Below are 48,114 nucleotides of genomic sequence, written 5' to 3'. Positions count from 1 at the left end.
GGCGTATATTACGCTTTCCTCATTCAGAGTCAAGCGTTTAATTTCGCTTTTCTCTGTCGGTATTCATCGCTGAATCCCGCTGACCCGGCGGCTTGCGTGCCGTTGTTCCGTGTCAGTGGAGGCGCATTATAGGGAGTTATTCCGAAGTGACAAGGGCTAAATGCAAAAAACTTTTCAACCGCCTCTTTTTTCATCATTACGGCGCGTAATGTAGCAAAAAACCGGCGTTTTGCCGTTTTAACCAACGAAGCAAGCCGTCAGATGGCATACTGGTAAGGTAAAAAAGAGAAAGGAACGGCATGTATGTCTTTAAGCGCACAGCAGTTGGCGGCACAAAAGAATATCTCCTGGGTATTAGCGGAGAAGCTAGCTCAAAAAATTTTGACCGGTGAATATCAGCCAGAAAGTATCCTTCCCGGCGAGATGGAGCTGGGCGAGCAGTTTGGCGTGAGCCGCACGGCCGTGCGTGAAGCGGTGAAGACGCTAACGGCAAAAGGTATGCTTTTACCACGGCCACGCATCGGTACGCGGGTGATGCCGCGCAGCAGCTGGAACTTCCTCGATAAAGAACTCCTGGCCTGGTGGTTAACAGAAGATAACTTCTCTGATGTTGTCAGCCATTTCCTCGTTATGCGCGGCAGCCTGGAACCTCAAGCCTGTTTTCTGGCGTCAACGTCAGGCTCGCCGGAGCAAAAGGCCCAGCTTAACGCCTTGATGGAGGAGATGGTTGAGCTAAAGAGGAACTTTCAGCGCGAGCGCTGGATTGAAGTCGATATGGCCTGGCATGAACATATATATGAAATGAGCGGTAACCCTTTCCTGATCTCTTTCGCCTCTTTATTTCATTCGGTCTATCACACCTACTTCACGTCAATTACGCAGAATGAAGTGGTGAAGCTGGATCTGCATCAGGCAATCGTTGATGCCATTCTGGATAGCGACGGCTCGCGAGCGCTTAGCGCCTGCCAGGCGTTGCTGAGTGCCCCCAATCATTCCGACAAATCGCAAGGGTAACGAATGACCAAAAAGAAAGGCCGCAGTATGGCCGGGCTGCCATGGATCGCAGCGATGGCTTTTTTTATGCAGGCGCTCGACGCCACCATTCTGAATACAGCCCTTCCCGCTATCGCCCATAGCCTCAACCGTTCACCGCTAGCGATGCAATCGGCCATCATCAGCTATACGCTGACGGTGGCTATGCTTATTCCGGTCAGCGGTTGGCTGGCCGACCGTTTCGGCACGCGGAAAGTATTTATCATCGCCGTCAGCCTGTTCACACTCGGTTCTCTTGCCTGCGCCCTGTCAAACTCGCTAATGGAACTGGTTATCTTCCGCGTCATTCAGGGCATCGGCGGGGCAATGATGATGCCAGTAGCGAGGCTGGCGTTACTGCGCGCCTATCCGCGCAGCGAACTGCTGCCGGTACTCAACTTCGTCACGATGCCTGGACTGGTCGGCCCTATCCTCGGCCCCGTGCTCGGCGGCGTACTGGTGACCTGGGCCAGCTGGCACTGGATTTTCCTGATTAATATTCCCATCGGTATTATCGGGATCGTGTATGCCCGCAAATATATGCCGGATTTCACCACGCCGCGTCGCCGCTTCGACACGCTCGGTTTTATCCTGTTTGGCCTGAGCCTGGTGCTGTTCTCTAGCGGAATCGAGCTGTTTGGTGAGAAAATTGTCGCCACATGGATGGCTCTGGCCGTTATCGCTCTGAGCATCATTTTACTGTGGGCCTATATTCGCCACGCTCGCCGTCATCCCACACCGCTCATTTCGCTTTCTTTATTTAAGACACATACCTTCTCTGTCGGGATCGCGGGGAACCTGGCCACGCGCCTGGGTACCGGCTGCGTTCCATTCCTGATGCCGCTGATGTTACAGGTTGGCTTCGGTTATCCGGCGATTATCGCCGGCTGCATGATAGCGCCTACGGCTATTGGTTCGATTATTGCTAAATCAACCGTCACCCAGATACTTCGCTGGTTTGGTTACCGTAAAACGCTGGTCGGGGTCACGATATTTATCGGCCTGATGATCGCTCAGTTTTCGCTGCAATCTCCGGATATGTCGATCTGGATGCTGCTGCTGCCGCTATTCATTCTGGGCATGGCGATGTCCACCCAGTTCACCTCAATGAATACCATCACGCTCGCCGATTTAACCGATGACAACGCCAGCAGCGGCAACAGCATGTTGGCCGTTACCCAGCAGCTGTCGATTAGCCTCGGGGTCGCTGTTAGCGCAGCGGTGCTGCGTTTTTATGAAGGATTCGATAGCGCAAATACCATTGAACAGTTCCACTACACCTTTATTACCATGGGGGCAATCACCGTGGTATCGGCGCTGGTATTTACCTTATTAAGAGCAAAAGATGGCCGCAACCTGATTAAGGAGCGGCACAAGCGTTAGGCTGAACCGCGGACCACCAGCTCGGGGGTTAACTGCACGCGCTGCTGTTTTTGCCCCGGATCGGCCATGCGGTGAATCAGCACATCGATGGCCAGCTCGCCCAGTTCATCTTTCGGTTGATGAATCGTGGTTAACGGCGGCGTCATATAGCGCGCCAGTTCAATGTCGTCATAGCCTACCAGCGCCATATCCTGAGGGATGCGCAGCCCGCCCTGATAAAGGGCCTGGTAGGCGCCCACCGCCATCGCATCGTTACCGATAAACACCGCCTGCGGCAACGCTGAGAGGGTCAGCAGCTTCTGCATGGCGCTAAATCCGCCGCCAAACTCAAAATCGCTGCTAATCACATATCCTTCAGGTACCGTGAGTCCGGCCCGAGCCATCGCTGCCTGATACCCCTCCAGGCGCAGCCGGGCAGGCGTTTTATCCAGCGGACCCGCAATACAGGCAATTCGCGTATAGCCCTGGTCGATCAGATACTTCGTCGCCATATCGCCGCCCAGCAGAGAGTTATCCTGAATCAGATCGCTATCGCCGTCGAACGGCGCCCAGTCCATCATCACCGTCGGAACAGAAGGGTAACGCTGCATAATCTCCGGCGAAGGTTGATGCGTTTCAGTGCACAACAGCAGTAAACCATCGACGCGCTTTTGCATCAGCGTCTCCAGATTACGGTTCATGCGCTGCTCATCGCCTTCGGTATTACACAGCACCAGGCTATAACCCCGCTCGAAGCAGCTGCGCTCCACGCCGCGCACCAGCTCCGAATAAAACGGATTGGTACTGGCGGTAATGAGCATACCTATGGTGCGGGTTTGATTTAATTTGAGGCTGCGCGCCAGCGCGGACGGCGCGTAGTTCAGGCTTTTAATCGCGGCGTCGACTTTAGCGGTAATCGCTTCGCTAACGAAACGATCTTTGTTAATGACATGAGAAACCGTCGAAGTGGAAACGCCCGCGATGCGGGCTACATCCTTCATGGTGGCCAAGCGTTACCCCTGTTGACGTAAAAATTCGTCTATTTCTTTTCGCCAGGGCACGGAGGGCTGAGCCCCTTTTCGGGTGACGGCGATAGCCGCGGCTGCATGGGCAAAACGAATTGCCTCCGCCAGTTCGCGACCTTCGAGCAGCGCGGTGACCAGCGCGCCATTAAAGGTATCGCCAGCGGCAATGGTGTCAACCGCCTGCACTTTAAACCCCGGAACCCGACGACCGTTACCTTCGCTGCTCGCCCATACGCCACGGCTGCCAAGCGTAATGATCACCGTACCAATACCTTTATCATGGAGCACTTTAGCGGCTTTTGCCGCATCCTCATCGTTTTCCACGCGCACGCCGGTAAGCTTTTCCGCTTCGGTCTCGTTAGGGGTAATAATATCCACCAGCGTTAACAGTTCATCCGGCAATTCACGCGCCGGAGCAGGATTGAGTATGACCGAGGTTTGATTCTGGTGAGCGATTTTCGCCGCCGCCAGTACGCTTTCCAGCGGCGATTCCAGCTGCATCAGCAGCGCCTGCGCGCTGGCAATACGCTCTTTTTCCGCATCAACCTGCGCAACGCAGAGCGCGGCGTTAGCGCCGGCGTGAATACCGATGGTGTTTTCACCTTCAGCGTTAACAAAAATCAGCGCCACGCCGGTTGATTCTCCGGCAACGGCCCTGACCGGCGCGACGTCGATATTATCACTTTCCAGCTGACGACGAACGCGTTCGCCAATATCGTCATCGCCGGTACAGGCGATAAAGGATATATTTGCCCCGCTGCGTCCGGCGGCAACCGCCTGGTTTGCGCCTTTACCGCCGAAAGCGACCTGATAATGATGACCGGTGACGGTTTCACCGGGCGTAGGGAAGGCGTCGAGATTAAGGATGTGATCGGCGTTGATACTGCCAAGGACGACAAGTTTGCCTGCGGTTTTCATAATCAATATTCCCGGAAATCGCGCCACCGGAATCCGGTGGCGCATGCCCTGCTTTTCTTTATTATGTTGTCCCTCGGACCGTCGCCGATCCGAATCGCACATTATTGCTTAATGACCAGTTTCAACTCAACCGGATAGCTGGTCTCCACTTTTTCGCCCTTCAGCACTTTATCGGCTGTCTCAACGCCTTTCACGCCGATCTGCTCCGGTAACTGGGCGATGGTCGCTGCCAGTTTGCCACTATTTACCGCTTTTTCGCCATCCGGAGTGCCGTCAAATCCAACAACCATCACATCAGATTTGCCTGCCGTTTGCAGCGCACGCAGCGCGCCCAGCGCCATTTCATCATTCTGGGCAAATACCGCCTGTACATCCGGATGCGCCGTCAGCAGGTTCTGCATGACGTTCAGGCCCTTAGTACGGTCAAAATCTGCCGGCTGGCTGGCCAGCACGTTAAACTTATGCGCAGCCACGGCCTGCTGGAAACCTTCGCCACGCTCGCGCGCCGCGGACGTCCCGGCAATGCCCTGTAGTTCAATGATCTTCGCGTTTTCGCCGACTTTTTTGGCGATATAGTCACCGGCCATTTTGCCGCCCAGCACGTTATCAGACGCGATATGGCTAACCACATCACCTTTTGATGCCTGACGGTCGAGGGTGATAACCGGAATTTTCGCCTGGTTAGCCAGCTTCACGGCATTACCCACCGCATCGGAATCCGTTGGGTTGATCAGCAGCAGTTTGGTGCCGCGGACGGTTAAATCCTGAACGTTAGCCAGCTCTTTGGCCGGGTTGTTCTGTGAATCCAGAACCACCAGGTTATAGCCAAGTTTATCCGCTTCTTTTTGCGCACCCTCTTTCAGAGAGACAAAGAATGGGTTGTTAAGGGTTGAGATAACCAGAGCGATAGTGTCTTTTGCCATCGCGTTTGCGCTTACGGTCGCACTTAACGCTACAGCAGAGACCAGGGTCGCCAGTTTTTTCATATTCATAGTTAAGATGTCCTGTAGAGTTCTCAGTTACTGCTTCTTGTTATCTACCAGTACCGCCAGCAAAATAACCACCGCTTTCACGATCATCTGGTAATAGGATGAAACGCCTAATAAATTCAGTCCGTTGTTCAGAAAGCCAAGGATCAACGCGCCAATCAACGTGCCGACAATACGCCCTTTACCGCCCGCGAGGCTGGTCCCCCCCAGCACCACCGCCGCAATCGCATCCAGTTCATATCCGGTGCCCGCCGTCGGCTGCGCGGAGGAGAGACGCGCGACCTCAATAATGCCGGCCAGCGAGGCCAGCATGCCGCACAAAGAATAGACTATGATCTTAACTTTATTGACGCTGATGCCGGAAAGACGCGTTGCCGCCTCGTTACCGCCGAGGGCGTAGATATAACGGCCCAGACGGGTATGGTGCAGCATGTACCAGGCGGCCAGGAAGACGATCGCCATAATCCACACCGGCGTTGGGATCCCCAGCGGACGACCAATCCCGAACCAGCCAAACAGATCGGCATTATCGGTAAAACCGGTATTCACCGGGCTACCGTTGGTATAAACCATCGTCACGCCGCGCAGCAGCAGCATCATCACCAGCGTGGCGATAAATGCCTGGACGCGCCCTTTCGCCACAATCACGCCGGTCACGGCGCCAATTGCCGCCCCTAACGCCAGCGCAGCGGCTACGGCCACCAGCGCGTTAACCTCAATTCCGACAATTGACGCGGCAACCGCGCCGGTCAGCGCCAGCAGGGAACCGACGGACAGGTCGATGCCCGAGGTCAGGATAACCAGCGTCATCCCTACCGCCATAATGGCGTTAACTGAAGTTTGCTGCAGGATATTGAACAGGTTATTCACGGTAAAAAAGTTGGGGCTCATGGTCGAAACAATCGCAATCAGCACCAGCAGGGCTATCAGCGATTTTTGCTCCATCAGCCACGCTTTTGTGAAGTAGCGACGACCAGAAACAGCCGGGTTATTCATCTTTTTTACTCCTGATTCACACGGTTAAGCTTGCCCACAGCGGCAGCCATCAATACTTCCTGGGTGGCCTGCTCGCGTGTGAATTCACCGCCGAGATGCCCTTCATGCATCACCATGATGCGATCGCTCATGCCCAGCACTTCCGGCATCTCCGAAGAGACCAGAATGATGCTCAGGCCTTCGGCTTTAAACTGGTTAATCAGCTGGTAGATCTCTTTCTTCGCGCCGACGTCGACGCCGCGGGTCGGTTCATCAAGGATCAGCACCTTCGGTCGGGTCATCAACCCGCGGGCGATCGCCACCTTCTGCTGGTTACCGCCCGAAAGCAGCCCAATAGCCTGCTCCATCGACGGCGTTTTCACATTAAACAGGCGGATAAAATCACTTACCGCCTGCTGTTCATCTTTATGCTTGAGGCTACCGCCGCCGCGGCTGAAGTAACGCAGCGCGGTTAGCGACATATTCTCTTTAACCGACATGCCGAGCACTAAACCATCGCGCTTGCGGTCTTCGGAGATGTAAACAATGCCGTTGGCCAGGCCATCCTGCGGAGAACGAGCGACAACTTCGCGCCCATCAAGGGTAACCGAGCCGCTGCTGCGCGGCAGCGCCCCGTACAGCACCTTCATCAGTTCGGTACGCCCGGCGCCCATCAGCCCGGCGACGCCGAGAATTTCACCCTGGCGCAGAATAAAGGAGATATTCTCCACGCCTGAGCCGCACAGGTTGTCGACCTTAAGGCGAACCGCGCCCGGCGCTTTGTCCAGACGCGGATACTGATCCTCCAGCTTGCGGCCTACCATCATCTCAATCAGCAGATCTTCATCCAGGCTGGCCACTTCGCGCTCGGCGATAAACTGCCCATCGCGAAAGACCGTGACGTCATCGCAAATTTCGAAGATCTCTTTCATACGGTGAGAGATATAGACAATACCGCGCCCCTGCGATTTCAGTTCGCGGATCACGCGGAACAGGGATTCGGTCTCGGTATCGGTTAGCGCGTCGGTGGGTTCATCCATAATGATGACCTTCGACTCAAAGCTCAGCACTTTAGCGATCTCGACCATCTGCTGATCGCCGATCGATAAATCGCCCACCAGCTTCTGGCTGTTAAAACGTAGATTCAGCTTTGCCAGCAGCTTGTCGGCTTCGGCGTACATCGTCTTCCAGTCAATTTTGCCAAAGCGATTCACAAACTCACGACCGAGGAAAATGTTCTCGGCAATCGTCAGCTGCGGGATCAGGTTGAGCTCCTGGTGGATGATGCCAATTCCGGCTTCCTGAGAAGATTTAGGACCGTTGAAGGTGGTTTCTTTCCCCAGCCACAGCAGCGAACCGGCATCGCGGGCGTAAATACCGGTCAGCACCTTCATCATGGTGGACTTACCGGCGCCGTTCTCGCCGACCAGCGCCATCACGCGGCCCGGATAGACATTTAGCGAGGCGCCGGAGAGCGCCTTGACGCCAGGGAACGCTTTATCGATCCCTTTTAATTGCAATAAGGCTTCCATATCGGCGACCTCAGAACGTCACGCCGGCACAGAGAATAACGTTCGCATACGGGGAACACTCCCCGCTGCGAATCACCGCCTGACTGTCTGCGGTTTCTTTTTTAAACTGCTCATGACTGGTGTAACGAATTTCAATGGTGTTTCCCTGGTGCTGCTGCAGCTGCTCAAGGTGATTGAGCAACGTCGCGTGGAGCTGCGGATTAAGGGTTTTAATCTCTTCCGCGAGGATAGCCGCTTCAACCTGCATTTCGCTCGTCACCACCTCCAGAACCTGCATAAAGGAGGGCACCCCGTGGGTTAACGCCATATCAATACGCGTGCTGCTGCGGGGAACCGGTAAACCAGCGTCGCAAACCACCAGCGTATCGGTATGACCCAGACGGGAGATAACCGACGAAATATCAGCATTGAGGACGGTACCTTTTTTCATTTTCTCTTTTGCTCCATTAGCGAAACGTTTCGCTGGTATTAGTATTAGCAATAAGAGAACAGAAAACCATCACCAGATGTGAGAATTGTGATCGTCATCGAAACGTTTCGCAACGCAGGTGAAAGAAAGGAAGAAGCGCTGAGAAAAACAAAAAGCCCTTCATCAAGAAGGGCCTTAGATAATCAGATCTCAACCTGAGTGCCGAGCTCAATAACCCGGTTAGGCGGGATTTCGAACTGGTCCGGCGCTCGCAGGGCGTTGCGCTGCAGCAGCAGATACAGCTTGCCGCGCAGGCGCAGATACCACGGCCGCTTGCCGATGATCAACGACTCATGCGACATAAAGAAGGAGGTCTCCATCATCCGGCAGCTCAGGCCTTCCAGCCCGCAGCGGTGGAAAACCTCTTCGACGTTCGGCGTTTCGCGCCAGCCGTAGCTGGCAACGACGCGCCAGAACGACGGCGAAATCTGCTCAATCTGCACGCGCCGCACGTTATGTACGTACGGCGCATCTTCGGTACGCAGCGTCAGCAAAATCACCCGCTCGTGCAGCACCTTGTTATGCTTCAGGTTGTGTAGCAGAGCAAAAGGAATCACGTTCAGCGCCCGGGACATATAAACAGCGGTACCCGGCACGCGAACCGGCGGCGATTTTTCTAGCGAAGAGATCATCGCTTCCAGAGAGTTACCATGCTCATGCATCCGACGCAGCAGGCGGAAACGCTCGCTCTTCCAGGTCGTCATAATGGTAAACATCACCAGACCGAGGGTCAGAGGCAGCCAGCCGCCGGAGACGATTTTATCGAGGTTCGCGGAGAAGAGCGGAACATCAATGCACATAAAAGCCACCAGCAGCAGCGCCACAACAAACTTATTCCAGTGCCAGTTTTGGCGCGCCACCGTCGTGAACAGAATGGTGGTCAGCACCATCGTTCCCGTCACCGCAATACCGTACGCCGCCGCCAGATTAGAGGAGTGCTCAAAGCTAACAATTACGATGACCACCGAGATATACAGCAGCCAGTTGATAAACGGGATGTAAATCTGCCCGGACTCCATTTCCGAGGTATGAATAATACGCATCGGCGACAGGTATCCCAGACGCACCGCCTGACGAGTCAGGGAGAAGACGCCGGAGATAACCGCCTGGGAAGCGATAACCGTCGCCAGGGCGGCAATAATCAGCATCGGAATCAGCGCCCACTCCGGCGCCAGCAGAAAGAACGGGTTTTTAATTGCTTCCGGGTGTTTGAGCAGCAGCGCCCCCTGGCCAAAGTAGTTCAGCACCAGCGAAGGCAATACCACCGAAAACCAGGCCAGGCGAATCGGTAATTTACCGAAATGCCCCATATCGGCATACAGCGCTTCCACGCCGGTGATTGACAGCACCACCGCCCCCAGCGCCACAAACGAAACGGTTTTATATTCAAGGAAGAAATGAACCGCCCAATACGGGTTCAGCGCCTGCAGCACCTCCGGGTTAGCGAAGATACTGCGCGCCCCCAGCACCGCCAGCAGCAGGAACCAGATCAGCATAATCGGCGCGAACAGCTTGCCCACCATGCTGGTACCGTGCTTTTGAATGGCGAATAATAGCGTCAGAACAATAATGGAGATGGGCACAACCCAGGTATCCAGGTCGGGAGCGATAATTTCCAGCCCTTCTATCGCCGACATCACCGAGATGGCAGGCGTAATCACTACCTCGCCATAAAAGAAGCTGCCGCCGATAAGCCCAAGGATCACCAGTACCGATGTCGCACGTGCGGAGGTATTACGCCCCGCCAGCGACATTAACGTCAGGATCCCACCTTCACCGGCGTTATCTGCCCGCATCACGAAGGTGATGTACTTGAGCGATACGGTGAAAATTAACAGCCAGAAAATGAGCGACAGGAAGCCAAAAACAGCATCACGCTCAACGCCAAAGCCAAACTGGCCTGACAGACATTCACGAAGTGTATACAGTGGGCTGGTGCCGATATCGCCGTATACCACGCCGATTGCCGCCAGCGTTATTGCCGGCAGCGATTGTTTATTATCAGTGCTCATAGACTAGTCTTTTCGTTTATAAAACAAATGTGTGCCTAGTCCCTTGGCCCACAAAAAGGCGCACAGTATGCACGATTATTTGCTGAATCGTACCCCTAACTGACATCATCTTAACCTGACTCAAAGAAAATAAATCGATTCTTCAGGCTATTACCACCCCTAATCAAACATCTATACTCGACCTAACAACGACATTCTAAAAAGCACGCAACTCTATTATGGCTCAATCACATTTACTGGCAGAAAGAATTTCCCGGCTCAGCGCCGCGCTGGAAAAAGGACTCTTCGAACGCAGCCACGCAATACGCCTTTGCCTGCTTGCCGCCCTCAGCGGCGAGAGCGTTTTTCTGCTGGGGCCGCCGGGGATCGCCAAAAGCCTGATTGCCCGTCGCCTCAAGTTCGCCTTCCAGCAGGCCCGCGCGTTTGAATACCTGATGACCCGCTTCTCCACGCCGGAAGAGGTCTTTGGCCCGCTCTCCATCCAGGCGCTGAAAGATGAAGGGCGCTACGAGCGTCTGACCGCCGGCTATCTCCCGGAAGCCGAAATTGTTTTTCTCGATGAGATCTGGAAAGCGGGCCCGGCGATCCTCAATACGCTACTGACAGCGATAAACGAACGCCATTTCCGCAACGGGGCAACCGAAGAGAAAATCCCCATGCGCCTGCTGGTGGCGGCGTCGAACGAACTCCCGGAGGCGGACAATAGCCTGGAAGCCTTATACGACCGTATGCTTATCCGGTTATGGCTGGATAAGGTACAGGATAAAACTAACTTCCGCTCAATGCTGATAAGCCAGCAGGACGAGAACAGTAATCCTGTCCCGGCGAATTTGCAGGTCAGCGACGAGGAGTTCCTGCAATGGCAGCAGGATATCGGCAACGTGAAGCTACCGGACAGCGTGTTTGAACTCATATTCCAGCTGCGCCAGCAGTTGGATACGCTGCCGAACGCGCCCTACGTCTCAGATCGTCGCTGGAAAAAGGCCATTCGTCTGCTGCAGGCCAGCGCCTTTTTCAGCGGCCGCGACACCATTGCGCCAATAGACCTGATCCTGCTGAAGGATTGCCTGTGGCACAACGTTGAGACAATGAACCTGATGTCCGCGCAGTTGGAGACCTTAATGACCAGCCACGCCTGGCAGCAGCAGGCGATGCTCACTCGTCTGGGGTCGATAATCCAGCGGCGCATTCAGCTTCAACAGCAGCAAAGCGATAAAACCGCGCTAAAAGTCACGCGTCTCGGCGGGATGTTTAGCCGGAAACCTCATTATGAACTGCCTGCTGAAGTACAGGATTCGACGCTAACGCTGCTTCTCCAGCAGCCGCTCAAACTGCACGATCTGGAAGTCATTCATATTACGTTCGTTCGTGAAGAGCTCGCTCATTGGCTGGAGAAAGGTGGTGAGATCCGCGGCAAGCTCAACGGTATTGGTTTTGCCCAGCAGCTGAATATGGATGTCGATACCAGCCAGCACCTGGTCGTGCGCGACGTCAGCTTACAGGGATCGCGGCTCTCCCTACCCGGTAGTGAATCACGGGAAAATATGCCCGCCGAAATCCGGCAGCAGCTGGAGGCGCTGGACGACGAATGGCATCAGCAACATAACCGCTTCAGCGAACAGCAAAAATGTCTGTTTATCCCCGGCGAGTGGCTGGGGCGGATTGAAGCCAGCCTGCAGGACGTAGGAACGCAGATCAAACAGGCCCGCCAGTCATGACCCTGGACATGCTGAATGTCATGCTGGCAGTCGGCGAAGAGGGCATGATCGATGAGATGCTGCTGGCGCTGCTGGCGGCACCTCAGCTCGCGGTATTCTTTGAAAAATTTCCACGGCTTAAAAATATTATCGCCGCCGACATTCCTCGCTGGCGGGAAGCAGTGAGATCGCGGCTAAAAGAGACCAACATCCCGCCCGAACTGGATGCGGAAGTTCAGTGCTATCAGCAGTCACAGCGGCTTTCCACCTCGCAGTTTATCATCCAGCTGCCGCAAATTCTCAGCCAGCTGCATAAGCTGCACTCCCCGTTCGCCAGCCAGGCGCAGCAGCTGGTGGATGACAACAGCACCTTTACACCGGCGCTGCACACGTTATTCCTCCAGCGCTGGCGCCTGAGCCTGGTGGTGCAGGCAACCTCTCTTAATCAGCAGTTGCTGGATGAAGAGCGCGATCAGCTGCTGAGCGAAGTTCAGGAGCGCATGACCCTCAGCGGCCAGCTGGAGCCGGTGCTGGTGGAAAATGACAATGCGGCTGGGCATCTGTGGGACATGAGCGCCGGAGAGCTGAAGCGCGGCGATTATCAGCTGATCGTTCGCTACGGGGATTTTTTAACTCAACAACCTGAGCTCATGCAGCTAGCTGAACAACTGGGACGCTCGCGTGAAGCGAAAGCGGTGCCGAAAAAAGATGCGCCGATGGAGACCTTCCGCAGCCTGGTGCGCGAACCGGCCACCGTGCCGGAGCAGGTCGACGGGCTTCAGCAGAGCGACGATATTCTGCGTCTGCTGCCGCCAGAACTGGCCACTCTCGGCATTACCGAGCTGGAGTTTGAGTTCTACCGCAAGCTGGTTGAAAAGCAGCTGCTGACCTATCGGCTACACGGCGATGCGTGGAAGGAAAAGATCACCGAACGGCCGGTCACGCGCCAGGACGTTGACGAACAGCCGCGCGGGCCGTTTATCGTCTGCGTCGATACTTCCGGCTCAATGGGCGGTTTCAATGAACAGTGCGCCAAGGCGTTTTGTCTGGCGCTGATGCGGGTCGCTCTAGCGGATAACCGCCGCTGCTTCATTATGCTGTTTTCCAGCGAAGTGGTGCACTACGAACTCACCGGCCCGCAGGGGCTGGAGCAGGCAATTCGTTTTTTAAGCCAGCGCTTTCGCGGCGGCACCGATCTGGCCAGCTGCTTCCGGGCAGTGATTGAGCGTATGCAGAATCCGCAGTGGGTCGATGCTGATGCGGTGGTGATTTCCGATTTTATCGCCCAGCGCCTGCCGGATGAGGTGATCAATAAGGTGGGGGAGCTACAGCATAAACATCAACATCGTTTTCATGCGGTGGCGATGTCGGTACACGGCAAGCCCGGCATTATGCGCGTTTTCGATCATATCTGGCGCTTTGATACCGGGTTGCGTAGCCGCCTGCTGCGACGCTGGCGGCGTTAATCACTGATTAAAGAAGCGCGGCAACGCTTTGACGAACCTGGGTTGGCCACACGCCGCACTGCACCTGGCCGATGTGATCCAGCTGCAGAAGCAGCATCGTCAGGCGAGACTGGCCAATGCCGCCGCCAATCGTCTGCGGCATCTCTCCGCGCAGCAGCGCCTGGTGCCATTCCAGCTTCAGGCGATCTTCATCGCCGGTCATCGCCAGCTGACGCTTCAGCGCTTCGGCATCCACGCGGATCCCCATTGAAGAGAGTTCGAAGGCATCTTCCAGAACCGGGTTCCATACCAGAATGTCGCCGTTCAGGCCCGCATAGCCTTCAGCGGCAGGCGTACTCCAGTCATCGTAATCCGGCGCGCGAACATCGTGGCGCTGGCCATCAGAAAGCTTACCGCCGATACCGATCAGAAATACCGCGCCCAGCTCTTTCGCGATCGCTCGTTCGCGGCCCTTGGCATCGAGATCCGGATAGCGGCTTAAAAGCTCCTGGCTGTGAACAAAGTGGATCGTCTCCGGCAAGAACGGCGTGAGGCCAAACTCTTTACTGACGGCGTCCTCGGTGGCTTTGATCCCGGCATAGATCGCTTCAACGGTTGCTTTCAGCGTGCCGCAGTGGCGTTCTTCATCCCCCATTACGCGCTCCCAGTCCCACTGGTCAACGTAGACGGAATGGATGGCGGTTAACCGGTCTTCATCGGGGCGAAGGGCCTTCATGTGCGTGTACAGCCCTTCGCCCGCGCTGAAGTCGTGTTGTCCCAGGGTTTGACGCTTCCACTTCGCTAGTGAATGAACCACTTCGAACTGGGCGTCTGGCAGTGTTTTCACTTTAACCTGAACCGCTTTTTCGCAACCAGAGAGGTTATCCTGCGTCCCATCGCCCACGCGGCTTAAGATCGGCGCCTGGACTTCGATCAGGCCGAGCTTCTCTTCAAGCTGGCGGGAAAAGTGTGACTTAACGAAACTAATCTGGCGTTGTTTTGCGATGTATGCGGTTTTCATTTTTTATAACTCCTGCGTCCTGTTGCCATTGATTAAGCAACAAAACAGCGCTGCAATTCAATAATCCAACAACAAAAAGCCTGCATCGATTTTGATTCATTAAAATTTGCGGCTAAAATAGAAATATTCGTCAAACTTCATAAGAAAAACCTATGGAAAATTATCAGATCGACAATCTGGACCGCGGCATCCTTGAGGCCCTCATGGCCAATGCGCGTACCGCCTATGCTGAACTGGCAAAACAGTTTGGCGTCAGCCCGGGGACCATTCACGTTCGCGTAGAGAAAATGAAGCAGGCCGGAATTATTACCGGCGCGCGTATCGACGTCAGCCCCAAGCAGCTGGGTTACGATGTGGGGTGCTTTATCGGCATTATTCTGAAGAGCGCGAAAGACTACCCCTCCGCGCTGGCGAGGTTAAACAGTCTGGATGAGGTTACCGAAGCGTATTACACCACCGGGCACTACAGCATCTTTATAAAAGTGATGTGCCGATCGATTGACGCGCTCCAGCATGTACTTATCAACAAGATCCAAACAATTGATGAAATTCAGTCCACTGAAACGCTGATCGTCCTGCAAAACCCGATTATGCGCACCATCCGCCCATGATCGGGCTTTTTAATCCCACATTTTTCCACAGGTAGATCCCAGCTCGCTCACAGCGTACAATACGCCACTCTGAATAGTGGAGCGGGCGATCATGGCAGAGATAACTCTTATCAGCGGCAGTACGCTGGGTAGCGCAGAATATGTATCAGAACATCTGGCGGAAAAGCTGGAAGAGGCTGGTCACAGCACGACTATCCTGCACGGACCGCTGATCGAAGATCTGCAGCCGCAGGGGATCTGGCTGGTTATCTCTTCTACTCATGGCGCCGGGGATATTCCCGATAACCTGCTGCCCTTCTATGAAGCGCTTCAGGAGAAGCAGGTCGATCTTTCTGCAGTCCATTTTGGCGCAATCGGCATTGGTAGCCGCGAATACGATACCTTCTGCGGAGCGATTGATAAGCTCGAGACTGCGCTCAAAGCCTGCGGGGCAAAACAGATCGGTGAAACGCTAAAAATTAACGTCCTCGAACATGAAATTCCGGAAGATCCGGCCGAGATTTGGCTGGGATCCTGGAAAAACTTGCTCTGAGAATTGTAAAGATCATACTTTCTTCTGTGGATAACTATGCTTAAAAGCTTGGATCAACCGGTAGTTATCCAAAGTATAACCGTTGCCTGAATTTTGTGCTGTGTATAACCCTTCATTTTGATCCCAGCTTATACGGACCAGGATCACCGATCATTCACAGAAAGCGATCCTTCTTAAACGGTTGATCCTAAACCGCGGATCTGACTTATCCACAAGACAAGCCGATCCTAATAAGAGATCACAATAAAACAGATCTCTAAATAAAAGATCTTCTTTTTAATACTCAGGATCCCGGCGCTTTCTCGAAAGGCTAAAGTTGAGTAGAATCCACGGCCCGGGCTTCAATCTATTTTCAAACCGCTTTATGCGAGGCATACCACCATGTTTTATCAGGATCCTTTTGACGTCATCATCATTGGCGGGGGTCATGCAGGCACTGAGGCCGCGATGGCCGCAGCGCGAATGGGTCAACAGACTCTGCTTTTGACACACAATATCGACACGCTGGGGCAGATGAGCTGCAATCCGGCGATTGGCGGCATTGGGAAAGGACACCTGGTAAAAGAAGTGGATGCGCTTGGCGGCCTGATGGCGAAGGCCATTGACCATGCAGGTATCCAGTTTAGGATACTAAACGCCAGCAAAGGCCCTGCCGTACGGGCGACTCGCGCTCAGGCAGACCGAGTGCTGTACCGCCAGGCCGTACGGACCGCGCTGGAAAACCAGCCTAACTTAATGATCTTCCAGCAGGCGGTGGAAGATCTGATTGTTGAGAACGATCGTGTTGTCGGCGCCGTCACCCAGATGGGGCTTAAATTCCGCGCCAAAGCGGTAGTACTGACCGTCGGAACCTTTCTTGACGGTAAGATCCATATTGGTCTCGATAACTACAGCGGCGGCCGTGCAGGCGATCCTCCGTCGATCCCGCTGTCCCGTCGTTTGCGTGAACTGCCGCTGCGCGTCAGCCGCCTGAAAACCGGTACCCCGCCGCGCATCGACGCAAGGACGATTGATTTCAGCGTTCTGGCACAGCAGCGCGGCGATAATCCGATGCCGGTCTTCTCGTTTATGGGGGATGCTTCTCAACATCCGCGTCAGGTACCGTGCTATGTCACGCATACCAACGAGAAAACCCATGACGTGATCCGTAACAACCTCGATCGCAGCCCGATGTATGCCGGCGTGATTGAAGGGATCGGCCCGCGCTACTGTCCTTCGATCGAAGACAAGGTCATGCGCTTTGCCGATCGCAACCAGCACCAGATCTTCCTCGAGCCGGAAGGACTGACGTCCAACGAGATTTATCCAAACGGTATCTCCACCAGCCTGCCGTTCGATGTCCAGATGCAAATCGTCCGCTCAATGCAGGGGATGGAAAATGCAAAAATCGTTCGTCCTGGCTACGCTATTGAGTACGATTTCTTTGACCCGCGTGACCTGAAACCGACGCTGGAAAGTAAATTTATCCATGGCCTGTTCTTTGCCGGCCAGATTAACGGCACTACCGGTTATGAAGAAGCTGCCGCTCAGGGCCTGCTTGCCGGCCTCAACGCAGCTCGTTTCTCCGCCGAGAAAGAGGGATGGGCGCCGGGCCGCTCTCAGGCTTACCTTGGCGTCCTGGTAGACGATCTCTGTACTCTCGGTACCAAAGAACCGTACCGCATGTTTACCTCTCGTGCGGAATACCGCCTGATGCTGCGTGAAGACAACGCCGATCTGCGCCTGACCGAACAAGGCCGTGAACTGGGTCTGGTGGATGACGAACGCTGGGCGCGTTTCAACCAGAAGCTTGAGAGCATTGAACGTGAACGTCAACGCCTGAAAGCCAGCTGGGTTAATCCGCTGGCGGAAAGCGCTGCGGAAGTGAATGCTCATCTGACGGCGCCTTTATCCCGTGAAGCTAACGGTGAAGATTTGCTCCGTCGTCCGGAAATGACCTACGAACAGCTGGTGCAGATGACGCCGTTCTCGCCGGGTCTTGAGGACAAGCAAGCGGCGGAACAGGTCGAAATTCAGGTAAAATACGAAGGCTACATCGCGCGCCAGCAGGATGAAATCGAGAAACAACAGCGCAACGAGAACACGTTGCTGCCTGCTACGCTTGATTATCGCCAGGTGAATGGGCTGTCGAACGAGGTCATTGCCAAGTTGAACGACCATAAGCCGTCTTCGATAGGGCAGGCATCGCGTATTTCCGGCATTACGCCTGCGGCAATCTCGATTTTGCTGGTGTGGTTGAAAAAGCAGGGAATGCTGCGCCGTAGCGCCTGATTTTCCACTGAACGATACATTGGCGGATACGCATCTGACGTCCGCCAGGTTAATTTCTCAGCCCGGTAAGCGAATCGCCTCCGGGCTCATTGTTTTTAAACAGGTACCGATCGTGCTCAACAAACTTTCTCGTCTGCTTGATGAAGCAGGTATTTCACTTACCGATCACCAGAAAAACCAGCTTGTCGGCTATGTTGGCATGTTGGATAAGTGGAATAAGGCCTATAACCTGACCTCGGTTCGCGATCCTGACGAGATGCTGGTACGCCACATCCTCGATAGTATTGTTGTTGCGCCATACCTTAACGGAACGCGTTTTATCGATGTCGGTACGGGCCCAGGCCTGCCGGGGATCCCGCTGGCTATCGTGCGTCCTGAATCCCACTTCACCCTGTTAGACAGCCTTGGCAAGCGAGTACGTTTTCTCCGCCAGGTCCAGCATGAGCTAAAACTGGATAACGTCACCCCGGTACAAAGCCGCGTGGAAGCGTTCCCGGCAGAGCCGCCGTTTGATGGCGTTATTAGCCGCGCATTTGCGTCGCTGAATGACATGGTGAGCTGGTGCCATCATTTACCCGCGGAGAACGGTCACTTCTATGCGCTCAAAGGGTTAGCGCAGGAAGATGAAATGGCAAATCTACCGGAAGGGTTCGTCATTAAAGATGTTGTCGAACTGCATGTGCCTCAGCTGGAAGGGGAGCGTCACCTTGTGGTGATTCAGCCAAAAATGATTTAATTTTTATCAAAAAATGTGAAAAAAAGACGGGCCGTGCATGTTACAAAAATAAAAGTCACGGCAGGGTATTATCGGACTGTCTTTAACCATGGAGTTACCAGGGTTTTTCTTTCCGTTAACTTTGCGCGGTTACTTTACTTGCAGAATAGTCAACATTGAAAATATCAGTACGCTAAAAATCTCGCTGCTTGTCGTTCATACCGATGTTAAATATTTATTATGAATGTCAATAAAAGGTTTTTATTGTATATGGGATTGTTTTAGAAAGAATACCTACTTTTTATTTTGAATATCAAAAGGATAAAAAATCGAGTTTTATGTACAGAATTAATTCGATTTCGCGGAAAATGTTTATTATGTGATCTGATGCACGCTTTAATTGCCGATTTTTCGCGGTATTTGCAGTTTTGCATGACGGCTCACAGAACGGTGAAATGCATGAAAAGTTGTCTGTCGGAAAATAATTAAACATTTATTCACTATTTTGCTACTTATTGTTTGAAATCACGGGGCGTCACCGTATAATTTGTCCGCTTTTTGATGCTTGACTCTTCGTCTTAAAGGACGTTTTATACGACACGCGACATACCTCGAAGGGAGCAGGAGTAAAAACGTGATGTCAGTGTCGCTCTTGAGTCGAAACGTTGCTCGTAAGCTTCTGTTTATTCAGTTACTGGCAGTAATAGCAAGTGGACTGCTGTTCAGCCTCAAAGACCCTTTCTGGGGCATCTCCGCGGTGAGTGGAGGTTTGGCGGTTCTTTTGCCAAACGTGATATTTATGATTTTTGCCTGGCGTCATCAGGCGCATACACCAGCTAGAGGCCGAGTGGCCTGGTCCTTCGCCATCGGCGAAGCCTTCAAGGTGTTGCTGACCTTCGCCTTTCTGGCGATGGCGCTGGCGGTTTTGAAAGTGGTATTTTTGCCGCTGATAGTGACGTGGGTTTTGGTGCTGGTGGTACAAGTTCTGGCGCCAGCTGTAATTAACAACAAAGGGTAAAAGGCATCATGGCTTCAGAAAATATGACGCCGCAGGATTACATAGGCCACCATCTGAATAACCTTCAGCTGGACCTGCGTACATTCTCGCTGGTGGATCCGCACAACCCCCCGGCCACCTTCTGGACGCTCAACATTGACTCCATGTTTTTCTCAGTGGTGCTCGGTCTGTTATTCCTGTTTATGTTCCGCAGCGTGGCTAAAAAGGCGACAACCGGCGTACCTGGTAAATTCCAGACCTTTATTGAGATGATCATCGGCTTCGTCCATGGCAGCGTCAAAGATATGTATCATGGCAAGAGCAAGGTCATTGCTCCGCTGGCCCTCACCGTGTTCGTCTGGGTATTCCTGATGAACCTGATGGATCTGCTGCCTATCGACTTTATCCCTTGGATCGGCGAACACGTTCTCGGTCTGCCTGCTCTGCGCGTGGTGCCGTCAGCTGACGTTAACATCACCCTGTCGATGGCGCTTGGCGTATTTATCCTGATTCTTTTCTACAGCATCAAAATGAAAGGCGTGGGCGGGTTCGTTAAAGAACTGACCCTGCAGCCGTTCAATCACTGGGCGTTCATTCCTGTCAACTTAATCCTTGAAGGGGTAAGCCTGCTGTCAAAACCTGTATCACTGGGTCTGCGACTGTTCGGCAACATGTATGCCGGTGAGCTGATTTTCATTCTGATTGCTGGCCTGTTGCCGTGGTGGTCACAGTGGATTCTGAATGTGCCATGGGCCATTTTCCACATCCTGATTATTACGCTGCAAGCCTTCATCTTCATGGTTCTGACGATCGTCTATCTGTCGATGGCATCTGAAGAGCATTGATTTTTACCAACATACTACGTTTTAACTGAAACAAACTGGAGACTGTCATGGAAAACCTGAATATGGATCTGCTGTACATGGCTGCCGCTGTGATGATGGGTCTGGCGGCAATCGGTGCTGCGATCGGTATCGGCATCCTCGGGGGTAAATTCCTGGAAGGCGCAGCGCGTCAACCGGATCTGATTCCTCTGCTGCGTACTCAGTTCTTTATCGTTATGGGTCTGGTGGATGCTATCCCGATGATCGCTGTAGGTCTGGGTCTGTACGTGATGTTCGCCGTCGCGTAGTAAGTTGTTCGAAAGAAACCTAAGCCACAGAGTTATTTTTTAAGAGGTATTGTGCTGTGAACATGAACGCAACAATCCTCGGCCAGGCCATCGCGTTTGTTATCTTCGTATGGTTCTGCATGAAGTATGTATGGCCGCCGTTAATGGCTGCCATCGAAAAGCGCCAGAAAGAAATTTCTGACGGTTTAGCTTCTGCAGAACGCGCTAAGAAAGATTTGGACCTTGCACAGGCCAACGCGACCGACCAGCTGAAAAAAGCGAAAGCGGAAGCCCAGGTAATCATCGAGCAGGCGAACAAGCGTCGCTCTCAGATCCTGGACGAAGCAAAAGCGGAAGCAGAACAGGAACGCACCAAAATCGTCGCACAGGCGCAGGCTGAAATCGATGCCGAACGTAAACGTGCTCGTGAGGAGCTGCGTAAGCAGGTCGCTATCCTGGCTGTTGCTGGCGCCGAGAAGATCATCGAACGTTCCGTGGATGAAGCTGCTAACAGCGACATCGTGGATAAACTTGTCGCTGAACTGTAAGGAGGGAGGGGCTGATGTCTGAATTTGTAACGGTAGCTCGCCCCTACGCCAAAGCAGCTTTTGACTTTGCCGTCGAACACAACAGCGTTGAACGCTGGCAGGATATGCTGGCGTTTGTCGCTGAAGTGACGAAAAACGAACAAATGACAGAGCTACTCTCCGGCGCACTGGCGCCAGAAACGCTCTCTGATGTGTTTATCGCGGTCTGTGGTGAGCAACTGGACGAAAATGGCCAAAACCTGATTCGGGTAATGGCTGAAAATGGTCGTCTGAATGCGCTCCCTGATGTTCTCGAGCAGTTCATTCACCTGCGCGCTGCCAGTGAGGCAACCGCAGAGGTAGAAGTTATTTCTGCCGCTCAAATGAGTGACGAACAGCTTGCGAAAATTACCGCCGCGATGGAAAAACGTCTGTCACGCAAAGTTAAGCTGAATTGCAAAATCGATAAGTCTGTAATGGCAGGCGTAATCATCCGTTCGGGTGATATGGTCATTGATGGTAGCGTACGCGGCCGTCTTGAACGCCTTGCAGACGTCTTGCAGTCTTAAGGGGACTGGAGCATGCAACTGAATTCCACCGAAATCAGCGAACTGATCAAGCAGCGCATTGCTCAGTTCAATGTTGTGAGCGAGGCTCATAACGAAGGTACTATCGTTTCTGTAAGTGACGGTGTTATCCGCATTCACGGCCTGGCCGATTGTATGCAGGGTGAGATGATCGCTCTGCCGGGTAACCGTTACGCTATCGCACTGAACCTGGAGCGCGACTCCGTAGGTGCCGTTGTGATGGGTCCGTACGCTGACCTCGCCGAAGGTATGAAGGTTAAATGTACTGGCCGTATCCTTGAAGTTCCGGTTGGCCGCGGCCTGCTGGGACGTGTGGTTAACACCCTGGGTGCACCGATTGATGGTAAAGGTCCGCTGGAGCACGACGGCTTCTCCGCCGTTGAAGCTATCGCACCGGGCGTCATCGAACGTCAGTCCGTCGATCAGCCGGTGCAGACCGGTTATAAATCCGTTGATGCCATGATCCCAATCGGTCGTGGACAGCGTGAACTGATTATCGGCGACCGTCAGACGGGTAAAACCGCTCTGGCCATCGACGCCATCATCAACCAGCGTGATTCCGGCATCAAGTGCGTCTACGTAGCTATCGGCCAGAAAGCGTCCACCATTTCTAACGTGGTACGTAAACTGGAAGAACACGGCGCGCTGGCTAACACCATCGTTGTGGTTGCTACCGCATCTGAATCTGCCGCACTGCAATACCTGGCGCCGTATGCCGGTTGTGCAATGGGTGAATACTTCCGCGACCGCGGTGAAGATGCGCTGATCATTTATGATGACCTGTCTAAACAGGCCGTTGCTTACCGTCAGATCTCCCTGCTGCTCCGTCGTCCGCCAGGACGTGAAGCATTCCCGGGCGACGTATTCTACCTCCACTCTCGTCTGCTGGAGCGTGCCGCACGTGTTAACGTCGAATACGTTGAAGCTTTCACCAAAGGTGAAGTGAAAGGTAAAACCGGTTCTCTGACCGCGCTGCCGATTATCGAAACCCAGGCGGGTGACGTTTCTGCGTTCGTTCCGACCAACGTAATTTCCATTACCGATGGTCAGATCTTCCTGGAAACCAACCTGTTCAACTCCGGTATTCGTCCTGCGGTTAACCCGGGTATCTCCGTATCCCGTGTTGGTGGTGCAGCTCAGACCAAGATCATGAAGAAACTGTCCGGTGGTATTCGTACCGCTCTGGCACAGTATCGCGAACTGGCGGCGTTCTCGCAGTTTGCCTCTGACCTTGATGATGCAACCCGTAAGCAGCTGGACCACGGTCAGAAAGTGACCGAACTGCTGAAACAGAAACAGTATGCGCCGATGTCCGTTGCGCAGCAGTCTCTGGTTCTGTTCGCGGCAGAACGTGGTTATCTGGCGGATGTCGAGCTGTCGAAAATCGGTAGCTTTGAAGCCGCTCTGCTGGCTTACGTCGACCGTGATCACGCTCCGTTGATGCAAGAGATCAACCAGTCCGGTGGCTATAACGACGAAATCGAAGGCAAGCTGAAAGGCATCCTCGATTCCTTCAAAGCAACCCAATCCTGGTAAAGTCTGGCGGCTTGCTCTAGGGCAGGCCGCAAGGCATTGAGGAGAAGCTCATGGCCGGCGCAAAAGAGATACGTAGTAAGATCGCAAGCGTCCAGAACACGCAAAAGATCACTAAAGCGATGGAAATGGTCGCCGCTTCCAAAATGCGTAAATCGCAGGAGCGCATGGCGGCCAGCCGTCCATATGCAGATACCATGCGCAAAGTGATCGGTCACCTTGCGAACGGTAATCTGGAATATAAGCACCCTTACCTGGAAGAACGCGACGTTAAACGCGTGGGCTACCTGGTGGTGTCTACCGACCGTGGTCTGTGCGGTGGCTTGAACATTAACCTGTTCAAAAAGCTGCTGGCGGAAATGAAAGCATGGTCCGATAAAGGCGTTCAGTGCGAACTCGCAATGATCGGCTCGAAGGGCGTGTCGTTCTTTAATTCCGTTAGCGGTAATGTTGTCGCCCAGGTGACGGGTATGGGGGATAACCCCTCCCTGTCCGAACTGATCGGTCCGGTAAAAGTGATGTTGCAGGCCTACGATGAAGGCCGTCTGGACAAGCTGTATATTGTCAGCAACAAATTTATTAACACCATGTCTCAGGTTCCAACCATTACTCAGCTGCTGCCGTTACCGGCTTCAGAAGAGGGTGAGTTGAAGCGTAAATCCTGGGATTACCTGTATGAACCCGATCCGAAAGCGCTGCTGGATACCCTGCTGCGTCGTTATGTGGAATCTCAGGTTTATCAGGGTGTGGTAGAAAACCTGGCCAGCGAGCAGGCCGCACGTATGGTGGCGATGAAAGCCGCGACCGACAATGGCGGCAGCCTGATTAAAGAGCTGCAGTTGGTATACAACAAAGCTCGTCAGGCCAGCATTACTCAGGAACTCACCGAGATCGTCGGTGGAGCATCCGCGGTATAACCAGGTTAATTCGTAGAGGATTCAAGATGGCTACTGGAAAAATTGTCCAGGTAATCGGCGCCGTGGTCGACGTCGAATTCCCTCAGGATGCCGTACCGCGCGTGTACGAGGCTCTTGAGGTGCAAAATGGTAGTGAGAAGCTGGTGCTGGAAGTTCAGCAGCAGCTCGGCGGCGGTATTGTTCGTACCATCGCCATGGGTTCTTCCGACGGTCTGCGTCGCGGTCTGGAAGTAAAAGACCTCGAGCACCCGATCGAAGTCCCGGTAGGTAAAGCCACGCTGGGTCGTATCATGAACGTACTGGGCCAACCGGTAGACATGAAAGGCGACATCGGCGAAGAAGAGCGTTGGGCTATCCACCGTGCAGCACCTTCCTACGAAGAGTTGTCAAACTCTCAGGAACTGCTGGAAACCGGCATCAAAGTTATCGACCTGATGTGTCCGTTTGCGAAGGGCGGTAAAGTTGGTCTGTTCGGTGGTGCGGGTGTAGGTAAAACCGTAAACATGATGGAGCTGATCCGTAACATCGCGATCGAGCACTCCGGTTACTCCGTGTTTGCGGGCGTAGGTGAACGTACTCGTGAGGGTAACGACTTCTACCACGAAATGACCGACTCCAACGTTATCGATAAAGTATCCCTGGTGTATGGCCAGATGAACGAGCCGCCGGGAAACCGTCTGCGCGTTGCGCTGACCGGCCTGACCATGGCTGAGAAGTTCCGTGACGAAGGTCGTGACGTTCTGCTGTTCGTGGATAACATCTACCGTTACACCCTGGCCGGTACTGAAGTATCCGCACTGCTGGGCCGTATGCCTTCAGCGGTAGGTTACCAGCCGACCCTGGCGGAAGAGATGGGCGTTCTGCAGGAACGTATCACCTCGACCAAAACCGGTTCAATCACTTCCGTACAGGCGGTATACGTACCTGCGGATGACTTGACTGACCCGTCTCCAGCCACCACCTTTGCGCACCTTGACGCCACCGTGGTACTGAGCCGTCAGATCGCCTCTCTGGGTATCTACCCGGCAGTTGACCCGCTGGACTCCACCAGCCGTCAGCTGGATCCGCTGGTTGTTGGTCAGGAGCACTACGACACCGCTCGTGGCGTTCAGTCCATCCTGCAGCGTTATCAGGAACTGAAAGACATCATCGCCATCCTGGGTATGGATGAACTGTCTGAAGAAGATAAACTGGTGGTAGCTCGCGCGCGTAAGATTCAGCGCTTCCTGTCCCAGCCGTTCTTCGTGGCAGAAGTATTTACCGGTTCTCCGGGCAAATATGTCTCCCTGAAAGACACCATCCGTGGCTTTAAAGGCATCATGGAAGGCGAATACGATCACCTGCCGGAGCAGGCGTTCTACATGGTCGGTTCTATCGACGAAGCCGTGGAAAAAGCCAAAAAACTTTAACGCCTTAATCGGAGGGTGATATGGCAATGACTTACCACCTGGACGTCGTCAGCGCAGAGAAACAAATGTTCTCTGGTCTGGTCGAGAAAATCCAGGTAACGGGTAGTGAAGGTGAACTGGGTATTTACCCGGGGCACGCGCCGCTGCTCACCGCCATTAAGCCTGGTATGATTCGCATCGTTAAGCAGCACGGTCACGAAGAATTTATCTACCTGTCAGGCGGCATTCTTGAAGTGCAGCCGGGTAGCACGACCGTTCTGGCTGATACGGCAATTCGTGGCCAGGATCTCGACGAAGCGCGAGCCCTGGAAGCGAAACGTAAGGCTGAAGAGCACATTAAGAGCTCTCATGGTGACGTGGACTACGCTCAGGCGTCTGCGGAACTGGCCAAAGCGATCGCTAAACTGCGCGTTATCGAGTTGACCAAAAAAGCGATGTAACACCGGCTTGAACGTTAAAAAGCCAGTCTGGTTTCCAGGCTGGCTTTTTTATGGCTTCGTTTCAGAAAAAGCAAAATTAAAAAGCGGGTTTAAAAATTTTGTGATGTATATCTCATTTTTGTTGATCGTTTAAAAGATGAAGCGTAGACTTATTTTTGTGATGTTAATCACAAAAAAAGAGTTCATCAAAAACGTAATCGCTATCCAGGAAGAGATCATGAAACTGCTTAATAAAATCGTCGCTTTCTTCAGTGCTATGAACGTAACCTTCGGTACGTTCAACCACTAAGAAGTCCGCTCTCCAGACTGCTTATGCGCTGTACCGCTAACTAAAACGACAACACATGCGGTGTGAAGCAGGAAAGGAAGTAAAAAGGTCGCCCGAGGGCGACCTTTATGTTTTTAGCGTGTCCCTGGTTAATTGCGGCTAAGGAAGTTACCGGTGTTAAAGCTGCCGTCGGCCTCACGCGTCAGCGGATCCGGCAGCGTCAGAGTCTGATAGTCGGCGCTGTGAATGCTCTTTCCCTGGGCGTTGATGCTTCGGCCACCGTGGATAAAGTAGTTGCTATCATCAATGTTCCCGATAACGGCATCGTCATATTTCCCCGGCTGGCTGCGCAGAGAAAGGTTATCGCTGAAGGTACCCTGCGTTTCCGGTGCGCCATACGGGCTTGGGCGGAATAGATAGTTAAAGCGCTGGTTATCCACCGCGACGTTATTGACCACTACCAGCTTGCCAGGATTGAAGTTGTCGGTAAAACCGTCCAGATGATTGCCGATGGCGATGCTGTTGCGTACCTCGTGGGCGACCGGCTGCCCTTCCCCACCGAGCTTAAAGCCGTTGCTGGTATTATTGCGGGCAATGGAGTTCTCGATTACCACAACGCCGTTAGCGCCGTCCTCAATTTTATTGAACAGATCGAAGCCGTCGTCGATATTATCGTGTGAGTAACAGCCCTCCAGCCGGTTACCCTCCCCTACGCGCATTTTCACCGCAAAGCCATCGGCGTTAATTTTACCCGGATCTTCGTTATTAAAGGATTCAGAATTCACCACCCGGTTATGGCTGGCCCACAGCGGGCGTCCGACATCCGCCGGAGAGGAAATTTGAATGCCGGTATCATCGTTCCGATACGCGGTGACGTTCTCGATCAGGTTATGGCTACCCTGTACGCGCAGGCTCTTGTCCGTAATGTCTACTCCATTGATATGCCAGTAGCTGGCATCCAGCAGGAGCCCGTGAATCACGGCTTTTCCGTCGGCTTTCAGGGTTTTGACTTTGTCTTTCAGGCCGCTGGCGCTAACCGGGATGGTTGTTTGCGGATAATCACCGGCGGCTAATACAATTTGCCCGCCAGGGGGAACGAGGTCGACAGCGGTGGCTAAATCCAGCGGCGAGTCCGTCGTCCCTTTAGCCTGCGACAGCCCATCCGGCGCGGCGTACAGCGTATTGCCTGTCACATTGGCGCTCTGTTCAACCGTCAGCGTTTGGGTCAGCGTGTTTGCGCCGGTGGCTGGAGTGAAGCTAATTTCGAATGTGCTTTTATCTTTCAGAACGGCAGGCTGGGTATACATCTCTCCGGCCTTCACGGCTTTATCCTGCCCGATCACCACTTCATCCTGACGCACGGTGATGCGCCCGTCACTATTCGTGCGCGCCTGCAGGAGATACTCTTTGCTCTGGCTTTTTGTCCCCGAGGCAATTTGCATGACCGGCGGCCAGCTTTTGGCAACATACGGGGCGGAGGGAACCGTATTTGCCGCGGAGGTCGTCAGGGAAGCATTGCTGACGGTGATTTTGGCGTTACGTGAGGCGAAGAAACCGACGTAGTAATGTTCTTTATCCTGCTGAGCAATCAGATCGGCGTGAGGAACCCGCTGGCTTACCCATTCATTACTGCCCGTTGCCGCCCATGAGGTAATAAATCCGTCGTTAGTGCGTTCCAGCTTAAGCTGAAACGTCGGGGTTTGCTGGATATCGATTTTCTCTTTGTAACTTTGACGCTTGATTGCAGCGCCCGCATTGCCCCACGGTTGGGTTATCCCTTCCCGGCTAATAGCCTGCAGCTTGATATGCGAGCCATCTTTTTTATCCTGGGTCATAATGGCGTTCATCACCATATTGGATGCCGCCGGGAACTCTTCGTAGCCGACCTTGAGAGGCTGTTGGCGCGGGTTGCCAATGACGTCGCGGACCAGCAGTCCCGCGCCTTCCTGCGCCGCCGGACGCGCGCCATTTTCCGGTCCAAACTGATCGACGGTCACCGTAGCCTGCAGGATAAAATTCTTATTGGTTGGCAGCTCGGTGTAAAAGAAGGTCAGTCCGTCGTGGGAGTTGGCAATTTTACCTCCCCGGCTCTCGATGGTAATGGGCTGGCTGAGATCGGCGGAATCCTGCTGCGTCAGCTTTTTCCCGGCAATGGTGACATCATTGACGCCAATTTTTTCCGGCAACACGTTCGAGGAAAAGTTACTGTCGGTGGATTGCCCAAAGGCGATTGCCCGCCACTGATGGCCTTCGTTGGCCTGCAGCGGTAGCGCGATCATCGTACTGCAAAGGGTTAATGCCAAAGGTATTTTGTTTTTCATTTTTTTCTCCTGGGTAATTATTAACCGGCATTATCAGGAAAATGAAATGGTGTTTCTATTTATTGCGTCACAATTAATGAATATTAAAACCGCGTTTTACTTTATGGATTTTCTTTATTTTTCCATCAAAAAAACAGCAAAAGCAGAGGGATAGCCGGTATCCCTCCCCGTTAAAATGCTTTTTTTGCGCTAAACGGGTTTGCGCTGGCTAAAAATACCCACCTAAAATGGTGTATAGCGTTACGCTTGTGCGTTTTATCTTCGTCTCGTTTCATGATGAAAAATATGTAGATATTTCAACGTGAAAGGCTTTTACTTTTCGTTCTAACAGCAGTCAGGATGCGTATGTCAAACAGTCCGATGAGCGTGGTTATTCTTGCCGCAGGCAAAGGTACCCGCATGTATTCCGATCTTCCTAAGGTGTTGCATTCGCTGGCCGGAAAGCCGATGGTGCAGCATGTTATTGATGCGGCTAAAGAATTAGGGGCATCCGCCGTACATCTGGTGTACGGGCACGGCGGCGACCTGCTTCGCCAGACGCTGCGCGAAGACAATCTTAACTGGGTTCTACAGGCCGAACAGCTTGGTACCGGCCACGCTATGCAGCAGGCGGCGCCGTTCTTCAGCGACGATGAAGATATCCTGATGCTGTACGGCGACGTGCCGCTTATTTCCGTCGAAACATTACAGCGCCTGCGGGACGCGAAACCGCAGGGCGGTATCGGCCTGTTGACGGTGAAGCTGGACGATCCGACCGGCTATGGCCGCATTACGCGCGATAACGGCGCGGTGACGGGTATTGTTGAGCATAAAGACGCCAGCGAAGAGCAGCGCCGGATTCAGGAAATTAATACCGGGATTCTGGTCGCCAACGGGGCGGATCTTAAACGCTGGCTGGCTAAGCTCACCAACAACAACGTTCAGGGCGAATACTACATCACCGACATTATCGCCATGGCCTATCAAGAAGGTCGTGAAATTACCGCTGTACATCCGCGACGGTTAAGCGAAGTGGAAGGCGTGAATAACCGCCTGCAGCTCTCCCGCCTTGAACGCGTCTGGCAGTCTGAACAGGCTGAAAAGCTGCTGCTCGCGGGCGTTATGCTGCGCGATCCGGCGCGTTTTGATCTGCGCGGCGTGCTGAAACACGGGCGCGATGTCGAAATTGATACTAACGTTATCCTCGAAGGTGACGTGGTGCTGGGGGATCGGGTCAAGATCGGCGCTGGCTGCGTCATCAAGAACAGCACCATTGGTGATGATTGCGAGATTAGCCCCTATACCGTGGTGGAGGATGCGCATCTGGAAGCCGCCTGTACCATTGGACCGTTCGCGCGGCTGCGCCCAGGCGCTGAGCTTCTGGAAGGCGCGCACGTTGGCAACTTTGTCGAAATTAAAAAGGCGCGCTTGGGTAAAGGCACAAAAGCCGGGCATCTCTCCTATCTCGGAGACGCCGAGATTGGCGATAACGTCAATATCGGCGCGGGCACCATCACCTGTAACTATGATGGCGCAAATAAGCACAAAACGGTGATTGGCGATGACGTGTTTGTTGGCTCTGACAGCCAGCTGGTCGCGCCGGTGACCGTCGGCAATGGCGTCACCATTGCCGCAGGAACAACGGTAACGCGTGACGTTGCCGATAATGAATTAGTGTTAAGCCGCGTGCCGCAGGTCCATAAACAGGGCTGGCAGCGCCCGGTGAAGAAAAAGTAACGCTATTTCTCTTTCGCCCTTTCGGGGAGAAAGAGCGGGGTGAGGGGATAACATAATCCTCCCCCCACGGCAGTACCCATAAAAATAACCCCACTCTCTACAAGGCTCGGGGCGCCCGAAATTCGGGTAAACAGGTTGACCGACAACGTATGGCATACAGCCAAAATCGGAATGAAAAACTATGTGTGGAATTGTTGGCGCAGTCGCGCAGCGTGATATTGCTGAAATCCTTCTCGAAGGTTTACGTCGTCTGGAATACCGCGGTTACGACTCTGCCGGTCTGGCAGTCGTCGATAACGAAGGTCATATGAACCGCGTTCGTCGCCTTGGGAAAGTACAGATGCTGGCCCAGGCACTGGAAGAACATCCGTTGCACGGCGGTACCGGGATTGCCCATACCCGCTGGGCGACGCACGGCGAACCGTCTGAAGGTAACGCGCATCCGCATGTTTCTGACCATATTGTGGTGGTGCATAACGGGATCATCGAAAACCATGAGCCGCTGCGCGAGCTGTTGCAGTCGCGAGGCTACGTTTTTGTCTCCGAGACTGACACGGAAGTGATTGCGCATCTCGTTCACTGGGAGCTGGAACAAGGCGGCACCCTGCGTGAAGCCGTTCTGCGAACCATCCCGCAGCTGCGTGGCGCTTACGGCACCGTGATCATGGATACCCGCGATCCGGGTACGCTGCTGGCCGCTCGTTCAGGCAGCCCGCTGGTCATTGGCCTGGGGATGGGGGAAAACTTCATTGCCTCCGATCAGCTGGCGCTGCTGCCGGTTACCCGCCGCTTTATCTTCCTCGAAGAGGGCGATATTGCTGAGGTTACCCGCCGTTCGGTGACTATCTTTGATAAATCCGGCGCCGAAGTGCAGCGCCCGGACATCGAATCCAATCTGCAGTACGATGCGGGCGATAAAGGTATCTATCGCCACTACATGCAAAAAGAGATCTACGAGCAGCCGAACGCTATCAAAAATACCCTTTCCGGGCGTATTAGCCATGGTGAGGTTGATTTAAGCGAGCTGGGCCCGCAGGCTAACGAGCTGCTGTCGCAGGTTGAGCATATTCAGATCATCGCCTGCGGCACCTCCTATAACTCAGGTATGGTTTCCCGCTACTGGTTTGAGTCGCTGGCAGGGGTACCGTGCGATGTCGAAATTGCCTCCGAGTTCCGCTACCGCAAATCGGCCGTGCGTCGCAACAGCCTGATGATCACCCTCTCTCAGTCAGGCGAAACGGCAGATACGCTGGCCGGTCTGCGCCTGTCGAAAGAGCTGGGCTATCTGGGCTCGCTGGCGATTTGTAATGTGCCTGGTTCCTCTCTGGTGCGTGAATCCGATCTGGCGATGATGACCAACGCCGGAACGGAAATCGGCGTCGCCTCGACCAAAGCCTTCACTACGCAGCTGACCGTTCTGCTGATGCTGGTGGCGAAACTGGCGCGCCTCAAAGGCCAGGACGCCGCTATCGAACACGAGATCGTGCATGGCCTGCAGGCGCTGCCGAGCCGCATTGAGCAGGTGCTTTCGCAGGATAAGCGTATCGAAGCGCTGGCTGAGAATTTCTCTGACAAACACCACGCGCTGTTCCTTGGACGCGGCGATCAGTATCCCATCGCCCTCGAAGGGGCGCTGAAGCTGAAAGAGATCTCCTATATTCACGCAGAAGCCTATGCTGCCGGTGAGCTGAAGCATGGTCCGCTGGCGCTGATTGACGCTGAGATGCCGGTAGTGGTGGTGGCGCCGAACAACGAACTGCTGGAAAAACTGAAATCCAACATTGAAGAAGTTCGCGCCCGCGGCGGCCAGCTGTACGTCTTTGCTGACGGCGATGCGGGTTTCACCAGCAGCGACAATATGCACATCATCGAGATGCCGCACGTTGAAGAGGTTATCGCGCCAATCTTCTACACCGTACCGCTGCAGCTGCTGGCGTATCACGTCGCGCTGATCAAAGGGACTGACGTTGACCAGCCGCGTAACCTGGCGAAATCGGTTACCGTGGAATAACGGTTTTTACATCGTGACAGGGCTGCCGTCCGGCAGCCCTTTTTATTTGCGGCGAACGGCGAGATCCCACCCGCTTTATGACAGTCTGTCATTTTTGAGACGCTTTTTTGCCGTCATAAAAATAAAATTTTTCGGCAATCTTTTCCTCATTATCTTTATTAACAATATGATTTGTATTGTTTTTATTTAGCGTGAAATCCCGCCTTTTCGCCTGTCATAAAACTGTAATAATTCGTACATTTTACTGTCACCTGTTTGTCCTATTTTGCTCACCATAGCTTCGAAACAATGGTTTACGAATCCAGCAGGAGACATTATGAACGTTATGCGTACCACCGTCGCAACAGTTGTCGCCGCGACCTTATCGATGAGCGCTTTCTCTGTTTTTGCAGCAGCAAGCCTGACTGGCGCAGGCGCAACTTTCCCCGCGCCGGTGTATGCCAAGTGGGCAGATACCTATAACAAAGAAACGGGTAATAAAGTTAATTACCAGGGTATCGGCTCCTCTGGCGGCGTAAAACAAATTACGGCCAACACCGTAGACTTTGGCGCTTCTGATGCCCCTCTGGCTGACGATAAACTGGCTCAGGAAGGTCTGTTCCAGTTCCCGACCGTTATCGGCGGCGTGGTGCTGGCGATTAACCTGCCTGGCGTGAAATCCGGCGAGCTGGTGCTTGATGGTAAAACGCTGGGTGATATCTACCTTGGCAAAATCAAAAAATGGGATGATGCAGCGATTGCTAAGCTCAACCCGGGCATGAAGCTGCCTTCTCAGAATATCGCCGTTGTTCGTCGTGCCGATGGTTCCGGTACTTCCTTCGTTTTCACCAGCTATCTGGCGAAGGTGAATGAAGAGTGGAAATCTAAAATCGGCGCGGGTTCAACCGTAAACTGGCCGACCGGACTGGGCGGTAAGGGCAACGACGGCATCGCCGCGTTTGTTCAGCGTCTGCCGGGTTCTATCGGCTACGTCGAATATGCCTACGCAAAACAGAATAACCTCGCTTACACCAAACTGCTGTCCGCCGATGGCAAGCCGGTGAGCCCGACTGAAGATAACTTCGCTAACGCGGCGAAAGAAATCGACTGGAGCAAATCCTTTGCACAGGATCTGACTAACCAGAAAGGCGACAACGCATGGCCGATTACCTCGACCACCTTCATTCTGGTTCACAAGGCTTCCAACAAGCCAGAGCAGACCGCTGAAGTGCTGAAGTTCTTCGACTGGGCGTATAAAAACGGCGGTAAAGAGGCTAACGCGCTGGATTATGCAACCCTGCCGGAAAGCGTGGTTGAGCAGGTTCGCGCGGCATGGAAGACCAACGTCAAGGATAGCAGCGGTAAAGCGCTGTACTAATACCCGTCATACTTCGAGCTACAGGCGCGTTGGCAGCGCTTGCCTGCAGCTCGAATTATTTAGGGTATGGCATTACCTTTGTCAGAAAGATCAGTAAACTACGTTTTTTTCTGGCCCGAAACTGAAGAGTAACTTATGGCTGCAACCAAGCCGGCATTTAACCCTCCGGGGAAAAAGGGTGACATAATTTTCAGCGTGCTGGTAAAACTGGCGGCGCTGATTGTGCTATTGATGCTTGGCGGCATCATCGTCTCCCTTATCATCTCGTCCTGGCCAAGCATTGAGAAATTCGGCTTCGCCTTTCTGTGGACCAAAGAGTGGGATGCGCCGAACCAGATTTTCGGTGCCCTGGTGCCTATTTACGGAACGCTGGTCACCTCATTTATCGCGCTGCTGATCGCCGTGCCGGTGAGCTTCGGTATCGCGCTGTTTTTGACCGAACTGTCACCCGCCTGGCTCAAGCGCCCGCTGGGTATCGCCATTGAGCTGCTGGCCGCGATTCCCAGTATCGTATACGGCATGTGGGGTCTGTTTATTTTCGCCCCGCTGTTTGCGACCTACTTCCAGGAGCCAGTTGGCAACGTTCTCTCGACCATTCCGTTCGTTGGCGCGCTCTTTGCGGGCCCGGCATTTGGTATCGGTATTCTGGCGGCAGGCGTGATTCTGGCCATCATGATCATCCCTTATATCGCGGCCGTTATGCGTGACGTCTTTGAACAGACGCCGGTGATGATGAAAGAGTCGGCATACGGTATCGGCTGTACAACGTGGGAAGTTATCTGGCGTATCGTTCTGCCCTTTACCAAAAACGGCGTTATCGGCGGAGTGATGCTCGGACTGGGGCGCGCGCTGGGGGAAACCATGGCGGTGACCTTTATTATCGGCAACACCTACCAGCTTGATAGCGTTTCATTATATATGCCAGGCAACAGCATCACCTCCGCGCTGGCCAATGAGTTTGCCGAGGCGGAAACCGGGCTGCACGTTGCCGCATTGATGGAGCTGGGCCTGATTCTCTTCGTTATTACCTTTATTGTTCTTGCCGCATCGAAGTTTATGATTATGCGTCTGGCTAAGAACGAGGGGGCACGCTAATGGCGACGATTGAACTACAAACCACCGCGGAGCTGGCGGAGTCTCGCCGCAAAATGCAGGCAAAACGCCGCATGAAAAACCGCCTCGCCCTGACGCTATCGATGGCGACCATGGCGTTTGGCCTGTTCTGGCTTATCTGGATCCTGATGTCCACCGTTACCCGCGGCATCGACGGCATGAGCCTGGCGCTGTTTACCGAAATGACCCCGCCGCCAAATACGGCGGGCGGCGGTCTGGCAAACGCCCTGGCAGGTAGCGGATTGTTGATTCTGTGGTCGACGGTTATCGGTACCCCTCTGGGCATTCTGGCGGGGATTTATCTGGCGGAATATGGCCGTAAATCCTGGCTGGCGGAAGTGATTCGGTTTATTAACGATATCCTGCTTTCCGCGCCGTCGATTGTCGTCGGTCTGTTTGTGTACACCATCGTCGTTGCGCAAATGCAGCACTTTTCCGGCTGGGCGGGCGTGATTGCGCTGGCGCTGCTGCAGGTGCCTATCGTTATTCGTACCACTGAAAACATGCTGAAGCTGGTTCCGGACAGCCTGCGCGAGGCGGCTTATGCGCTGGGTACGCCGAAGTGGCGCATGATTTCTGCGATCACCCTGAAGGCATCGGTATCGGGCATTATGACCGGTATCCTGCTGGCCATCGCCCGTATCGCCGGGGAAACGGCGCCGCTGCTGTTTACCGCGCTCTCCAATCAGTTCTGGAGCACCGATATGATGCAGCCGATCGCTAACCTGCCGGTAACGATTTTCAAATTTGCCATGAGTCCGTTTGCGGAGTGGCAGCAACTGGCATGGGCCGGGGTCTTGATTATCACCCTGTGCGTATTGCTGCTGAACATTCTGGCGCGCGTTATTTTCGCGAAGAATAAACACGGTTAATTTTTGCGGCGCGACGAAACGCGGCGCCGAATGAGGAAGAGAACGAGATGAGTATGGTGAATACGACCCCGGGTAAACTTTCAGTACGTAATCTGAACTTCTACTACGGAAAATTCCATGCCCTGAAAAACATCAACCTGGATATCACCAAAAACCAGGTTACGGCGTTTATCGGTCCGTCAGGCTGCGGTAAATCCACGCTGCTGCGTACGTTCAACAAAATGTTTGAGCTGTACCCGGAGCAGCGCGCGGAAGGCGAAATTCTGCTGGATGGCGATAATATTCTCACCAACACCCAGGATATCGCCCTGCTGCGCGCCAAAGTGGGGATGGTGTTCCAGAAGCCGACGCCGTTCCCGATGTCGATTTATGACAACATTGCCTTTGGCGTACGCCTGTTTGAGAAACTCTCCCGCGCGGATATGGACGAGCGAGTGCAGTGGGCTTTGACCAAAGCCGCATTGTGGAATGAAACCAAAGATAAACTGCATCAGAGCGGATATTCTCTCTCCGGTGGTCAGCAGCAGCGTCTGTGCATCGCGCGCGGTATCGCTATTCGTCCGGAAGTCTTACTGCTGGATGAGCCCTGCTCGGCGCTGGACCCGATCTCTACCGGGCGTATTGAAGAGCTGATTACCGAACTGAAACAGGATTACACCGTCGTTATCGTGACCCACAACATGCAGCAGGCCGCGCGTTGTTCCGACCATACGGCATTTATGTATCTTGGCGAGCTGATTGAATTCAGCAACACGGACGATCTGTTTACCAAGCCCGCTAAGAAGCAAACTGAAGATTACATTACTGGCCGCTACGGTTGATTGCCCTTCTGCTTTCAGGCTCTAACCTATTGGGCAATCAGGAGATACTATGGATAACCTAAATCTTAACAAACATATTTCCGGCCAGTTCAACGCCGAACTGGAGTACATCCGCACCCAGGTCATGACCATGGGTGGGCTGGTGGAACAGCAGCTTTCTGATGCGATCACCGCGATGCATAACCAGGACAGCGAGCTGGCGAAGCGCGTTATCGACGGCGATAAGCAGGTCAATATGATGGAAGTCGCGATCGATGAAGCCTGTGTACGCATCATCGCCAAGCGTCAGCCAACCGCCAGCGACCTGCGCCTGGTGATGGCGATTATCAAAACCATCGCCGAGCTGGAACGTATCGGCGACGTCGCGGATAAAATCTGCCGCACCGCGCTGGAAAAATTCTCCCAGCAGCATCAGCCGCTGCTGGTAAGCCTGGAATCGCTGGGGCGCCATACCGTGCAGATGCTGCACGATGTACTGGATGCCTTTGCGCGTATGGACCTTGATGAAGCCGTGCGTATTTATCGCGAAGATAAGAAAGTTGACCAGGAATATGAAGGCATCGTACGTCAGTTGATGACCTATATGATGGAAGATTCGCGCACTATTCCAAGCGTGTTGACCGCGCTGTTCTGCGCCCGCTCGATTGAGCGTATCGGCGATCGTTGCCAGAATATCTGCGAATATATTTTCTACTTCGTCAAAGGTCAGGATTTCCGTCACGTTGGCGGTGACGAGCTGGATAAACTGCTGGCGGGAAAAGATCCCAAAGAGTAATAAATCACAGAAACTAATTCTGATAAAAGGATATATCAGAATTAGTTATGATATATGTTTAAGTTATTTTTTCATTAACAATAACGGTGCGATTGTCGTCACAAATAACAATTTCACTAATTGTGGTTTTATTTTTATAGCGTAACAATACGGTTTATCAATCGGGTGACTTGTCGTTACAAGGCCCGAATGGAAACGGCGGATTGTTACTGCGTAAGCAGGCAAAACCTGACATCACCTTTAATCTGGTGATGTCAGGTTTTTTTTTGCCAAATAATCCACCCGCAGTAGATGAATGGGGTTGTTACCGCCGTGCGGGCAAAACCTGAAGAAAATCGCCTCTGTTTTATGCAGGGAGTTTTCTTCAGGTTTTTTTATGCGATGAAAAAATGTCTGAGGATAAACCATGCCTTCGCGCTGGTCGTTATTTTTCACGATATTCAGCTGCACTCATTTTATATAAAGGGACCTTATGTTTAAAAGAAATCTGATTACATCTGCCATTATTATTATGGCACCGATCGCTTATTCCTCCCATGCTATGGCGGCATCGTTGACGGTTGAACAGCGCCTTGAGCTTCTGGAAAAGGCGCTTAAGGATACGCAGTCCGAACTTAAAAAATATAAAGATGAAGAGAAAGCCAGAAATCAAATCTGGGTCGCCAATACGCAGCCGGGCGGAAATAAAACGAGCGCGGCTCGGCAGGCCGTAAGCTCGCCAGCGCCGACCAGCGCCGCCCAAAAACCGGCGGCGGTACTGGTGAAAAATGAACAACCCGCGGCTAACGGCGAGTCTATCTATAGCTCCATGACGATGAAGGATTTCAGTCAGTTCGTGAAGGATGAAATTGGCTTCAGCTATAACGGCTATTACCGTTCCGGTTGGGGAACCGCTTCTCATGGATCGCCAAAATCGTGGGCGATTGGTTCGCTTGGCCGCTTTGGTAACGAATACTCTGGCTGGTTTGATTTACAGCTTAAGCAGCGGGTCTATCAGGAAGGCAATAAGCGTGTTGATGCGATCGTGATGTTAGACGGTAACGTCGGGCAGCAGTATTCCAGCGGCTGGTTCGGGGATAACGCTGGCGGCGAGAACTATATGCAGTTCTCTGATATGTACGTCAATACCAAAGGTTTCCTGCCGTTTGCGCCGGAAGCGGATTTCTGGGTCGGCAAGCACGGCGCGCCGAAAATTGAAATCCAGATGCTGGACTGGAAAACGCAGAGAACCGATGCCGCAGCAGGCGTTGGCCTTGAAAACTGGAAGGTGGGCGCGGGTAAGTTTGATATTGCGCTGGTACGCGAGGACGTTGATGATTACAACCGTACGTTGACCAAAAGCCAGCAACTTAACACCAATACCATTGATATCCGCTATAAAGAAATCCCTCTCTGGGATAAAGCCTCATTAATGGTGACCGGCCGCTATGTCGCGGCAAATCAGAGCTCATCAGAAAAATATAATGAAGGTAATAATGGGTATTATGAATGGAAAGATACCTGGATGGCGGGAACGTCGTTAACGCAGAAATTCGATAACGGCGGGTTTAACGAGTTTTCATTCCTGCTGGCGAACAACTCTATCGCCAGTAGCTTCTCGCGCTATGCGGGATCCAGTCCGTATACCACCTTTAACGGCAGATACTATGGCGATCATACCAACGGCACCGCCGTTCGTTTGACCTCCCAGGGGGAAACCTATCTGAGTGATAACATCATTATGGCTGACGCCATCGTTTACTCCTTTGGTAATGATATCTACAGCTACGAGACTGGCGCGCACTCCGATTTCGAATCTATTCGCGCCGTCGTTCGTCCGGCCTGGATCTGGGATAAATATAACCAGACCGGCGTCGAACTGGGCTATTTCAAACAGCAGAACAAAGATATCACCGGCAAGAAATATAACGAATCCGGTTACAAAACCACCCTCTTCCATACCTTTAAAGTGAATACCAGTATGCTGACCTCACGCCCGGAAATTCGTTTCTATGCGACTTATATTAAAGCGAAGGATATCGACCTGGATAAGGCCGCTAACAGCAACACCAGCAGCATTTTTGAAGATGGTAAGAACGATCAGTTTGCCGTTGGCGCCCAGGCTGAAATCTGGTGGTAAGGCTGGCAATGGCCAGGACAAAATTCTAAAGAGGAATAACGATGAAACGACATGCTATTTACTTCGCTCTGGCGCTGGCGGGCGCAGCGTTTACCGCTCATGCTGCGCCGTTTCCGGCCACGCCGAGCGCGGCGATCCCGGTCAGCCAGTATATTACACAGGTTAACGGCGATAAGAGTATTACCTTCCGCCTGTTTGCCCCGGACGCAAAACGGGTATCCGTGGTGACGGGGGCAACGCCGGACACCTTCGTCTCCCACGATATGGCCAAAGATGAACAGGGGATCTGGACATGGAAAAGTGAAGCTCTGGCGCCCAACCTCTACGAATACTATTTTGATGTCGACGGATTCCGTTCAGTCGATACCGGTAGCCGCTATCAGAAACCCCAGCGTCAGGTGAATACCAGCCTGATTCTGGTACCCGGCAGCATTCTTGACGATCGCGCGGTGGCTCATGGGGAACTACGCACCTTGACCTACCACTCAAAGGCGCTGAATTCTGAACGCCGTGCCTACGTGTGGACGCCGCCGGGCTATACCGGTACCGGCGAGCCGTTGCCGGTGCTCTATTTCTATCACGGTTTTGGCGACAGCGGCCTGTCGGCCATCGATCAGGGGCGTATCCCGCAAATCATGGATAACCTGTTGGCGGAAGGCAAAATCAAGCCCATGCTGGTGGTGGTGCCGGATACCGAAACCGATATTCCTGAAGCGGTTGCGGAAAACTTCCCGCCGCAGGAACGGCGTAAAACCTTCTATCCACTGAATGCGAAAGCGGCGGATAAAGAGCTGATGAACGATATTATTCCGCTGATTGATGCCCGCTTTAATGTGCGGAAAGACGCGGATGGCCGGGCGCTTGCCGGGCTGTCGCAGGGCGGTTATCAGGCGCTGGTCTCGGGAATGAACCATCTGGAGAGCTTCGGCTGGCTGGCGACCTTCAGCGGCGTAACGACAACCACGGTGCCGGATGCCGGCGTCGAGGCGCAGCTAAAAAACCCGCAGGCGATCAATAAGCAGCTGCGTAATTTCACCGTCGTCGTGGGTGAGAAAGACGCGGTCACCGGTAAAGATATCGCCGGACTGAAAGCGGAGCTGGAGAAGCAGAACATCAAATTTGACTACCACGAGTTTCCGGGCCTGAACCACGAAATGGACGTCTGGCGCCCAGCCTACGCCGAGTTCGTGCAGAAGCTGTTCAAATAAAATCAAGGAGCCAGATCCCTGGCTCCCTGTCTTCATTATATTCAGGGAGATAACATGAAGTTAATCGTGACGGAAGATTATGCCGAGATGAGCCTGGTCGCCAGCCATCATGTTTTAGGCTACATCACCGCGCCGCGGAGGATGAATCTGGCGGTAACGGCAGGCAGTACGCCGAAGAAAATGTATGAACATCTGACGGCAGCGATTAAAGGCAAGTCCTTCTATTCTCAGGCCCATTATTACAATTTTGATGAGATCCCGTTCCGCGGACAGGATCGCGAAGGGGTGACCATTTCCAATCTGCGCAGCCTGTTTTTCACTCCCGCTCAGATCCCGGAAGAGAATATCCACAAGCTTAGCCATGCAAACTTTATCCATCACGACCAGCGGTTACAGGAGGAGGGGGGCCTGGATCTGGTGGTGATGGGTCTCGGCGCTGACGGCCATTTTTGCGGTAACTTACCGAATACCACGCGGTTCCACGATGCGACGGTGAAAGTCCCTATCGTCGGGGATTTGGTGGATCTCGTCGCGCATGGCGAAATGGACGGCGACTTCTCCGCGGTGCCGGATAGCTACGTCACGATGGGGCCGAAAAGCGTTATGGCGGCGAAAAATTTGCTGCTGATCGTCAGCGGAGCGGCAAAAGCGCAGGCGCTAAAGCAGGTGATTGAAGGCGAAGTCAGCGAGCGGGTTCCGGCTTCGGTGCTGAAACTGCATCCTTCCCTGGTGATTGTGGCTGATAAAGCAGCGGCTGCGGAATTGACTAAAGCGCAGTCCTTCTCAGCGTAGCGCAGGCGGGTCGCTCCGGGGTTGCGCTACGCTGCGGCTTTTTATCGGGTAATATGCCAGCCGCGCGCTTTCCACAGTTCCGGCAGCGCTTCCAGACGGGTAAACGTCGTCACTTTCGGATGGTCGATGGGCTTGTTGTGCGGATCGGCGCAGAAGTAGAACACCTCCATGCCTGCCGCGATCCCCGACTGCGCGCCTGCGCTGGAGTCGTCGACCAGAATGCAGTTCTCTACGTTAACATTCATCGCTTTTGCAGCATGCAGCATCAGTGCCGGATCGGGCTTCCAGCGCTGGATATCGTAGCCGCTATACAGACGCTCGGGGAAATGGCGCAGCATACCTGTTTTACCGAGAGAGTGCTGCATTTTGCTGACCGGGCCGTTGGAGACCACGCACATCGGCACGTTGACCGCGTCCAGCAGCGCCTGTGCGCCAGAAATGACTTCCAGTTCAGTATCAAACAGGCGCGCGACTTCATCGCGGTAAACCGGCTCAAGGGTCGCCTTATCCAGATTAACGCCGTACTCCGCGTTAATGGTATCGATAATCTCGTACAGCTTTACGCCTTTGAAGCGCTTAAAAATCTCTTCTAAATCCAGCGTAATGCCGAATTCCCTGAACATGTGAACGTAGGCGCGGGAGCAGATCACCTCGCTGTCGACCAGCGTGCCGTCACAGTCGAAAAATACTGCTTCTGGTTGGGTCATGTCGTTTCCATTTTAATAAGTTAACGTTTTCGTCATGCTGATTGGTGAGACGCAATCGTTGCCGTATAAGCAAAATCAATGAAAAAAAGTATCTCACAACCGCCCCTATTGTCGCATTTTGGTATAGGATAGCGACGAATTTTCCCTCCTTTGTTCGGAAACCGATAATGAGTCAACAACAAACCAGCCAGTCATCTGGCCAGGGTCTGCTGGAGCGCGTGTTCAAATTGCGTGAACACGGCACCACGGCCCGCACCGAAGCGATTGCAGGTTTCACCACTTTTCTGACAATGGTGTACATCGTTTTTGTTAACCCACAGATTCTCGGCGTGGCGGGTATGGATACCAGCGCCGTTTTCGTCACAACCTGTCTGATCGCCGCATTCGGCAGCATTATGATGGGGCTATTCGCTAACCTCCCGGTGGCGCTGGCGCCGGCAATGGGCCTGAACGCCTTTTTTGCGTTTGTTGTGGTACAGGCAATGGGCCTGCCATGGCAGGTGGGGATGGGCGCTATTTTCTGGGGCGCGGTTGGCCTGCTGCTGCTGACGATTTTCCGCGTACGCTACTGGATGATTGCCAATATTCCGGTTAGCCTGCGCATCGGCATCACCAGCGGTATCGGCCTGTTTATCGGTATGATGGGCCTGAAAAACGCCGGCGTGATCGTCGCCAATCCGGAAACCCTGGTGAGCATCGGCAACCTGACGTCCCACAGCGTGCTGTTGGGTATCCTTGGCTTCTTCATTATCGCGATTCTGGCTTCCCGCAATATTCACGCCGCGGTGCTGGTTTCTATCGTGGTTACCACGCTGCTGGGCTGGATGCTGGGTGACGTTCACTACACGGGCATCGTTTCCATGCCGCCGAGCGTGACTACGGTGATTGGTCATGTTGACCTGGCGGGCTCGCTGAATCTCGGCCTGGCGGGCGTGATCTTCTCGTTTATGCTGGTGAACCTGTTCGACTCCTCCGGCACGCTGATCGGCGTGACCGATAAAGCCGGTCTGGCCGATGCGCAGGGCAAGTTCCCGCGTATGAAGCAGGCGCTGTTTGTCGATAGCGTATCGTCCGTTGCCGGCTCCTTTATCGGCACCTCTTCCGTAACCGCCTATATTGAATCGTCCTCGGGCGTTTCCGTGGGCGGCCGTACCGGCTTAACCGCCGTGGTCGTTGGGCTCTTGTTCCTGCTGGTGATTTTCCTGTCGCCGCTGGCGGGTATGGTTCCGGCCTACGCCGCAGCCGGTGCGCTGATTTACGTTGGCGTCCTGATGACCTCCAGCCTGGCGCGCGTGAAGTGGGATGATTTAACCGAATCAGTGCCTGCGTTTATTACCGCCGTGATGATGCCGTTCAGCTTCTCCATTACGGAAGGTATTGCCTTAGGCTTTATCTCTTACTGCGTGATGAAGATTGGTACCGGCCGCCTGCGCGACCTCAGTCCGTGCGTGATTGTGGTTTCGCTGCTGTTCGTGCTGAAGATTGTGTTTATCGACGCGCATTAATACCTGCGCCGTCACGCTCGCCCGTTCTGGCGAGCGTGACGGCGTCTGTCAGGCCTTAACCCGCTGAATATACTCGGCAAAAGCGCTAAGCTGCCCGCTCAGATGATCGAGCGTGCTCTGATCGACGACTTTCCCCTCCTGCGGATCCACTTTGTTCTGAATCACGCCGCCCATAAATTCGGGCTTATTCATCACCATTGCGTCGAGGAATACCAGAATCTGGCGCAGATGGTACTGACAGCGCGCGCCGCCAATAGCCCCCATCGAACTGGTTTGAATCAGTACCGGCTTACCGGCCAGCGGCTGTTCCGGCAGACGAGATAGCCAGTCGATGGCGTTTTTCAGGCCGCCGGGAACCGAATAGTTATATTCCGGCGTCACGATGACCACACCGTCGGCCTCGCGAATTTGCTGCGCGATATCCTGAACGCTTTGTGGGAATCCCTCTTCCTGCTGGACATCGGCATCATAGAGTGGAATATCGCCAATGGACGGTAACGCGGAAACCGCCATACCTGCGGGCGCGATGCCGGGGAGGGTACGCGCGACCATGGCATTAAAAGAGCCTTTGCGCAGACTTCCGAGTAACGTAACAACTTTCAACGTATCAGACATGATTGCTCCTTTGCATCATGATGGCCGGGAAAACCGGTCAGTTGAGGGAGAAGGCTTTTTCTACCGGTAAACTGGTGAAGCGCATCAGCCGGGCGGACGGTTCTTTAGCACGGGCCTGAGCGTCAGGCAGGCTGCGCCAGCCCTCGTTACCATTATATTCCCAGACTTTCAGTTGACCGATATCCGGGCTGGCGGCGATAGACCAGACCAGCACCGTTTCGGCGTCGCACACGGCTTCGATTGCCTGCGTCCCGCTTGTGCGTAACCGCCCGGAGCCCGGAAGAAGCTGTAGGTTAACGGCGGTTTCGCCGGTCAGTTTCATGACGCTTTTGCGCAGCGCGTCAAGCTGAGCGCGAGCTTCGTCAGGATCGTGCTGATTGCTAATCCATACACGCTCATTACTGTTAAAAACGTAGCGGTCGGCGTCGTGCGGGGAGTGTAAACCGCGGGAGGCGTGCGGTAATTCCATATCCAGGCCGCAATCGCCTTCGGTGGTTAACGCGACGCCGACGATATTTCCAGCATAGGAGATGGAGAAATGCGGGAGATGTTCGTCGCGAAAAGCGGGTTTTCCATTTTCTTCATCAATAATTTCGGGAAGTTCGCTGATGCCGTACAGCATAAAGAGGAGTTCTGCGAGGAGTGACCGGGATGCGCGATAGCGGCTTTGTCGGTACTCAGGCAGGCGCCTGGCGGATTGATGGCAGGCCGCTGACAGGCGTGTTGATAACGGTTCTCGGGTGTTAAGTATCCCTCTTGCAAAATGCGTTGCCATTCGTCGCTCCGTGATTAATGGTCAATGATAGAAATTGCGAATTATATTATCGCTCAGAATTGTCAGGTTTTAATGCGGAAATCACCCGTTGAAAAGAGAAATTGCATGAATTTTACAATTTATTGCGCAAGGCGGGCTAACCCAGCGCTATAGCGGTTCAGTGTAGAGCTGTCTCAGCGTTTCTCGCAGCCAGACGATCTTCGGGTTGTAGCTGTTGCGCTTATGCCACAGGAGGGTAAAGGGGACGCGTATTTTCTCCAGCTGCGACGGTTCCAGCGGCAGCGGCAGTGAGACCAGCGGCAGATGATGCTGCTGATTGTAGCGCTGGCAATAGCGCGGGGCGGTGGCCAACATCGTATGATGGGGCTGGGCCGCCATAAACAGCGACTGTTCAAAGCCCGGAACGGTCAACGCCACGGTGCGTTTATGCCCCAGGTCATGCAGAACATCATCCAGCGCCCAGGTATCGCTTTGTTCCCAACAGATATTGATATGCGGATAGCGTAAAAAAGCGTCCAGACTCCACTCATCGTTCAGCGCGGGATGATCGGCGCGCAGCCATACCTGCGGTAGATCGGTAAACAGGATTTCAAAATCGATATACCAGGGCAGCAGGCTGAGCTGTTCACGGGAGCGAGGATGGGTTTCCCGGCCGCAAAAACCGATGTCGACTTCGCCGCGAATAATGGCATCCAGCGAATCGTAATCCCAGTTGCGCAGGCGGATCAGCGCCTGCGGATAGCGTTGGTAGATCCGCTGTGAAAGCGAGTTCAGCAGGATCATCAGCAGGGGCGACTCCGCCGCCAGCTCAAACTTTAGCCCGCTTGGCATGGTGTGATGGGGCTTGTCGAGGATCTGATTACCCATCTGCATCCAGTCCGCCAGATCCTGCTCCATACTGCTCATCAGCGGCGTGGGCGACAGCCCCAGAGGCGTTTTGACAAATAGCGGATCGTCAAACCAGGCGCGCAGTTTAGCCAGCGACTTGCTCACCGCCGACGGCGAAACGTTCATCCGCTTCGCCGTGCGGGTAACGCTGAGCTCCTGGGTTAAGAGCTGCAGGCACAGCAGTAAGTTAAGATCGAGACTCGACAGGGGTTTTTTCATAGCGTTGCGCGGCCCGCGCCGGAGAGGCGACCATAATCAGAACAATACTCACTATGCTACAGGCAATAAGTATCCCGATCAGCATATTCATCGCGCTGAGCCCGATGATAGCCGCCAGCCAAATCCACAGTGAAGAGCCGCAAACCTGAGCAATCCCCAAAACTGAACTCGCCACGCCAGCGCGCAGGGTAAATGGCCCCAGGGCCTGGCTCATCGCCACGCCAAAGCCGGCTGAGAACCCGGCGCAAATCAGCCCCAGCCCTAGCATCGTTATCGTCTGGCTGGTGGCAAAGCTCAGCAGCGCGCCCGCGATAAAGAAGAGCACCTGCGAGGTCAGCATCAGGGTGCGGGGCTTAAAGAGCGTCAGAGCAAACGGCGTCGAGAACGACACCACCATGCTCACTAGCGCCATGAGCGCCATCGCCATGGAATAAGTCCCGCGATCGAAGCCCATCACTTCCATCATCAGCACCGGGGAGACGTTAACGTAGGTCAGAATCGCCGTCACGCTGAGGGTGGTCACGATCGTTCGGCTGAGGAAAAAGCGGTTAAGCAGCGATTCGGGGGCGACATTTTGCTGCGCCGCCTGCGGAACGGATGTTGGACGCGTTTCCCGCAAGATAAATATCGACAGCAGCCCCACCAGAATGCCCATGCCGGTCATGGTATAGAACAGGCTCTGCCAGGGGTATTTCAGCATAATCAGGTGGCCGAGTACCGGTGCCAGCACCGGAATAATGCAGGTGATGCCGTTAAGAAGGGAAAGCACCTTCGCCCGGCGGCGATCGTCGAGGGTATCGCGCAGCACCGCAAAGGCGACGACGTAGCAGCTGCCCGCGCCAATCCCCTGAATAAAACGCCCCGTCAGGAAGTGGGCGCTGACCTGCGCCTGCGAGCAGATAAGGGAGGCGAGTATGAAAACAACGGCGCCGAAAATCGCCACCGGCTTACGGCCTGACTTGTCGGCGATACGGCCAGCAAACAGCATGGCTGCGGCCATCCCGGCCAGATAAACCGAGAAGGCGATGTGCAGCTGCGCTTCACTGGCCCCCAGATCCTGCGCAATGCGCGGCAGGCCGACCAGATACATATCAATACCGGATGGATAAAGCAGAACCAGCGCAAAACTGCAGATAAGAAAGCGTGCCATAGAACCCTCGCATAAGATTGCCGTACAGCATAGAGGGGTTCGTGCGGTAGTACGAGTTGCCATTTGGACAACAATGATTTCCTGGGAGGAAAAGCGACGAAGCAAGCGTCGCTTTGGCGTTGAGAGGCTATCCCGCCAGGACGCATATCTGGCGGGCGAAGTAAGTGACTCAGACAAGCAGCGCGCGGTTAACTTTAATTACCGCTTTTTTTATCTCCATGCTCGCTGCGCCCTGCACGCCCGGCTTATGCGGTTCGCCAGGGAAAAAAATGGCGAACATGCCAGGCTTCAGGGTCACCTGCTGCTGGTCGGCGATAGCTGCGCACAGCTGGTAGTCCTCTTCTTTATGCCAGGTGTCGCACTCACGGGCGCTATCGGCCACGCCGCAGTGGATTGTCTCCTCGCCTTGCAGCAGGATCTGAATATCAATAAATTTTTCGTGCAGCTCCGCTTTTTTACTTTCCGCCGACTGCGTGGCGAAGCGCATGACGTTCATATAAATATCATCGCCCTGCAACTCATAACGCCCCGGTTCACGCTGCTGCGGCTGAGCCTTAACGGCCAGCCTCACGGCCTCAAGCAGAACGGGTGACAGTCCCGCGCATTCCGGGTGATGGATATCGCCGATAATCATAATGCTTTGTCCTCCGCTAACAACGCCGCGCCAATCAGGCCGGCATCATGCTGATAGTGTGCGGCTACAATCTTCGTGTGATAGACCGCAGGTTCCTGCGCCAGATAGGTCTCAACCAGCG

At 53.8% G+C, this 48,114-nt stretch carries 45 protein-coding genes (1 of these 45 cut by a window edge); 28 read left to right on the top strand and 17 right to left on the bottom strand.

Annotation, left to right across the window (positions count from 1 at the left end; all coding sequences use genetic code 11):
* The first annotated feature begins 303 nt into the window (after positions 1–303).
* Positions 304–1,014 carry a FadR/GntR family transcriptional regulator gene (locus KOSB73_RS01365; RefSeq protein WP_004871943.1) on the top strand — a complete coding sequence of 237 codons (711 nt, stop codon included), beginning with the start codon at positions 304–306 and terminating at the stop codon, positions 1,012–1,014.
* Positions 1,015–1,017: 3 nt separating this feature from the next.
* Complete coding sequence (gene mdtD / locus KOSB73_RS01360; protein WP_049131986.1) at positions 1,018–2,415, top strand: multidrug transporter subunit MdtD; 1,398 nt, start codon at positions 1,018–1,020, stop codon at positions 2,413–2,415.
* On the opposite strand, the gene rbsR is transcribed toward mdtD, so the two are convergent.
* From rbsR to kup, 7 genes are all read right to left on the bottom strand, one after another.
* Complete coding sequence (gene rbsR / locus KOSB73_RS01355) at positions 2,412–3,404, bottom strand: ribose operon transcriptional repressor RbsR (protein WP_004871939.1); 993 nt, start codon at positions 3,402–3,404, stop codon at positions 2,412–2,414. The two genes, mdtD and rbsR, sit on opposite strands and share 4 nt — an antisense overlap.
* 3 nt (positions 3,405–3,407) lie before the next feature.
* Positions 3,408–4,340: a ribokinase gene (gene rbsK, locus KOSB73_RS01350; RefSeq protein WP_024360526.1), complete on the bottom strand. Its 933-nt coding sequence runs from the start codon at positions 4,338–4,340 to the stop codon at positions 3,408–3,410.
* A gap of 98 nt (positions 4,341–4,438) precedes the next feature.
* Positions 4,439–5,329: a ribose ABC transporter substrate-binding protein RbsB gene (rbsB, locus tag KOSB73_RS01345; protein WP_024360527.1), complete on the bottom strand. Its 891-nt coding sequence runs from the start codon at positions 5,327–5,329 to the stop codon at positions 4,439–4,441.
* A 27-nt stretch (positions 5,330–5,356) separates the two neighbouring features.
* Complete coding sequence (gene rbsC, locus KOSB73_RS01340) at positions 5,357–6,322, bottom strand: ribose ABC transporter permease (protein ID WP_004855792.1); 966 nt, start codon at positions 6,320–6,322, stop codon at positions 5,357–5,359.
* A gap of 5 nt (positions 6,323–6,327) precedes the next feature.
* Positions 6,328–7,833, bottom strand: coding sequence for a ribose ABC transporter ATP-binding protein RbsA (gene rbsA / locus KOSB73_RS01335; protein WP_024360528.1), 1,506 nt, complete (start codon positions 7,831–7,833; stop codon positions 6,328–6,330).
* A 10-nt stretch (positions 7,834–7,843) separates the two neighbouring features.
* The gene (rbsD, locus tag KOSB73_RS01330; RefSeq protein ID WP_064343366.1) at positions 7,844–8,263 is read right to left on the bottom strand and encodes a D-ribose pyranase; all 420 of its coding nucleotides are present in this window, start codon (positions 8,261–8,263) and stop codon (positions 7,844–7,846) included.
* Positions 8,264–8,445: 182 nt separating this feature from the next.
* Positions 8,446–10,314, bottom strand: coding sequence for a low affinity potassium transporter Kup (kup, locus tag KOSB73_RS01325; protein ID WP_004871930.1), 1,869 nt, complete (start codon positions 10,312–10,314; stop codon positions 8,446–8,448).
* 218 nt (positions 10,315–10,532) lie between these two features.
* Between kup and ravA the strand changes: the two genes are divergently transcribed.
* Both ravA and viaA read left to right on the top strand, forming a co-directional pair.
* Complete coding sequence (ravA, locus tag KOSB73_RS01320) at positions 10,533–12,032, top strand: ATPase RavA (protein ID WP_004871927.1); 1,500 nt, start codon at positions 10,533–10,535, stop codon at positions 12,030–12,032.
* Entirely contained in the window at positions 12,029–13,477 is a 1,449-nt protein-coding gene (gene viaA, locus KOSB73_RS01315; protein ID WP_098140177.1) for an ATPase RavA stimulator ViaA, read from the top strand. Before ravA ends, viaA begins: the two co-directional genes overlap by 4 nt.
* Positions 13,478–13,484: 7 nt before the next feature.
* On the opposite strand, the gene asnA is transcribed toward viaA, so the two are convergent.
* On the bottom strand, positions 13,485–14,477 hold the full coding sequence (gene asnA / locus KOSB73_RS01310) for an aspartate--ammonia ligase (RefSeq protein WP_024360530.1): 993 nt from the start codon (positions 14,475–14,477) through the stop codon (positions 13,485–13,487).
* A gap of 152 nt (positions 14,478–14,629) precedes the next feature.
* Here asnA and asnC point away from each other — a divergent pair, with 152 nt between their 5' ends.
* The 13 genes from asnC (at position 14,630) to KOSB73_RS01245 (ending at position 26,127) form a co-directional block, all read left to right on the top strand.
* Positions 14,630–15,088: a transcriptional regulator AsnC gene (asnC, locus tag KOSB73_RS01305; RefSeq protein ID WP_004107306.1), complete on the top strand. Its 459-nt coding sequence runs from the start codon at positions 14,630–14,632 to the stop codon at positions 15,086–15,088.
* Positions 15,089–15,179: 91 nt separating this feature from the next.
* Positions 15,180–15,620, top strand: a complete 441-nt coding sequence (gene mioC / locus KOSB73_RS01300) for an FMN-binding protein MioC (RefSeq protein WP_024360531.1) — start codon at positions 15,180–15,182, stop codon at positions 15,618–15,620.
* 381 nt (positions 15,621–16,001) lie between these two features.
* On the top strand, positions 16,002–17,891 hold the full coding sequence (mnmG, locus tag KOSB73_RS01295; RefSeq protein WP_098140176.1) for a tRNA uridine-5-carboxymethylaminomethyl(34) synthesis enzyme MnmG: 1,890 nt from the start codon (positions 16,002–16,004) through the stop codon (positions 17,889–17,891).
* A 112-nt stretch (positions 17,892–18,003) separates the two neighbouring features.
* Complete coding sequence (gene rsmG, locus KOSB73_RS01290) at positions 18,004–18,627, top strand: 16S rRNA (guanine(527)-N(7))-methyltransferase RsmG (protein WP_024360533.1); 624 nt, start codon at positions 18,004–18,006, stop codon at positions 18,625–18,627.
* 616 nt (positions 18,628–19,243) lie between these two features.
* The gene (atpI, locus tag KOSB73_RS01285; RefSeq protein WP_004871906.1) at positions 19,244–19,624 is read left to right on the top strand and encodes a F0F1 ATP synthase subunit I; all 381 of its coding nucleotides are present in this window, start codon (positions 19,244–19,246) and stop codon (positions 19,622–19,624) included.
* 8 nt (positions 19,625–19,632) lie between these two features.
* A complete protein-coding gene (gene atpB / locus KOSB73_RS01280; RefSeq protein WP_004127037.1) occupies positions 19,633–20,448 on the top strand; it encodes a F0F1 ATP synthase subunit A in 816 nt (271 codons plus the stop codon).
* A 47-nt stretch (positions 20,449–20,495) separates the two neighbouring features.
* Positions 20,496–20,735 (top strand): F0F1 ATP synthase subunit C, encoded by a 240-nt coding sequence (gene atpE, locus KOSB73_RS01275; protein ID WP_000429386.1) that lies wholly within the window; start codon positions 20,496–20,498, stop codon positions 20,733–20,735.
* Positions 20,736–20,791: 56 nt separating this feature from the next.
* On the top strand, positions 20,792–21,262 hold the full coding sequence (gene atpF, locus KOSB73_RS01270; RefSeq protein ID WP_004107293.1) for a F0F1 ATP synthase subunit B: 471 nt from the start codon (positions 20,792–20,794) through the stop codon (positions 21,260–21,262).
* 14 nt (positions 21,263–21,276) lie between these two features.
* The gene (gene atpH / locus KOSB73_RS01265) at positions 21,277–21,810 is read left to right on the top strand and encodes a F0F1 ATP synthase subunit delta (protein ID WP_024360534.1); all 534 of its coding nucleotides are present in this window, start codon (positions 21,277–21,279) and stop codon (positions 21,808–21,810) included.
* Positions 21,811–21,822: 12 nt separating this feature from the next.
* Entirely contained in the window at positions 21,823–23,364 is a 1,542-nt protein-coding gene (atpA, locus tag KOSB73_RS01260) for a F0F1 ATP synthase subunit alpha (protein WP_004127029.1), read from the top strand.
* A 50-nt stretch (positions 23,365–23,414) separates the two neighbouring features.
* Complete coding sequence (gene atpG, locus KOSB73_RS01255; protein WP_004871892.1) at positions 23,415–24,278, top strand: F0F1 ATP synthase subunit gamma; 864 nt, start codon at positions 23,415–23,417, stop codon at positions 24,276–24,278.
* Positions 24,279–24,304: 26 nt separating this feature from the next.
* Complete coding sequence (atpD, locus tag KOSB73_RS01250; protein ID WP_004127025.1) at positions 24,305–25,687, top strand: F0F1 ATP synthase subunit beta; 1,383 nt, start codon at positions 24,305–24,307, stop codon at positions 25,685–25,687.
* 20 nt (positions 25,688–25,707) lie between these two features.
* The gene (locus KOSB73_RS01245; RefSeq protein ID WP_004107274.1) at positions 25,708–26,127 is read left to right on the top strand and encodes a F0F1 ATP synthase subunit epsilon; all 420 of its coding nucleotides are present in this window, start codon (positions 25,708–25,710) and stop codon (positions 26,125–26,127) included.
* A 417-nt stretch (positions 26,128–26,544) separates the two neighbouring features.
* Here KOSB73_RS01245 and KOSB73_RS01240 read toward each other — a convergent pair whose 3' ends face one another.
* Positions 26,545–28,716, bottom strand: coding sequence for a right-handed parallel beta-helix repeat-containing protein (locus KOSB73_RS01240; RefSeq protein WP_098140175.1), 2,172 nt, complete (start codon positions 28,714–28,716; stop codon positions 26,545–26,547).
* Between the two features lie 345 nt (positions 28,717–29,061).
* On the opposite strand from KOSB73_RS01240, the gene glmU reads away from it, so the two are divergent.
* The 7 genes from glmU to phoU all read left to right on the top strand — a co-directional run bounded on the left by glmU (position 29,062) and on the right by phoU (position 37,381).
* The gene (gene glmU, locus KOSB73_RS01235; RefSeq protein WP_049090283.1) at positions 29,062–30,432 is read left to right on the top strand and encodes a bifunctional UDP-N-acetylglucosamine diphosphorylase/glucosamine-1-phosphate N-acetyltransferase GlmU; all 1,371 of its coding nucleotides are present in this window, start codon (positions 29,062–29,064) and stop codon (positions 30,430–30,432) included.
* A gap of 181 nt (positions 30,433–30,613) precedes the next feature.
* Entirely contained in the window at positions 30,614–32,443 is a 1,830-nt protein-coding gene (gene glmS / locus KOSB73_RS01230; RefSeq protein ID WP_004871870.1) for a glutamine--fructose-6-phosphate transaminase (isomerizing), read from the top strand.
* A 316-nt stretch (positions 32,444–32,759) separates the two neighbouring features.
* Entirely contained in the window at positions 32,760–33,800 is a 1,041-nt protein-coding gene (pstS, locus tag KOSB73_RS01225; RefSeq protein ID WP_004127017.1) for a phosphate ABC transporter substrate-binding protein PstS, read from the top strand.
* Positions 33,801–33,935: 135 nt separating this feature from the next.
* Positions 33,936–34,895 carry a phosphate ABC transporter permease PstC gene (pstC, locus tag KOSB73_RS01220; protein WP_004871867.1) on the top strand — a complete coding sequence of 320 codons (960 nt, stop codon included), beginning with the start codon at positions 33,936–33,938 and terminating at the stop codon, positions 34,893–34,895.
* Positions 34,895–35,785, top strand: coding sequence for a phosphate ABC transporter permease PstA (gene pstA / locus KOSB73_RS01215; RefSeq protein ID WP_004107257.1), 891 nt, complete (start codon positions 34,895–34,897; stop codon positions 35,783–35,785). The genes pstC and pstA overlap by 1 nt, the downstream gene beginning before the upstream one ends.
* 47 nt (positions 35,786–35,832) lie before the next feature.
* A complete protein-coding gene (gene pstB, locus KOSB73_RS01210; protein WP_004107254.1) occupies positions 35,833–36,606 on the top strand; it encodes a phosphate ABC transporter ATP-binding protein PstB in 774 nt (257 codons plus the stop codon).
* A gap of 49 nt (positions 36,607–36,655) precedes the next feature.
* Positions 36,656–37,381: a phosphate signaling complex protein PhoU gene (gene phoU / locus KOSB73_RS01205; protein ID WP_004107251.1), complete on the top strand. Its 726-nt coding sequence runs from the start codon at positions 36,656–36,658 to the stop codon at positions 37,379–37,381.
* 240 nt (positions 37,382–37,621) lie between these two features.
* Here phoU and KOSB73_RS01200 read toward each other — a convergent pair whose 3' ends face one another.
* Positions 37,622–37,816 (bottom strand): hypothetical protein, encoded by a 195-nt coding sequence (locus KOSB73_RS01200; protein ID WP_131930602.1) that lies wholly within the window; start codon positions 37,814–37,816, stop codon positions 37,622–37,624.
* 37 nt (positions 37,817–37,853) lie between these two features.
* Between KOSB73_RS01200 and KOSB73_RS01195 the strand changes: the two genes are divergently transcribed.
* The 3 genes from KOSB73_RS01195 to KOSB73_RS01185 are packed head-to-tail and all read left to right on the top strand — an operon-like array spanning position 37,854 to position 41,500.
* Entirely contained in the window at positions 37,854–39,500 is a 1,647-nt protein-coding gene (locus KOSB73_RS01195; RefSeq protein WP_098140174.1) for a carbohydrate porin, read from the top strand.
* Between the two features lie 41 nt (positions 39,501–39,541).
* On the top strand, positions 39,542–40,708 hold the full coding sequence (locus tag KOSB73_RS01190; protein ID WP_004871855.1) for an esterase: 1,167 nt from the start codon (positions 39,542–39,544) through the stop codon (positions 40,706–40,708).
* Positions 40,709–40,762: 54 nt separating this feature from the next.
* Positions 40,763–41,500, top strand: a complete 738-nt coding sequence (locus KOSB73_RS01185; protein ID WP_004871852.1) for a glucosamine-6-phosphate deaminase — start codon at positions 40,763–40,765, stop codon at positions 41,498–41,500.
* 41 nt (positions 41,501–41,541) lie between these two features.
* On the opposite strand, the gene yieH is transcribed toward KOSB73_RS01185, so the two are convergent.
* Positions 41,542–42,207: a 6-phosphogluconate phosphatase gene (yieH, locus tag KOSB73_RS01180; RefSeq protein WP_049087043.1), complete on the bottom strand. Its 666-nt coding sequence runs from the start codon at positions 42,205–42,207 to the stop codon at positions 41,542–41,544.
* 167 nt (positions 42,208–42,374) lie between these two features.
* Here yieH and adeP point away from each other — a divergent pair, with 167 nt between their 5' ends.
* A complete protein-coding gene (gene adeP / locus KOSB73_RS01175) occupies positions 42,375–43,712 on the top strand; it encodes an adenine permease AdeP (protein WP_004127003.1) in 1,338 nt (445 codons plus the stop codon).
* Between the two features lie 48 nt (positions 43,713–43,760).
* Here adeP and KOSB73_RS01170 read toward each other — a convergent pair whose 3' ends face one another.
* From KOSB73_RS01170 to nanK, 6 genes are all read right to left on the bottom strand, one after another.
* The gene (locus KOSB73_RS01170) at positions 43,761–44,327 is read right to left on the bottom strand and encodes an NADPH-dependent FMN reductase (protein WP_004855733.1); all 567 of its coding nucleotides are present in this window, start codon (positions 44,325–44,327) and stop codon (positions 43,761–43,763) included.
* Between the two features lie 37 nt (positions 44,328–44,364).
* Positions 44,365–45,102, bottom strand: coding sequence for a 4'-phosphopantetheinyl transferase family protein (locus tag KOSB73_RS01165; protein ID WP_024360541.1), 738 nt, complete (start codon positions 45,100–45,102; stop codon positions 44,365–44,367).
* A gap of 147 nt (positions 45,103–45,249) precedes the next feature.
* On the bottom strand, positions 45,250–46,209 hold the full coding sequence (gene yidZ / locus KOSB73_RS01160) for an HTH-type transcriptional regulator YidZ (protein ID WP_004871844.1): 960 nt from the start codon (positions 46,207–46,209) through the stop codon (positions 45,250–45,252).
* The gene (locus KOSB73_RS01155; RefSeq protein ID WP_024360542.1) at positions 46,178–47,359 is read right to left on the bottom strand and encodes an MFS transporter; all 1,182 of its coding nucleotides are present in this window, start codon (positions 47,357–47,359) and stop codon (positions 46,178–46,180) included. The genes yidZ and KOSB73_RS01155 overlap by 32 nt, the downstream gene beginning before the upstream one ends.
* A 169-nt stretch (positions 47,360–47,528) precedes the next feature.
* Entirely contained in the window at positions 47,529–47,993 is a 465-nt protein-coding gene (nanQ, locus tag KOSB73_RS01150) for an N-acetylneuraminate anomerase (RefSeq protein WP_004871842.1), read from the bottom strand.
* Positions 47,990–48,114 carry the 3' portion of an N-acetylmannosamine kinase gene (gene nanK / locus KOSB73_RS01145; RefSeq protein ID WP_049087039.1) on the bottom strand. Its footprint extends 751 nt past the window's final position, so only the last 125 of its 876 coding nucleotides appear in the window; its start codon lies beyond the right edge, outside the window — the gene reads right to left on this strand; its stop codon occupies positions 47,990–47,992. The genes nanQ and nanK overlap by 4 nt, the downstream gene beginning before the upstream one ends.

It is taken from the genome of Klebsiella grimontii (assembly GCF_900200035.1).
GTDB classification, from domain to species: Bacteria; Pseudomonadota; Gammaproteobacteria; order Enterobacterales; family Enterobacteriaceae; genus Klebsiella; species Klebsiella grimontii.
The sequence above is the reverse complement of the archived record's forward strand: the minus strand, read 5'-3'. Positions and strand labels throughout refer to the sequence as shown.

Bases quoted from the DNA above. Each gene is read 5' to 3' on its own strand.
- KOSB73_RS01365 (WP_004871943.1), top strand. From the start codon at position 304: ATGTCTTTAAGCGCACAGCAGTTGGCGGCACAAAAGAATATCTCCTGG.
- mdtD (WP_049131986.1), top strand. From the start codon at position 1,018: ATGACCAAAAAGAAAGGCCGCAGTATGGCCGGGCTGCCATGGATCGCA.
- rbsB (WP_024360527.1), bottom strand. From the start codon at position 5,329: ATGAATATGAAAAAACTGGCGACCCTGGTCTCTGCTGTAGCGTTAAGT.
- rbsC (WP_004855792.1), bottom strand. From the start codon at position 6,322: ATGAATAACCCGGCTGTTTCTGGTCGTCGCTACTTCACAAAAGCGTGG.
- rbsA (WP_024360528.1), bottom strand. From the start codon at position 7,833: ATGGAAGCCTTATTGCAATTAAAAGGGATCGATAAAGCGTTCCCTGGC.
- rbsD (WP_064343366.1), bottom strand. From the start codon at position 8,263: ATGAAAAAAGGTACCGTCCTCAATGCTGATATTTCGTCGGTTATCTCC.
- kup (WP_004871930.1), bottom strand. From the start codon at position 10,314: ATGAGCACTGATAATAAACAATCGCTGCCGGCAATAACGCTGGCGGCA.
- ravA (WP_004871927.1), top strand. From the start codon at position 10,533: ATGGCTCAATCACATTTACTGGCAGAAAGAATTTCCCGGCTCAGCGCC.
- viaA (WP_098140177.1), top strand. From the start codon at position 12,029: ATGACCCTGGACATGCTGAATGTCATGCTGGCAGTCGGCGAAGAGGGC.
- asnA (WP_024360530.1), bottom strand. From the start codon at position 14,477: ATGAAAACCGCATACATCGCAAAACAACGCCAGATTAGTTTCGTTAAG.
- asnC (WP_004107306.1), top strand. From the start codon at position 14,630: ATGGAAAATTATCAGATCGACAATCTGGACCGCGGCATCCTTGAGGCC.
- mioC (WP_024360531.1), top strand. From the start codon at position 15,180: ATGGCAGAGATAACTCTTATCAGCGGCAGTACGCTGGGTAGCGCAGAA.
- mnmG (WP_098140176.1), top strand. From the start codon at position 16,002: ATGTTTTATCAGGATCCTTTTGACGTCATCATCATTGGCGGGGGTCAT.
- atpI (WP_004871906.1), top strand. From the start codon at position 19,244: ATGTCAGTGTCGCTCTTGAGTCGAAACGTTGCTCGTAAGCTTCTGTTT.
- atpB (WP_004127037.1), top strand. From the start codon at position 19,633: ATGGCTTCAGAAAATATGACGCCGCAGGATTACATAGGCCACCATCTG.
- atpE (WP_000429386.1), top strand. From the start codon at position 20,496: ATGGAAAACCTGAATATGGATCTGCTGTACATGGCTGCCGCTGTGATG.
- atpH (WP_024360534.1), top strand. From the start codon at position 21,277: ATGTCTGAATTTGTAACGGTAGCTCGCCCCTACGCCAAAGCAGCTTTT.
- atpA (WP_004127029.1), top strand. From the start codon at position 21,823: ATGCAACTGAATTCCACCGAAATCAGCGAACTGATCAAGCAGCGCATT.
- atpG (WP_004871892.1), top strand. From the start codon at position 23,415: ATGGCCGGCGCAAAAGAGATACGTAGTAAGATCGCAAGCGTCCAGAAC.
- atpD (WP_004127025.1), top strand. From the start codon at position 24,305: ATGGCTACTGGAAAAATTGTCCAGGTAATCGGCGCCGTGGTCGACGTC.
- KOSB73_RS01245 (WP_004107274.1), top strand. From the start codon at position 25,708: ATGGCAATGACTTACCACCTGGACGTCGTCAGCGCAGAGAAACAAATG.
- KOSB73_RS01240 (WP_098140175.1), bottom strand. From the start codon at position 28,716: ATGAAAAACAAAATACCTTTGGCATTAACCCTTTGCAGTACGATGATC.
- glmU (WP_049090283.1), top strand. From the start codon at position 29,062: ATGTCAAACAGTCCGATGAGCGTGGTTATTCTTGCCGCAGGCAAAGGT.
- glmS (WP_004871870.1), top strand. From the start codon at position 30,614: ATGTGTGGAATTGTTGGCGCAGTCGCGCAGCGTGATATTGCTGAAATC.
- pstS (WP_004127017.1), top strand. From the start codon at position 32,760: ATGAACGTTATGCGTACCACCGTCGCAACAGTTGTCGCCGCGACCTTA.
- pstC (WP_004871867.1), top strand. From the start codon at position 33,936: ATGGCTGCAACCAAGCCGGCATTTAACCCTCCGGGGAAAAAGGGTGAC.
- pstA (WP_004107257.1), top strand. From the start codon at position 34,895: ATGGCGACGATTGAACTACAAACCACCGCGGAGCTGGCGGAGTCTCGC.
- pstB (WP_004107254.1), top strand. From the start codon at position 35,833: ATGAGTATGGTGAATACGACCCCGGGTAAACTTTCAGTACGTAATCTG.
- phoU (WP_004107251.1), top strand. From the start codon at position 36,656: ATGGATAACCTAAATCTTAACAAACATATTTCCGGCCAGTTCAACGCC.
- KOSB73_RS01195 (WP_098140174.1), top strand. From the start codon at position 37,854: ATGTTTAAAAGAAATCTGATTACATCTGCCATTATTATTATGGCACCG.
- KOSB73_RS01190 (WP_004871855.1), top strand. From the start codon at position 39,542: ATGAAACGACATGCTATTTACTTCGCTCTGGCGCTGGCGGGCGCAGCG.
- KOSB73_RS01185 (WP_004871852.1), top strand. From the start codon at position 40,763: ATGAAGTTAATCGTGACGGAAGATTATGCCGAGATGAGCCTGGTCGCC.
- yieH (WP_049087043.1), bottom strand. From the start codon at position 42,207: ATGACCCAACCAGAAGCAGTATTTTTCGACTGTGACGGCACGCTGGTC.
- adeP (WP_004127003.1), top strand. From the start codon at position 42,375: ATGAGTCAACAACAAACCAGCCAGTCATCTGGCCAGGGTCTGCTGGAG.
- KOSB73_RS01170 (WP_004855733.1), bottom strand. From the start codon at position 44,327: ATGTCTGATACGTTGAAAGTTGTTACGTTACTCGGAAGTCTGCGCAAA.
- KOSB73_RS01165 (WP_024360541.1), bottom strand. From the start codon at position 45,102: ATGGCAACGCATTTTGCAAGAGGGATACTTAACACCCGAGAACCGTTA.
- yidZ (WP_004871844.1), bottom strand. From the start codon at position 46,209: ATGAAAAAACCCCTGTCGAGTCTCGATCTTAACTTACTGCTGTGCCTG.
- KOSB73_RS01155 (WP_024360542.1), bottom strand. From the start codon at position 47,359: ATGGCACGCTTTCTTATCTGCAGTTTTGCGCTGGTTCTGCTTTATCCA.
- nanQ (WP_004871842.1), bottom strand. From the start codon at position 47,993: ATGATTATCGGCGATATCCATCACCCGGAATGCGCGGGACTGTCACCC.